General features: G+C 60.7%; 45 protein-coding genes, 3 tRNA genes and 1 pseudogene (2 of these 49 only partly in view). 31 read left to right on the forward strand and 18 right to left on the reverse strand.

Annotation, left to right across the window (positions count from 1 at the left end):
• The 6 genes from QWZ03_RS04955 to QWZ03_RS04980 all read right to left on the reverse strand — a co-directional run.
• Positions 1-436, reverse strand: partial view of a sensor histidine kinase gene (locus QWZ03_RS04955; RefSeq protein WP_290331724.1) — the 5' portion only. 866 nt of this gene lie to the left of the window's left edge; 436 of the gene's 1,302 nt are visible here — the first part of the coding sequence; the start codon lies at positions 434-436; its stop codon lies off the left edge, out of view.
• A 99-nt stretch (positions 437-535) separates the two neighbouring features.
• Positions 536-799 (reverse strand): (2Fe-2S) ferredoxin domain-containing protein, encoded by a 264-nt coding sequence (locus QWZ03_RS04960; protein WP_290331725.1) that lies wholly within the window; start codon positions 797-799, stop codon positions 536-538.
• A gap of 39 nt (positions 800-838) precedes the next feature.
• A complete protein-coding gene (locus tag QWZ03_RS04965; protein ID WP_290331726.1) occupies positions 839-2,260 on the reverse strand; it encodes a sensor histidine kinase in 1,422 nt (473 codons plus the stop codon).
• Positions 2,257-3,621 (reverse strand): histidine kinase, encoded by a 1,365-nt coding sequence (locus QWZ03_RS04970; RefSeq protein WP_290331727.1) that lies wholly within the window; start codon positions 3,619-3,621, stop codon positions 2,257-2,259. The genes QWZ03_RS04965 and QWZ03_RS04970 overlap by 4 nt, the downstream gene beginning before the upstream one ends.
• A gap of 526 nt (positions 3,622-4,147) precedes the next feature.
• Complete coding sequence (locus QWZ03_RS04975; protein WP_290331728.1) at positions 4,148-5,299, reverse strand: YbdK family carboxylate-amine ligase; 1,152 nt, start codon at positions 5,297-5,299, stop codon at positions 4,148-4,150.
• Positions 5,286-6,524: a cation:proton antiporter gene (locus tag QWZ03_RS04980; RefSeq protein WP_290331729.1), complete on the reverse strand. Its 1,239-nt coding sequence runs from the start codon at positions 6,522-6,524 to the stop codon at positions 5,286-5,288. Before QWZ03_RS04980 ends, QWZ03_RS04975 begins: the two co-directional genes overlap by 14 nt.
• A gap of 415 nt (positions 6,525-6,939) precedes the next feature.
• On the opposite strand from QWZ03_RS04980, the gene clpB reads away from it, so the two are divergent.
• The gene (gene clpB / locus QWZ03_RS04985; RefSeq protein ID WP_290331730.1) at positions 6,940-9,522 is read left to right on the forward strand and encodes an ATP-dependent chaperone ClpB; all 2,583 of its coding nucleotides are present in this window, start codon (positions 6,940-6,942) and stop codon (positions 9,520-9,522) included.
• 83 nt (positions 9,523-9,605) lie between these two features.
• On the opposite strand, the gene QWZ03_RS04990 is transcribed toward clpB, so the two are convergent.
• Together QWZ03_RS04990 and QWZ03_RS04995 are read right to left on the reverse strand one after the other, a co-directional pair.
• The gene (locus tag QWZ03_RS04990) at positions 9,606-10,631 is read right to left on the reverse strand and encodes an AraC family transcriptional regulator (RefSeq protein WP_290331731.1); all 1,026 of its coding nucleotides are present in this window, start codon (positions 10,629-10,631) and stop codon (positions 9,606-9,608) included.
• Between the two features lie 4 nt (positions 10,632-10,635).
• Complete coding sequence (locus tag QWZ03_RS04995) at positions 10,636-11,532, reverse strand: GGDEF domain-containing protein (protein ID WP_290331732.1); 897 nt, start codon at positions 11,530-11,532, stop codon at positions 10,636-10,638.
• Positions 11,533-11,846: 314 nt separating this feature from the next.
• Between QWZ03_RS04995 and QWZ03_RS05000 the strand changes: the two genes are divergently transcribed.
• Both QWZ03_RS05000 and QWZ03_RS05005 read left to right on the forward strand, forming a co-directional pair.
• Complete coding sequence (locus QWZ03_RS05000; RefSeq protein ID WP_290331733.1) at positions 11,847-14,333, forward strand: TonB-dependent receptor; 2,487 nt, start codon at positions 11,847-11,849, stop codon at positions 14,331-14,333.
• A 23-nt stretch (positions 14,334-14,356) separates the two neighbouring features.
• Complete coding sequence (locus tag QWZ03_RS05005) at positions 14,357-16,165, forward strand: phytase (RefSeq protein WP_290331734.1); 1,809 nt, start codon at positions 14,357-14,359, stop codon at positions 16,163-16,165.
• A gap of 70 nt (positions 16,166-16,235) precedes the next feature.
• On the opposite strand, the gene QWZ03_RS05010 is transcribed toward QWZ03_RS05005, so the two are convergent.
• A complete protein-coding gene (locus QWZ03_RS05010) occupies positions 16,236-17,081 on the reverse strand; it encodes a substrate-binding periplasmic protein (RefSeq protein WP_290331735.1) in 846 nt (281 codons plus the stop codon).
• Positions 17,082-17,114: 33 nt separating this feature from the next.
• The gene (locus QWZ03_RS05015; protein ID WP_290331736.1) at positions 17,115-17,498 is read right to left on the reverse strand and encodes a hypothetical protein; all 384 of its coding nucleotides are present in this window, start codon (positions 17,496-17,498) and stop codon (positions 17,115-17,117) included.
• Positions 17,499-17,765: 267 nt separating this feature from the next.
• Here QWZ03_RS05015 and QWZ03_RS05020 point away from each other — a divergent pair, with 267 nt between their 5' ends.
• The 15 genes and pseudogenes from QWZ03_RS05020 to QWZ03_RS05085 all read left to right on the forward strand — a co-directional run bounded on the left by QWZ03_RS05020 (position 17,766) and on the right by QWZ03_RS05085 (position 33,321).
• Entirely contained in the window at positions 17,766-18,890 is a 1,125-nt protein-coding gene (locus QWZ03_RS05020) for a methyl-accepting chemotaxis protein (RefSeq protein WP_290331737.1), read from the forward strand.
• 109 nt (positions 18,891-18,999) lie between these two features.
• A complete protein-coding gene (locus QWZ03_RS05025) occupies positions 19,000-19,362 on the forward strand; it encodes a response regulator (RefSeq protein ID WP_284197494.1) in 363 nt (120 codons plus the stop codon).
• Between the two features lie 366 nt (positions 19,363-19,728).
• Positions 19,729-21,954, forward strand: a complete 2,226-nt coding sequence (locus tag QWZ03_RS05030) for a chemotaxis protein CheW (RefSeq protein ID WP_290331738.1) — start codon at positions 19,729-19,731, stop codon at positions 21,952-21,954.
• A gap of 23 nt (positions 21,955-21,977) precedes the next feature.
• Entirely contained in the window at positions 21,978-22,454 is a 477-nt protein-coding gene (locus QWZ03_RS05035) for a chemotaxis protein CheW (RefSeq protein WP_290331739.1), read from the forward strand.
• A gap of 32 nt (positions 22,455-22,486) precedes the next feature.
• Positions 22,487-23,023, forward strand: a pseudogene (locus tag QWZ03_RS21055) (MCP four helix bundle domain-containing protein); the annotation flags it as partial.
• A gap of 30 nt (positions 23,024-23,053) precedes the next feature.
• Positions 23,054-24,193 (forward strand): methyl-accepting chemotaxis protein, encoded by a 1,140-nt coding sequence (locus QWZ03_RS05040; RefSeq protein WP_441302634.1) that lies wholly within the window; start codon positions 23,054-23,056, stop codon positions 24,191-24,193.
• The gene (locus QWZ03_RS05045; protein ID WP_290331741.1) at positions 24,194-25,096 is read left to right on the forward strand and encodes a CheR family methyltransferase; all 903 of its coding nucleotides are present in this window, start codon (positions 24,194-24,196) and stop codon (positions 25,094-25,096) included.
• Positions 25,093-25,731: a chemoreceptor glutamine deamidase CheD gene (gene cheD / locus QWZ03_RS05050; protein WP_290331742.1), complete on the forward strand. Its 639-nt coding sequence runs from the start codon at positions 25,093-25,095 to the stop codon at positions 25,729-25,731. The genes QWZ03_RS05045 and cheD overlap by 4 nt, the downstream gene beginning before the upstream one ends.
• Positions 25,728-26,783 (forward strand): protein-glutamate methylesterase/protein-glutamine glutaminase, encoded by a 1,056-nt coding sequence (locus QWZ03_RS05055; RefSeq protein ID WP_290331743.1) that lies wholly within the window; start codon positions 25,728-25,730, stop codon positions 26,781-26,783. The genes cheD and QWZ03_RS05055 overlap by 4 nt, the downstream gene beginning before the upstream one ends.
• Positions 26,784-27,145: 362 nt before the next feature.
• On the forward strand, positions 27,146-27,445 hold the full coding sequence (locus QWZ03_RS05060) for a hypothetical protein (RefSeq protein ID WP_290331744.1): 300 nt from the start codon (positions 27,146-27,148) through the stop codon (positions 27,443-27,445).
• Positions 27,446-27,487: 42 nt separating this feature from the next.
• Complete coding sequence (locus QWZ03_RS05065) at positions 27,488-29,161, forward strand: coiled-coil domain-containing protein (RefSeq protein WP_290331745.1); 1,674 nt, start codon at positions 27,488-27,490, stop codon at positions 29,159-29,161.
• A gap of 42 nt (positions 29,162-29,203) precedes the next feature.
• Positions 29,204-30,280: an aKG-HExxH-type peptide beta-hydroxylase gene (locus tag QWZ03_RS05070; RefSeq protein ID WP_290331747.1), complete on the forward strand. Its 1,077-nt coding sequence runs from the start codon at positions 29,204-29,206 to the stop codon at positions 30,278-30,280.
• Between the two features lie 223 nt (positions 30,281-30,503).
• The gene (locus tag QWZ03_RS05075; RefSeq protein ID WP_290331748.1) at positions 30,504-31,703 is read left to right on the forward strand and encodes a SagB family peptide dehydrogenase; all 1,200 of its coding nucleotides are present in this window, start codon (positions 30,504-30,506) and stop codon (positions 31,701-31,703) included.
• 1 nt (position 31,704) lies between these two features.
• Complete coding sequence (locus QWZ03_RS05080) at positions 31,705-32,331, forward strand: JmjC domain-containing protein (protein WP_290331749.1); 627 nt, start codon at positions 31,705-31,707, stop codon at positions 32,329-32,331.
• A gap of 84 nt (positions 32,332-32,415) precedes the next feature.
• Positions 32,416-33,321 (forward strand): trypsin-like serine peptidase, encoded by a 906-nt coding sequence (locus tag QWZ03_RS05085; protein WP_290331750.1) that lies wholly within the window; start codon positions 32,416-32,418, stop codon positions 33,319-33,321.
• Positions 33,322-33,324: 3 nt separating this feature from the next.
• On the opposite strand, the gene gspE is transcribed toward QWZ03_RS05085, so the two are convergent.
• From gspE to QWZ03_RS05100, 3 genes are read right to left on the reverse strand one after another with little or no spacing between them, the layout of a single operon-like run.
• The gene (gene gspE, locus QWZ03_RS05090; protein ID WP_284197507.1) at positions 33,325-34,797 is read right to left on the reverse strand and encodes a type II secretion system ATPase GspE; all 1,473 of its coding nucleotides are present in this window, start codon (positions 34,795-34,797) and stop codon (positions 33,325-33,327) included.
• On the reverse strand, positions 34,794-36,866 hold the full coding sequence (gene gspD / locus QWZ03_RS05095; protein WP_290331751.1) for a type II secretion system secretin GspD: 2,073 nt from the start codon (positions 36,864-36,866) through the stop codon (positions 34,794-34,796). Before gspD ends, gspE begins: the two co-directional genes overlap by 4 nt.
• Positions 36,863-37,774 carry a type II secretion system protein N gene (locus QWZ03_RS05100; RefSeq protein WP_290331752.1) on the reverse strand — a complete coding sequence of 304 codons (912 nt, stop codon included), beginning with the start codon at positions 37,772-37,774 and terminating at the stop codon, positions 36,863-36,865. The genes gspD and QWZ03_RS05100 overlap by 4 nt, the downstream gene beginning before the upstream one ends.
• Positions 37,775-37,948: 174 nt before the next feature.
• Between QWZ03_RS05100 and QWZ03_RS05105 the strand changes: the two genes are divergently transcribed.
• The 3 genes from QWZ03_RS05105 (at position 37,949) to QWZ03_RS05115 (ending at position 38,333) form a co-directional block, all read left to right on the forward strand.
• Positions 37,949-38,025: transfer RNA gene (locus QWZ03_RS05105), tRNA-Asp, on the forward strand.
• 122 nt (positions 38,026-38,147) lie between these two features.
• Positions 38,148-38,222, forward strand: a tRNA-Val gene (locus tag QWZ03_RS05110).
• A gap of 34 nt (positions 38,223-38,256) precedes the next feature.
• Positions 38,257-38,333, forward strand: a tRNA-Asp gene (locus QWZ03_RS05115).
• 71 nt (positions 38,334-38,404) lie between these two features.
• Here QWZ03_RS05115 and QWZ03_RS05120 read toward each other — a convergent pair.
• Positions 38,405-39,259 (reverse strand): DUF2306 domain-containing protein, encoded by an 855-nt coding sequence (locus QWZ03_RS05120; RefSeq protein ID WP_290331753.1) that lies wholly within the window; start codon positions 39,257-39,259, stop codon positions 38,405-38,407.
• Positions 39,260-39,523: 264 nt separating this feature from the next.
• Here QWZ03_RS05120 and QWZ03_RS05125 point away from each other — a divergent pair, with 264 nt between their 5' ends.
• From QWZ03_RS05125 to hrpA, 7 genes are all read left to right on the forward strand, one after another.
• Positions 39,524-40,435 (forward strand): LysR substrate-binding domain-containing protein, encoded by a 912-nt coding sequence (locus QWZ03_RS05125; RefSeq protein ID WP_290331754.1) that lies wholly within the window; start codon positions 39,524-39,526, stop codon positions 40,433-40,435.
• A 75-nt stretch (positions 40,436-40,510) separates the two neighbouring features.
• Positions 40,511-40,996, forward strand: a complete 486-nt coding sequence (locus QWZ03_RS05130; protein WP_290331755.1) for a RidA family protein — start codon at positions 40,511-40,513, stop codon at positions 40,994-40,996.
• On the forward strand, positions 40,993-41,253 hold the full coding sequence (locus QWZ03_RS05135; protein ID WP_290331756.1) for a hypothetical protein: 261 nt from the start codon (positions 40,993-40,995) through the stop codon (positions 41,251-41,253). The genes QWZ03_RS05130 and QWZ03_RS05135 overlap by 4 nt, the downstream gene beginning before the upstream one ends.
• An 88-nt stretch (positions 41,254-41,341) precedes the next feature.
• Positions 41,342-43,207, forward strand: a complete 1,866-nt coding sequence (locus QWZ03_RS05140; RefSeq protein ID WP_290331757.1) for a M3 family metallopeptidase — start codon at positions 41,342-41,344, stop codon at positions 43,205-43,207.
• A 95-nt stretch (positions 43,208-43,302) separates the two neighbouring features.
• Entirely contained in the window at positions 43,303-43,755 is a 453-nt protein-coding gene (locus tag QWZ03_RS05145) for a hypothetical protein (protein ID WP_290331758.1), read from the forward strand.
• Between the two features lie 85 nt (positions 43,756-43,840).
• On the forward strand, positions 43,841-44,599 hold the full coding sequence (locus tag QWZ03_RS05150) for an ATP-grasp domain-containing protein (RefSeq protein ID WP_290331759.1): 759 nt from the start codon (positions 43,841-43,843) through the stop codon (positions 44,597-44,599).
• A 104-nt stretch (positions 44,600-44,703) separates the two neighbouring features.
• Positions 44,704-48,741, forward strand: a complete 4,038-nt coding sequence (hrpA, locus tag QWZ03_RS05155) for an ATP-dependent RNA helicase HrpA (RefSeq protein ID WP_290331760.1) — start codon at positions 44,704-44,706, stop codon at positions 48,739-48,741.
• 26 nt (positions 48,742-48,767) lie between these two features.
• On the opposite strand, the gene QWZ03_RS05160 is transcribed toward hrpA, so the two are convergent.
• Both QWZ03_RS05160 and QWZ03_RS05165 read right to left on the reverse strand, forming a co-directional pair.
• Positions 48,768-49,490, reverse strand: a complete 723-nt coding sequence (locus tag QWZ03_RS05160; protein WP_290331761.1) for a substrate-binding periplasmic protein — start codon at positions 49,488-49,490, stop codon at positions 48,768-48,770.
• A 209-nt stretch (positions 49,491-49,699) separates the two neighbouring features.
• Positions 49,700-50,845 (reverse strand): ADP-ribosylglycohydrolase family protein, encoded by a 1,146-nt coding sequence (locus QWZ03_RS05165; RefSeq protein ID WP_290331762.1) that lies wholly within the window; start codon positions 50,843-50,845, stop codon positions 49,700-49,702.
• Positions 50,846-50,910: 65 nt separating this feature from the next.
• Between QWZ03_RS05165 and QWZ03_RS05170 the strand changes: the two genes are divergently transcribed.
• The 3 genes from QWZ03_RS05170 (at position 50,911) to QWZ03_RS05180 (ending at position 55,603) form a co-directional block, all read left to right on the forward strand.
• Entirely contained in the window at positions 50,911-54,192 is a 3,282-nt protein-coding gene (locus tag QWZ03_RS05170) for a S41 family peptidase (protein ID WP_290331763.1), read from the forward strand.
• Positions 54,193-54,344: 152 nt separating this feature from the next.
• Positions 54,345-54,929 carry a DNA-3-methyladenine glycosylase I gene (locus QWZ03_RS05175; RefSeq protein ID WP_290331764.1) on the forward strand — a complete coding sequence of 195 codons (585 nt, stop codon included), beginning with the start codon at positions 54,345-54,347 and terminating at the stop codon, positions 54,927-54,929.
• The gene (locus QWZ03_RS05180) at positions 54,926-55,603 is read left to right on the forward strand and encodes an alpha/beta hydrolase (RefSeq protein WP_290331765.1); all 678 of its coding nucleotides are present in this window, start codon (positions 54,926-54,928) and stop codon (positions 55,601-55,603) included. Before QWZ03_RS05175 ends, QWZ03_RS05180 begins: the two co-directional genes overlap by 4 nt.
• On the opposite strand, the gene QWZ03_RS05185 is transcribed toward QWZ03_RS05180, so the two are convergent.
• Entirely contained in the window at positions 55,600-56,604 is a 1,005-nt protein-coding gene (locus tag QWZ03_RS05185) for a 2-dehydropantoate 2-reductase (protein WP_290331766.1), read from the reverse strand. The genes QWZ03_RS05180 and QWZ03_RS05185 overlap by 4 nt on opposite strands.
• Before the next feature lie 168 nt (positions 56,605-56,772).
• A protein-coding gene (locus QWZ03_RS05190; RefSeq protein ID WP_290331767.1) for a cyclic-di-GMP receptor FimW-related protein crosses the window boundary here: on the reverse strand, positions 56,773-57,671 show its 3' portion. It continues 823 nt past the right edge of the window; the window shows 899 of its 1,722 coding nt (coding positions 824-1,722); its start codon lies beyond the right edge, outside the window — the gene reads right to left on this strand; its stop codon occupies positions 56,773-56,775.

Genomic DNA, 57,671 nt, shown 5'->3' on the forward strand with positions numbered 1-57,671 from the left:
GAAAACCACCCAAACGACCCAGGTATTTGCCGTAGCCATACCAGACATCCAGCACGGACCAGAAGACCGCCAGCAACAGGGTTATCGCCACCAGACTGAAAGAGCCGGGTAGTGGCTGGCGAGCAATCTCAATGCTGATATGCCGCGTTCCGTCGTGCAGGCTTTGCACTACCACCCTACTGTCAAACACGCAGAAGAGATAGGCCGTCGCCAGAATCAAGACAGACAGTACGCCACCTATCAACCAGGCCTTCGGGGATCTGACCAAGCCGTCCACTTCGTCCAGCTGTTGCTGGCTAAGTTGAGACTGCGAACCGATCAGCCAGGCATTGAATCGATCACCCTGCTGAAAGGCGCGTGCCAGCAAGCCATGCGCCGTCGGCAGGGTTTCGGCAGTGGCTGCCTGGGTTTCAAAGGTGCGGGTGTTCTCAAGCATGCCGGTTTGCCCTGGGGGAGTCATGGCAGATTAATGCGGCTAACTGCCAGCGCCCAGTACAAGGAGACAAACGACGAGATTGGCGGCATCAACAACGAACTAGTCTTCCGGTTCGTCCAGCGCCGACTGCAGGATATCGGGCAGCATCGCCTCGCTGACATGATGGAACATCTCACCGGCCACCACCTTCATGTTTGGCCCCAACTCGCACAGCCCCAGGCAGGGAAAGCGATGCACCTTCACCTGCGCCTGCCTGTCCGCGATCAATTGCTCCAGCGCACAAGCCAGGGCATCACTGCCCCGGCCGCCACAGGAGGGTTTATCGGTATAGCGATGCTTGATACAGACCATGATGGTTTTCATGGGCCGATTGTAGGTCCATCCCGTACCGTGGTGGTCATCTCAAACCCTGCCAGAGTCCAATGGCAACCGTAAACGTGCCAAAAATCCCTGCGGCTCGTTTTCCTCAAGCTCCAGCCGTGCCGCGCTGCCATAACGGAGTTTCAGTCGGGTACGGATATTGTCCAGCCCCACGCCGGTACCCGGTAAGTCACTGACGCCTCGGCCAGTATCGGCAACGGTCAGCAGCATGCTGCCACCGTCCAGGCAAGCGGTTACCACCACCTCGCCACCGGGCGCATAGGGTTCCAGGCCATGCTTGAGCGCATTCTCCACCAGGGTCAGCAGCATCATGCTGGGCACTGCTTGATTGCCTAGCTCAGCAGGCAGTTCTACCCGGTAGCGCAAACGGTCGCCCATGCGGGCCTGCATGACTGCCAGGTAGGACTCAATCAGGGCAAAGTCATCCTTGAGCGTGGTGTGCTCGGCCCGCAGCGTTGCCATGCTGCCGCGCAAAAAGCGAATCAAGTCTGCAGCCAGAGCGGCCGCTTCGGGGGCCTTGCCTTCCGCCCGGTGCTGCAGCGCCCCCAGGGTATTGAAGAGAAAGTGTGGCTCTATCTGCGCCTGCAGCAACTTGAGTTCGGCCTCGGCCTTCTCGGCCTGATGGCGTAGTTCATTGGTTTCGACTGCGTACTCCATGTTGCGCATAGACGAAACCAGGGCAACCACCGATACAAACAGCAAAAGCAGCAGCAAGGAAGCGCCGCCCGAGGCAACCAGCACGACACCTAGCTGCGAAAAATCCCGTTTACCATCAACCAGCAGCAACATGGCCCAGAGCAAGACGGTAACCAGCACCATAACCAGCAACATGATGCCGGCGAAATACCATAGCCTGCCCGCGTACTTGCGGTAGCCCACCCACAGATCCAGCACCAACCAGCCTGCCAACACGCCCACCACCAAGCCCGCGGCACCTACATAAAGAGAGGGTGAATGCCAGGTAGCGGCGACCTGGAATCGGGTCACATCTATTCCGGACAGCAGAACAGCAACAATGCTGAAACCCACTAGCCATACGCCGATCAGCAAGCGTCCGCGGCCCGTGGTGAACAGTTTGTCCAACCTGTCGACATCACGTTGCTGGATGTGCTGTTCGGATTTGTACCACCATGCGCTGTAGCGCTCACTGGCAAGAAAAAGGCGCCCGAAGCGGGTGGCAGCGCGAGGGCCTGCATCGTTTCCGCCAACCCCTGGCTGCTTGGCCCATACCGGTTTGACCAGGGTGAAAAAGCACACCAGAACGGCAAACTTGATACCCAGCACCAGCAGCTCCAGCACTCCTGGCGGCAAGCCCATCGCAACAAAGACTCGCTTGGCCAGTAGGCCCAGCACTGCCTGCAGCACCACCATCACAACGACCAGGGCGATCATGCGGGGTCGCGTCGCCACCACATACTGTCTCAGCATCAGGAAGGGATTCATGCCAATACCCCTTCTGCCTGGTTGACCATGGGTAGCGTGATGCGCGCCACAAAGCCTTGCGGCTGATTTTCTTCGAGTTCAAGGCAGGCGGCGCTGCCATAGCGCAATTTCAGGCGGGTGCGGATATTGTCCAGGCCCACCCCTGTGCCGGGGATATCGCTGACGCCAGCACCTGTGTCCACGACACACAGCGTCAGCTTCGTGCCGTCGCTGCAGGCTTGCACCAAAACCTCACCGCCGTCTGGGCATGGCTCGATACCATGCTTGATCGCGTTTTCCGCCAGTGTCAGCAGCATCATGCTGGGCAAGGTCTGCCCAGTCAGGCTGGATGGCAGGTCCAGCCGGTAGCGCAAGCGCGCGCCCAGCCGCGCTTGCATCACGCCCAGGTAAGCCTCCACCAGGCCAAACTCCTCCTGCAGTGTGGTTTGCTCGGCCCGCAGGGTCTGCATGCTGCCACGCAGAAAGCGCACCAGATCGGCCGCTAGTGCTGCCGCCTCTGGCGCCTTGCCTTCAGCCCGCTGCTGCAAGGCCCCCAGGGTGTTGAACAGGAAATGCGGTTCTATCTGTGCCTGCAGCAGTTTCAGCTGCGCCTCCGCCAGCTCGCGCCCTGTCCGCTCGCGCAAGGCTTCGGCCTCCCACTTGCTGATCAGCAGTTGGTCGTCTCGGTTGCGGAGCCGCGCCGATGCGGATAGGCCAATTACCCCAGCCGCCGCCAGCAATAGCAGAGAGTAGGCTGTGTGTACCGGCAACTTGTGCTTCTCGTTGCGAACTTCCGCTTGCTTAGCGATCCCATTGACCGGGTCTTTCGCCAACACCTTCCCAGTGAAAGCGCTGACAACGCCCGCGCTGAACGTGGCCATGAAAATCAGCACCACAAACAGCACGATGCTGAACAGGTGACGCCACCCTTCGAAGCGCCGATAGGCCAGCCAGGCACCGTATGCCACCGCCATCCATACAGCAAGCAGAAGGGTGGTAAAGAACCAGTAACCGTTTCTGTGCCGCCTGATCCAGGCATGCTCCGCCACACCCAGGTCTTCACCAGGCATGTTCATCACGACATCTGCCGCCAGCAAGAACGATGAAATCAGATGCGCACCACCCAGCAGCACACCCAGCCAGCCTACCGCCCTGGCCACGAAGGACCAGCGGCGACGCCACCGATGGTCGTGCGGTAATCCACTCCAGGCCGGGAACAGCAGGCGGGTCCATAGCAGCCACGCCACCACCGCTATAGCCAGGCTGATACCAAGGCTGATGCCGGAATTAGTGTCAAACCAGATCTCCCACCGTTGCGGCAATGTCCGTATCAGCAAATCGGTCAGCAGCAGGATCGCCAAGCCATAACCCAGCCACATCATGCCGGGTGCCCTCGCTGGTACGGGCCTGACTGAACTGCCTGATACAAGTGCCATGGTATTGGGCATCGTCGTGCTCCCCCTCTCGTCTTGTTGGTAGCGTAACCCTATTGCTGATACGGCTGGGGCGCATCCCATAGGCGACCAAGTACGGAATCGGGCGGACCAGTGACGATAAGCATTGCCCCAGTCATCGCACCGTAAAGAGACTTCCGGAAGCCTCGACTGCCAGGCAAGACAAGGCGCGAATAAAAACGATGAGGTGGCATAGGTGAATTAGACAAGACGAATATTTTTGCGTGTAGCGCAGTATTGCGACGACAGCCAGGCTGCTAGAGCTTCACCTAATGCAAAAGGCGCATTGCTCCAAGGAAGCAATGCGCCTTTGCGCAGCAACTGCAGTATAAAACCGGCTACCCGTATCAGGTAGCCCTTACACCGTCTGAGTCCGCGGCAAGACCACGCATGCAACAAAACCCTGCGGTTCGTCCTCGATCAGCCACATCTTCAGATAGAACCTCTTCTGTGTTCAAGCTACCGATGCCTCCCGTCCCGCCCATCGCTCTACCTGTCTGAGCATCACATGGCTGAGCGAGCACTCCCGCCCGGCCACGCTGCGCAACCAGGCCGCATCGTTGTCCATGCGTAGTACCTGCCCCAACAATTCGCTGATGGCGGCTTCGCTGTGCAGGTCGGCTGCTACAGGCATCAGCCTAGTCAGGGTGTCGATCAGATCTTCGTGCAAGGCACGCTGGCTACGTGTGGCCACATCGATGAACTGGGCAGAGAGCCCAAAGCGGCATGCCTGAAAGCGGTTGTAGCTGTAGGCCATCCCCAGGTCTGGATGTGGCGCGCGGCGGGTTTCCTGCCGCAACCAAGCCACCAGCGCCTGGGCAAAGGCGGCCAGGCGCGCAGCTTGGCGGGGCGCAAGCGGCGTATCACAGACCCTGACCTCTATGGTGCCGTAGTTGGGCTTGGGCCTGATGTCCCAGTAAAAGTCCTTCATGCTCTGCACCACGCCATACTCGACCATGCGGGTGAAGTAGTCACAGAACTCTCGCCAGCTGTAAACCGGCGGCATGGTGCCGGAGAGTGGAAAGGCATTGACCGCCGACAACCTGGCACTGTCAAAGGCAGTATCCACGCCCTGGTAGTAAGGCGAGCTGGCTGACAGGGCAATGAAGTGGGGCACATAGCGTGAGACCAGGCGGGTCATCCGGACGGCCTCATCACCATCACGACAGGCGATATGGATGTGCTGGCCAAACACGGTGAACTGTTTGGCCAGATAGCCATACATTTCCGATAGCGCGAGGTAGCGCTCCTTGGGATAGATGCGCTGTTCGTGCCAGCGCTGGAAAGGGTGGGTACCGCCACCTGCCAGCGCCAGGTGCAGTCTATCCCCGGCCGCCACCATATGGTCGCGCAGCGTCTCCAGCTCGGCCACCAGCGAGGTGTAATCATGATGCACCGAGGAATTGAGCTCTATCATGCCCTCGGTAATCTCCGGCACGACATTGCCGGGATGATCCTGCCGGGCCAGTTGGGCCAGCAGATCGGTAGCGCCCCGCGTAAGGTTGTAATCGTGCCGCGAGAGTATCTGTAGCTCCAGTTCCACCCCCATGGTCAACGCCTCGCTGCCTTGAAAGCTCAGCATTTCGTCCAGTTCATGATTTGACATGATGGCGCCCCTCCTCGGCTATCTCGCCCGCCTGCTTCAATGCCCAACGGGTGGAAATCGGCCCCAGCAACTCCATGACCATCAAGGCCGCCACAGCAATGCCGGCGGCCTGCGGGTCCAGCTCTGGCAGCGTTGTGACCGACGCATGTACCGTGAGCAGGCCCAGGCTGGACATAGGAATCAGCACAACGCCCAAGCAGCCACCCTGGGCATGCCGCAAACCGCATAACGGTGCGAGCAGATACGGTATGGCCACCCTTGCCAGCGTACGCACCAGCAGGAACAGCAACGTCCATAGCGCCACGCCTTGCCAGGCCGAGGGATTGAGGCTGGCACCCAGTTGCACGAAAAGCACGCAGACAAACAGGCTGCGCAATGGGTCGAGCTGCATGCCCAGCACCGCCTCGCCCGACTTGATATGGCGGCACCCAAAGCCCAGTGCCAGCACAGCCAATAACGGTGAAAACGCCAACGCCTTGGCCGCACCAACTACCGCCACGACAGCTCCGAACAGAAACAAGGTAGGTAGCACATCGTGTGGGCCATGCGCCCGCAGCCAGTGCAGAAAACGGCTGGTCAACCAGGCTGCCAGCATACCCAGTGCCAGGCCGCCCAACAGTTCACGCATGGGCCCGATCAGCGTCTGTTGCCAGCCACCTGTCTGGGCCAGATGGGCAAGGGCAACCAGTAGCACCGCAGCCACCAGGGCCAGCATGTTATTGGCGGCAGCAAATACCTGCGCCCAATCGCTGACACGGCCTTCAGCACGTGATTCGCGTAATACCGGCAGCAGTATCAAGGGAGAGGTAGTGATGGCGATGATCGCCAGTAGTCCGGCCGCCAGGGGCTGTAGTCCCATGCCCCAGAGCAGCAGATAGACGGCAAAGAATACCGCCAGACTTTCCAGCAGGATCAGCATGACCAGACGGGGCTCGCCCCTGAGCCAGCGCCAGTCCAGATGTCGCCCCAGTTCGAACAACAAGATACCGATGGCGATATCCGAGAACAGGCTCAATTGAGTCAGGTTCTCGCCATCCAGCACCCCCAGCACATAAGGGCCCATCAACAGGCCCGTCAGCAGGTAGCCGGTAATCGCTGGCAGATGCGACAGCAGGCGATGCAGCCACTCCGACAACAGAATGGCCGATATCAGGCAAAGTCCGATCACCACCAGCCGGTTGTCCTGCAATAGCAGGACGGTCTGGGCAAACAGGGTGTAGTCCATGGCTATCCTCCCCCGATTGGACGCTTGCCATGCCCGTTACCAGCAAGTGTCATTCAGTGCCACCAACCGGTCTCCGCTTCGCTTTACCGGTGCGGCCTGGCATGCAGGCCCTACCCAAGCGAGGCTGGTCGGCGACATCCGCTGCGACTGTCCTGCGACTGCAGACACATCGCGCATCGTGGTTCAGCTTGTTGTATCGGCTCTAAGAGACCGCTTCCCTGGCGACGTACTGCCAGGCTGCGGGGTGCTTCGCCAGCCTGCCTGGGTACGCTAACAAGGTAGTCAGCCAGGCGGCGGCACAAGTTCCCGGCAATTTTGACCAAGATCAAACCTATCGCCCGATTACGCAGCTTCTGCTTGAAAACAGCGCAGACTTACCCCAACTAGGAAGCATTGAACAACGGGAGCCATCACCATGCGCTACGACAAGCTGACCACCAAATTCCAGCAAGCCCTGGCCGACGCCCAGAGCCTGGCCCTTGCCAACGACAATGGCTATATCGAACCCCAGCACACCCTGCTGGCCCTGCTTTACGACGCCGAATCGGGAGCGGGCTCCTTGCTGGCGCGTGCGGGTGTCAACATCAACCCCCTGCGCACCGGGTTGGAAGGTGCGATCAAGCGCCTGCCACAGGTAAGTGGCACGGGCGGCGAGATCACGGTTTCCAAAGAGTTGGCCAATCTGCTGAACCTGACAGACAAGGCCGCGACCAAGCGTGGCGACCAGTTCATTTCTTCCGATCTGTTCCTGTTGGCACTGGCCGAGGACAAAGGCGAAACCGGCCGCCTGCTCAAGGACAACGGCGGCAAGAAGGAGGCCATCACCGCCGCGGTGGATGCCGTGCGTGGTGGTGAGGCCGTCAACAGTGCCGATGCCGAGCAAAAGCGCGAGGCGCTCAGCAAATACACCCTGGATCTGACCGAGCGAGCCCGCCAGGGCAAGCTGGACCCGGTGATAGGCCGTGATGATGAAATACGCCGCGCCATCCAGGTACTGCAACGCCGAACCAAGAACAACCCGGTGCTGATAGGCGAACCCGGGGTGGGCAAGACCGCCATCGTCGAAGGTCTGGCCCAGCGCATCATCAATGGCGAGGTACCTGAATCGCTCAAGCACAAGAAGCTGCTGGTACTCGATCTGGCCTCCTTGCTGGCGGGCGCCAAATACCGGGGTGAATTCGAAGAGCGCCTCAAGGCCGTGCTCAATGAGCTGGCCAAGGACGAAGGCAATACCATCATCTTCATCGACGAGATCCACACCCTCGTCGGCGCAGGCAAGGCAGAAGGCGCCATGGATGCTGGCAATATGCTCAAGCCCGCCCTGGCCCGTGGCGAACTACATTGCCTGGGCGCCACCACCCTCGACGAATACCGCAAATACATCGAGAAGGATGCCGCACTGGAACGGCGCTTCCAGAAGGTGCTGGTGGACGAACCCAGCGTGGAAGCCACCATCGCCATCCTGCGTGGCCTGCAGGAGAAATACGAGATACACCACGGCGTGGAGATTACCGACCCGGCCATCGTGGCCGCTGCCGAGCTGTCGCATCGCTATATCACCGACCGCTTCCTGCCAGACAAGGCTATAGACCTGATCGACGAGGCTGCCTCGCGTATCAAGATGGAGATCGACTCCAAACCCGAAGTCATGGACAAGCTGGAGCGGCGCACCATACAGCTCAAGATTGAGCGCGAAGCCATCCGCCGCGAGAAGGACGAAGCCTCCATTCGCCGTCTGGGCCTGATTGAAGAAGAAATTGGCCGGTTAGAGAAGGAATACTCCGACCTGGAAGAAATATGGAAGGTCGAGAAAGCGGCGGTACTGGGCTCCCAGGCCATACGCGAAGAAATCGAACAACTCAAGCAGCAGATGGAGGAAGCGCGGCGGCGTGGCGACTGGCAGAAGATGAGCGAGCTGCAGTATGGCAAGCTACCCGAGCTGGAGGCCAAGCTGCATGTCGCCGAGGCTGCCGAGAGCGGCACCACCCAGAACAAGCTGCTGCGCACCCAGGTAGGTGCCGAGGAGATCGCCGAGGTAGTCAGCCGCGCCACCGGCATACCGGTGAGCAAGATGATGTCGGGCGAACGCGACAAGCTGCTCAAGATGGAAGAGGCCCTACACCAGCGCCTGGTAGGCCAGAACGAAGCCGTCACCCTGGTGGCAGACGCCATCCGCCGCTCCCGCTCCGGCCTGGCCGACCCCAACAAGCCCTATGGCAGCTTCCTGTTCCTGGGCCCGACCGGCGTGGGCAAGACCGAGTTGTGCAAGGCCTTGGCCAGCTTCCTGTTCGATACCGAGGAACACATCATCCGGGTGGACATGAGCGAGTTCATGGAGAAGCACTCGGTCAGCCGTTTGATTGGCGCCCCACCCGGCTATGTAGGCTATGAAGAAGGCGGCTACCTGACTGAAGCCGTGCGACGCAAGCCCTATAGCGTCATCCTGCTGGACGAGGTGGAAAAAGCCCATCCTGATGTGTTCAATGTGCTGCTGCAGGTGCTGGACGATGGTCGCCTGACCGATGGCCAGGGCCGTACCGTGGATTTCAAGAACACCGTGATCGTGATGACCAGCAACCTGGGCTCGCAGCATATCCAGGCCATGGCCACCGACGACTACCAGTTGGTCAAGCTGGCCGTGATGGGCGAGGTCAAGGGCCATTTCCGTCCCGAGTTCCTCAACCGCATAGACGAAGTCGTGGTATTCCACGCGCTGGGCGAGGATCAGATCGCCGGTATCGCCCGCATCCAGCTGCAGCGCCTACAAGCAAGGCTGGCTGCCATGGACATGGGCCTGACTGTCACCGACGCGGCACTACGCCACATCGCCACTGCAGGTTTCGATCCGGTCTATGGCGCACGCCCCTTGAAGCGCGCCATCCAGAGCGAAATCGAGAACCCATTGGCCAAGGCCATACTGGGCGGCGCCTTCAGCGCCAAGCAAACAGTGGTGGTGGACTATGTAGACGGTGACTTGCGCTTCAGCCAGGCGGTCTAGACCGCGTTTACCGGCGCCTCGCAGGCAAATCCGCTGCGAGGCGCCGGTAGGCCAGCCCTTTCAAAAGCGCCAAACAAGGCCATCTACCAGGGAGCACCGGCCAACGAAAAGGGCAGGCTCGCCGCCATGCCCGTCCACCGCTTGAAAGACCGGCGAAAATTACGGGCATCGTGGAAGCCAAAATATTGTGCCAGTTCCTCCTGGCCATAGCCGTGGTACTGCATCAGGCGCAGTGATTCATGCGTCCGCACCAGGTCCAGCAAGGCCTGGAAGTGCGTGCCATGCTTGGCCAGGTGGCGCTTGAGGGTCGCCGGGCTGGTGGCCAGCAGGGTGGCAGCCTCTTCCAGTGTCGGTGGATTGCCTATCTGGGCATGCAGGCGGTCGTACAGTACCTGCACCAGGCTGTATTGTGGCCTGCCCTGCCTGAGCAGTTGCTGCTTCAGCATGGCATAAGCCGCAGGATTGCTACGGGGCCAAGGCTGGTGCAGCCACTGGCTATCCAGCACCATGGCATCCAGCTGGCAACCAAACTGCAGGTGGCTACCGAGGTGCACCTGATGCTGCGCCAAATTGCGTGGTGGCGTGCGATTGAAGCAGTAGCGCCAGGGCAATGGCTCGTCGGCCAGCCAGCGGCACAGGGCGCTCACGGCCGTCATGTGCAGCTCGACCAGAAACGGCATCAAGGCAGCCACTCCCACACTATCGGTCCAGTACAGCAGCAGTTCCCCACCTTCCACCTGTAACCTGGGCCCCAGCAGCGGACATAGCTGATCCTGATGGGTTATCAGCAAGGACAAGGCCTCAGCCAGATTTGGCGCTTGCAACAAAGCCAGGCTGATAGTGCCATAGTGACCAGGCAGCCATTGCTGCCCCAGTTCGAACGCCACATCGCGTTGCCCATCCTGTTTGGCCAGATTGGCCAGCATGGCCAATAGCTGCGCGGGGCTGACCGCTGCCCTCCCCTCGCTCAAGGCCAACGCGTCCAAGCCTGTACCGCGCAGCAGCATATCGCTTGCCATATCGCGCCGTGCCGCCAGCGACGATAGCAGGGCTGGCTGATGCATGGCAGGCAGCAGCGGTGTATCCCGGCTATAGCAATCGGCCAGCATAGGCTCAGGATGCCTGCGCCTGGAGCGGCATGGCGGGTTCCAGCTCCGCATTCAGCGCGGCCAGTTGCGTAACCACATCGCCTGCCATCACGGCGCTGACCACTCTGGCACCTAGATGTAGCCGGATGCCTTGCTGCCGGGTATGCCAGGCCAGTTGGCCCACCACGCTGCGCAGGTGGCTGGCGATGCGGCCGGCGGTGGCATGATCTGTCCCTGGCAGCAGGATAGCAAAACGGTCGCCAGCATAGCGGCACAGCAGGTCGTCGTTACCCAGGTTCAGCAACAACAAGTGGCTGATGGCCTGGAGCAGGCGATCTCCTTCACCATGCCCATAGGCCCGATTGATCGCGTGGAACCGGTCTATATCCAGCAATATCACCGAGCAAGGCGCTTGTGGGCGCGCTGCCCGCTCCAGCGCCACCTGCTGCTGCAGGTACTCGGCATTGGCCAGTTGGGTGATACGATCAAATACCCGATGATCGCGAAACAGCCGCTCGCGCTTGAGTAGCTGCTCATTCAGGGAAAACTGCTCCTGGCGCCAGAAGTACAACCCTACCGTCAGCGTCAGCATGCCCAGGGGACCAAGCGCCGATTCCAGCCAGTTGTCCCAGTTCGCACCCGCTTGCAGGCGAAAGAACTCGTCCAGGCAATCCGCCATTCCACCCAGCGCCACCCCTGCCAAACCCAGCCCCAGCAAGGCCGTTACCCTGCCCCGTGGTCTGCTGCTCAATATCTGCAGCAGCCAGATCGTGGCCATCAACGCAGTACCGCCTTCACCCACGACATCCATCCACTGCCAGTCAGCCCTTGGTTTGAGTTCGCCCAGGCCTTGGTAGAGCAACAGTAGGCCCAGCAAGGCCAGCCCAAACACAAGCAGCGGAACACGATAGAGATGCAGCATGGTGGTACACCGTCGTTGCCAAGATGACCGCCAGATTACGTCTCGCGCATGTCAGCACCATTGCAAACCCCTTGGGGGGCAATTCAGCTCATCTACCGGCACTGGCACCCCGATTTCCGCGCAGCCCCCTTACCCACACTGGGTTTTACCCTGGGCATTCCGGCTCATCGCAACGGCCATTGATGCTGTCCAAGCCCCTTCCAACGTCCCGCTGGGGACAACGTCACGAAAACGCAATCTACCCACCCTAGCTTGCCTCCCCGAAGCGCGGCCTGCCAACCAGGCAAGCCGCCGTCATCGCTCAGGGAGAAGCAATGAAGTCGCACCTCACACCGTGCCGTACCGTCATGGCCATCTGCATCGCAAGCCTGATGCAAGGTACGCATGCCGCCGACGAAGCACCGGTAACAACCATTACGGTAACCGGCCAGGCCGCCCGCATCCGGAATGCACTGGATGTACAGCAAGCAGATGACAGCATTGTCAGCGTGGTGCACGCCGATGCCATCGGCGCCCTGCCAGACACAAATGCCGCCGAAGCATTGCAGCGCGTACCCGGTGTCTCGGTAGAACGCGACCAGGGCGAGGGCCGATATATCCGGGTTCGCGGCCTGGGGCCTGATCTCAACAGCGTCACCATCAATGGCGGGCTGATTCCCTCACCCGAGAGTGATCGTCGTGCCGTGATGCTGGATGTCATACCCAGCGCCCTCATACGCTCACTGGAGGTCAAGAAAACCCTTACCCCCGATCAGGATGCCAACTCCATCGGCGGCACGGTGGAGGTCAAGACCGTCTCGGCATTCGATTACCCTGGCCGATTCAGCTCATTCGAGGCAGAAGCCAGCCATGACCAGCATACCGGCCAGACCAGCCCCAAGATCGCCACCACCTTTGCCGACCGTTACCTGGACGGAAAACTGGGCCTGGCTGCAGGTTTAAGCCTGGAGAAACGCAAGTTCGGCTCCGCCAATATCGAAACCGGCGGCAACTGGGACTTTGACGACGACAAGGTGCTGCTGGAAGAGTTTGAGAACCGCAACTACCTGATCACGCGCGAGCGACTGGGAATGGCTTTCAATCTGGACTACAAGGCAGTTGCCGGCCAGCGCTACTATGCCCGTACCCTGCTGAGCCGCTATAGCGACACCGAAGAGCGGCAGGCGCATGTCATCGAGTTTGATGAGGCGCAGGATGCTGGCGAGCTGGGTGAGGCTGAATCCACCCGTGAACTGAAGTCACGCAAGGAAACCCAGAAGATACTGTCGCTGACGCTGGGTACCGAGCAGCAGCTTGGGCCATGGCAGCTCAAGCTTGCCGGGGGTATCAGCCGTGCCAGCGAGACCACCCCCGACCACATAGCCGGTGCCGCATTCGAGGGTAGCGACAGCTTTGCCGATGTCGGCTTCCACAATGGTGAGCAACCTACCCTGGTGGGGCCTGCCAGCCTGTACGACGCCCAGGCCTATGGCCTCAAGGAGGTTGAGCTGGCACATACCCAGTTCAAGGACAGGGAACGCCACCTCCGCCTTGATCTTGCACGCAACCTGCAGGTGGGTCAGGCCGACATCAGGCTCAAGTTCGGTGGCAAGGCCAGCCATCGCGAAAAAACCGGCGACGAAGACATCTGGTTGTTCGAGGATCTCGACGATGCCGGCCAGAACGAAAGCCAGCTTCAGCTGAGCCACTACAGTGACGGTGCAGCAGACTGGAAACTGGGCCGTTTTGGTCCACGTATTGATGCCAGCAAGATAGATAGCCTGCTGGGTAAGCTGGACCGCACTGCCTATGCCGATGAAGAAGGCTCCCGCGTGAATGACTTCAGCCTGACGGAAAGGATTCGCGCCGCCTATCTGCAAGCCCAGTTCGAAACCGGAGACTGGCGCTGGCTGGCGGGGGTGCGCTATGAAGGCACCCGGCTCAAGGCTGATGGCACCGGACTGGAAAATGGCAGCTTCATCGCCAGCCACACAGCGCGCAAATACCACCACTGGCTGCCTGCGCTGCACGCCCGCCATGATCTGGATCGACACACCAGTTTGCGGATGGCGCTGACGCATTCCGTGGTGCGCCCCACCTTCGGTCAGATGGCGCCCGGCTTTGTCATCGATGGCGATGAAGCCAGCTTTGGCAACCCCGACCTCAAGCCGCTGGAATCCCGCAACCTGGACCTCGGTCTGGAACAGCGCCTGGTCACAGCCGGCACCCTGTCGGCCTATGTATTCCACAAGCGCATGGACAACTTCATCTACGGCACCGACCTGGCCGGTACCGGCCGCTGGACAGACTTTGACGAGGCGAGCAGCTTTGCCAATGGCGGCAGGGCCAGCGTCCGTGGCGTGGAACTGAACTACGTACAGTCATTCGCCCAGGGCTGGCTGCTGTCAGCCAATGCCACCTTTTCCGACTCCATCGCCAGCATCAGCCGTTACGATGCAGACTTGGGCCGGATGGTGGCGCGTGATGTTCCCCTGCCCAGCCAGTCAGACCGCACGGCAAACCTGACGCTGGGCTACGAAAGCGGCCCCGTCAGCCTGCGCCTGGCCACCAATTACAAGTCGGCCTATCTGCTGGAGGTCAGCGATGTACTGGACGCCCGCCGCGATCTCTATGTAGCAAGCCAGACCCAGTACGACTTCTCAGCCAGCTACAAGCTGGGCAAGGCCATGATGCTGAGCTTCGAGGCTTTGAACCTGGGCAATGAGCCCTACTACGCCTACATGGGCCAGCGCCGCCACAATGCCCAGTTCGAGACCTATGGCCGCACCTACAAGCTCGGCCTGAAGTACACGCTCAATTGATCCGTAGACGCGAGAACAAACCGATGAAAAAAACTATCGTTACGGTACTTTATCTGGCCAGCTTGATCGCTTCGGCCCAACCCACCGGCCTGCCCGCCGCCGTACACCCGGCAGAACAACTGGCCGCACTGGATGGCGGCTTTTGGCTGGCCCGCGAGCAGCATCAATTGCGGCAGCTGGACGGGCAAGGCCAGGAAACTGGCCGGCTGGCCATCAAATCCACGCAACTGGATGCACGCGGCCATATCGCGGCCGTGGTCGACTACGGCAGCCAGCAAGTACAGCTGCTTGATGCCAGGCCCGGCCAGTTGCAAAGGCTAGCGACTTTGCCAGCTACGCGTTTCAGCGTGGAAGCACTCTGCCTCTATCGTGACCCGCAAGCCCTGCTACACGCGTTTTTGATCGGCGAGGAAGGCCAGGGGGAACAATGGCTGCTCTCGGCGAGCCCAGCCCGCAAGGTACGCAACCTGTCACTGCCACCGGGCGTGGTCCACTGCCAGGTCGATGATGCCAGCCGCCAGCTATTGCTGGTGGAAGAGGATTTTGGTGTCTGGGCCTACCCAGCCGATGCCGAGCGCCCATTCCAGCGCCAGGCGGTACTGCTGAAACAGCCTTATGGCAAGCTCAAGGGCGGCGCCAGCCAGGTGGTGGCACTGCCCGGCGGGGTGGCAGTACTCGATCAGGCTGGCTTGGCGTTGCACTTGGTGCGTTACGTTGATCAAGCCTGGCAATACCTCCGCCGCCTGCCGCAGGCGCATGAGCGTGATGGCATAGCCAGCCTGGCGCAGGGCATCCTGGTACGCGATGCCCGCACAGCCCAGTGGCAGCTTAGCCGTTGGCCAACCAAAGCCCCCACCAAGCCAGACACACTACCCATCGTCCTGCCGCTGGCGCAGACAGACCCAGTAGCCAAGCTCGGTGACGCCGCCGACGACCCCGCTATCTGGATCAATCCGTCCAACCGTGCCGACAGCCGTGTGCTGGGCACCAATAAGAAGCAAGGATTGTTGGTCTACGATCTGCAGGGCAAGGAAAAACAGCTGTTGGCGGTAGGCCGCCTCAATAATGTGGACATACGCCAGCAGGTCAAACTCGGCACGCAGACGCTGGATCTCGCGGTAGCCACCCACCGCGATGATCTGGCCTTGGTGGTGTTCAACATCGGCAGCAATGGCGTGGTCAGCGAACTGGGGCGCATACCTACCGGGCAGCAGGACATCTACGGTGTCTGCCTCTACCAGCCCAAAGGTGGCGGACTGGAAGCGTTTGTCAACGACAAGGATGGCCGCTTCCTGCACTACCGCCTGGCCATGCAGGACGGCAAGCTGCAAGGCCATCTGCTACGTGAGTTCCGCACCGGTAGCCAGCCTGAGGGTTGTGTCGCTCATGATGCCGAGGGCGTGCTGTTTTTCGGTGAAGAGGACAAGGGCGTCTGGACTACCTCGGCGCGTGCCGACGCCCCCAGCCAGGCGCGCCTGATCTTGCCGGTAGGCCAGCGTTTGCAGGCCGATGTGGAAGGTATGGCCTTGTACTACGGGCCCCGCCATACCTACCTGCTGGTCTCCAGCCAGGGCAATGACAGCTATGTGGTGCTGGATGCGCAGGCGCCCTATCGCTACCGTGGTGCTTTCCGGGTCGGCATCAATCTGGATCGTGGCATTGATGCCGCATCCGAAACCGACGGCCTGGATGTCACCTCGGCCAATCTGGGGACGGGCTGGCAGGAGGGCATGCTGGTAGTGCAGGATGGTCACAAGCGCCTGCCTGATGGCCCGCAGAACTTCAAATATGTGCCGTGGTCTGGCATAGCCGAGGCATTGAAGCTGGATTGAGCGTACCTCGAGATAGAGGCTGGCCTTGCTCAGGCCAGCCTGCCTGGAGCGAGGGATTCCACCCACGCCCTCAGCGCGGCGTATCCAGCAACGCCGGGGTATCCGCCGACAACAACAGGCTACCCCCCACCTTCGCCCCCAGGTGGCGCGCCAGTATGCGCTGTATGGTGCCATCTTGGCGCATGGTCTTGAGAGCAGCTGCCACATTGGCAGCCTGTTCCGCATTGAAGTTCTTGCGCGACAACAGCAGGCAGACCGGGTAAACCGGTTCATCGGGCGCCCAATCCACCACCATCACCTGTTCATCCAGATAACGCTGGCCCAGCATGGCCTGATAGGTTGGCGGCGTCGAGATGATCGCGCCGACACGGCCCAGCCTGAATACCCGGTAAAGGCTATCCAGATCGGGCTCCTCCACCACTTTGCCACGAGCCCGGAACGACAGCAGCAGGTTGTCGTAGGCAGCACCATAGACGCCACCGCGTACCACACCGATGCGTAGGCGATCATCGGCCAGCGCATCCTGCATCTTCGCGGGAAAGCCCTGGTCGCGCCTGAACAGGATATGGTTCTTGCCACGCAGATAGGGCAAAAGCCAAGCGTAGCGGCCCCGCTCAGGGGTGCAGACCTTTTGCCCATTGATATCCACGCCACCACTCTCCACCTGCTTCAGCACCCGGGTAAGCGGCATCTGCATCTGTATGGTGGAGCACCCCACGCGACGGGCCAGTTCATTGATCAGATCATAATCCACCCCCCGTACAGAACCCGGGCGGGCAGGCTGGTCTCCTTCCGCATCCAGCCAGAACAGCGTGTAACCCAATCGCCAGGGGCGGGCACAATCCGTCGTGCCGGCCGCCATAGCTGGCGTAGCAGTCAATATCCACAAGGCCAGAATATTCAATATACCGGCCATGCAAGGCAAGCAGTAGCGCATGGCTCCCCCCGTCTAGCTCACGGTGGGCTCAGACGGCCCTTCCACTTCCAGGCTCAGGCCCAATTCGGCGCAAACGGTATCAGGATCGCGCGTCGCAAATACCAAGGTCTGGCGCATATAACCCTGCCGCAAGTTGACCCCGATGGATTTGGTGATTTTGTCAAATCGCGCGGTATAGCCTTGATCGTCGGTATCGTTGTCATCTAGCAAGGTACCGGGTTTCTGATAGATCTTGCCGAACGACACGCGGCTGCAGGCCTCCACCGTATCAGCCTTCTTCACGATGGCCGGCAAATCCAGCTCCGCCACCTGCAGTGCCAGCACGGCCTGCCCATCCAGCTTGCGCCCCTTGCAGGACACAGTCAGATAGGGCTCCTTCTTTTTGAAACCAAACATGATGTCCGCCTTTAATTCGATACCGCACATATAGGGTGTGCTTATATTTCTAGTGTACGCCACGCTCGCTGCTATGGCGTAGGTCGTCCCCAAAGCAAGATTACAAAAAAGTTCCAAGGTCACCTTGCAATCCTGCAGTACGCCACGGATAAAGAACCACACGCCCGCAATATAAGGGTGTCGGCTGCCTGGAGTACGGCATATCGAAACATTGCCGTCCCTGGCCACCGGTAGACAGCCAAAGCATTGTTTTCGAGAGGAGCGAGCTTGTTCCGTCCTGCGGTTTTCCTGGTTGCGCTCGTATTGAGCGGCATATTGCTGGCCTTGTCCGCTCCTGCATGGTTGATCCCGCTGCCAGCACTGGCAGCCCTGGCTGTGGCGCTCTGGCGACCAGCCCCATCGGGCTATGGCAGCCAGGCACTGCCCACACATGATGTGCCGCAGCCACCGGTTGCAGATACACGCCTGAACCAATCACTGGACGCCCTGCTACGGCAACAAAGCCGTGCCGCCAGTGACGAAGTAAGCCGGGTGCAAAGCCTGCTGAATGACGCTATTTCCAGCCTTACCCGCAGCTTTACCGTCATTGCCGTCTCAGCCCGCCAGCAGCAGGATATCGCCCAAGGCAGTTTGGGTAGCGGCGCCGAGGCGCTGATCAACGAGACGGGCGATACGCTGAGTACCGTGGGCAAGGTAATGGCCGAGAACAGCGCTACTGCCGCCCATCTGACGCAGGAAATGATCGCCATGAGCAGCCGAGTCAATCAGATGATCGAGCAATTGGCCGGTTTGGACGATATCGCCAAGAAGATACATTTCCTCTCGCTCAACGCCAGCATAGAGGCTGCCCGCGCAGGCGAAGCAGGCCGCGGCTTCGCCGTGGTAGCAGAGGAAGTCCACAAGCTGTCGCAACATACCCGTGATTTCAGTACCCGCATCCGTGACCATATGGGCGGTGTGCGCTCCAGCATCGTCAGCATGGAATCCGCCGCGGGCGAGCTGGCCAGTCGCCAGGGCGCAGAAACCGAACGGGTACGCCATAACGTCGACAACACCCTGGTCGACCTGAAAAAACTGCACGACAACCAGGACCAAGCGCTCGGCTCACTGCACGACATTGCCCGCACCACCGAGGGTGGCATTGCCGATGCCACCATGGCACTGCAGTTCCAGGACATGGTGAACCAGTTGCTGGGCCATGCGCGTCGGCGGCTGGACGGTCTGTTGGTGGCGGCCGACGCAGCAGCAGAGTGCCGCAAGGCCTTGCAAGCTGGCGGCGGCAGCGATGCATTGGCGCGCTGCCAGGACAAACTGGATGAAACCGCGGCCAACCTGGCCCACAACCCGGTAGCACAAAGCAATATCAGCCAAGGCGGCGTAGACCTGTTCTGAGTATCGGGATTTTCAGATGCTCATGGCTGAAGAAGCGCATATCAACCACGTACCGCTGGTGTGCTAGTAGAGCTACCCCACCCGGTATTCGAGGAGCGAGCAGCAAATCATGAAGACCATATTGACTGTTGATGACTCCCCTTCCATCCGCCAGATGGTGAGCTTTACCCTCAAGAATGCTGGCTATGAGGTGATTGAAGCAGGCGACGGCAATGTCGGCCTCAACCAGGCCAAGTCCAATCCCTGCAACCTCATCATCACCGACCAGAACATGCCTGGCATGGACGGCCTCAGCATGATCAAGGCCCTGCGCAGCCTGCCCTCCTACAAGACCACGCCCATCCTGATGCTCACCACCGAATCCAGCGACGCCATGAAACAGGCCGGCCGCGCTGCGGGTGCCACCGGCTGGATAGTCAAACCGTTCAATCCACAAACCATGGTCGATGTGGTTCGCAAGTTGATTGGGTAACCGAGATAGATCGTCACAAGCGAGCCGCAACCTGGCCCGAAAATACCACTAGGGCAAAGCACCCACAGTGTAGGACCACACGAAAACAGCCCTGTTTTGAGCGGCTAACAAAAACCAGCCTAGCGTTTCTGGCTAGGCGTGCGAGCGATGGCGCGCGCAGCTGGCAGTACGTAGGTACGGCAAGCTCGCACAACAACGCCAGAAGGTTTTGTTAGCAGCTCTTAAGGGCGAAGCACAGCAGGAGCTGCCAGCAAGACCCAGCGTTGCGGGATTGGTCAAACTCTCACAGCAACGCCATGAAGGGGTTTGCAGGTGTCTCCCGGCAGATAGCCTGGCAGCCTGAGCTGCCGGCCTTGGGGAGCAAGGATGGAAGTCGATCTCAGCAAGTTCTTTGGCGCCTTCTTTGAAGAAGCCGAAGAACACCTGGCCAGTTTTGAGTCGCTGCTATTGGGGTTGGACCTGAACGCACCCGATAGCGAAGACCTCAACGCCATTTTCCGCGCAGCGCATTCTATCAAGGGCGGTGCGGGCACCTTTGGTTTCAATGACCTGGCTGCGCTCACCCACATCCTGGAGAACCTGCTGGATAGGGTACGCAAAGGCAGCATGGCCATCACGCCCGAGATGGTGGATATCTTTCTGCGAACCGGGGATGTACTCGCCAATATGGTGGCAGTACACCGCGATGGCGCCACGCCAGACCTGGCGGGCATCGCCACGGTGCAAAGCGCGCTGGAAGCGCTGGAGCACGCTGCCGGCGAAATACCGCCAGACGCCCCCGAGGCGCATGTCTACGTCGCCACACTCGCACCATCGCCAACAGATTGGCGCCTGAACCTGCGGTTGGACCCTGCGGCAGATACGGCAGCCCTGCTCGCTTCTCTAGCCAATCTGGGCGCCATCACCGAACTCGCCCGCCAGCATGAAGGCGAACTCCTGCTGCTGCAGCTTGCCATACAGAGCCTGGATTCCGGCGAAGATCTGCGCGAATCACTGGCGTTTGTCCTGCCATCTGACCGGTTTGAATTACAGAGCCACCACCCTGAACCCACACCGCCTGCCGCAGGGAGCGTCGCTACGCCCCCCTCCAGCACAGCCAGCGAAGGCACGGACTTCGGCTTCTTTGAAGATAGCCCTGCCCAAGCCACCGAAGCATTCGGCTTTTTCGAGCCGCTACCGGCACAGACAGATGCTGGCGCCAGCGCGGGTGATACCGATTACGGCTTCTTTGAACCCTTGCCCAGCATCGCCCCCGATGCCCCAGCTGGCCGTGAAGGGGTCGATTACGGCTATCTCGATGCCCAGGCCGTCAAGCAGGCAGAAGCCGCGCGGCAGGCCGAGCAAGCCGAAGCCCAGGCTGCAGCAGCAAAGGCCGCTGAGGCGAGCAAATTGGCAGAGGCCGCCCAGCATAACCGCCGTGCTGGCGACAAGGGCGAAGCCGCCACCATACGGGTGGATGTGACCAAGGTGGATCAGTTGCTCAACTTCGTGGGCGAACTGGTCATTACCCAGTCGATGCTGGCGCAGAGTGCCTCAGGCCTGGACCCCTTGCTGCATACCCGCCTGCTGGCTGGTATAGACCAGCTTCAACGCAATACCCGAGAGCTGCAGGAATCGGTCATGTCCATCCGCATGATACCGATGTCCACGGTGTTCAGCCGTTTTCCCCGCGTGGTGCGCGATCTGGCGGCCAAGCTGGGTAAAAAGGTAGAGCTGCGGCTGGTGGGCGAGCAGACCGAACTCGATAAAGGCTTTGTCGAAAAGCTGGTGGACCCGCTCACCCACCTGGTGCGCAACAGCCTGGACCATGGCATCGAGTCTACCGAGACCCGCGTGGCCCGTGGCAAGCCAGAGACCGGCATGCTTACTCTGGCCGCCTTCCAGCAAGGTGGCAATGTGGTGATCGAGGTTCGTGATGATGGCGCCGGCCTGAACCGTGAACGCATCCTGGCCAAGGCCCGCGAAAACGGCTTGCCCCTGGCCGATGGCATGACGGATCAGGATGTCTGGATGCTGATCTTCGAGGCAGGCTTCTCCACCGCCGCCGAGGTCACCGATGTATCAGGCCGTGGCGTAGGCATGGACGTGGTACGCAAGAACATCCAGTCCATGGGCGGCAGCGTCGAGATTGAATCCATGTCCGGCTTCGGCTCCACCATGCGGATACGGCTGCCGCTGACCCTGGCCATTCTGGACGGCATGCTGGTGGGCAGTGGCGGTGAAACCTACATCCTGCCGCTCAATGCCATACGCCAGTCGCTGCAGCCGGTGGCCGAGCAATGCCGCACCGTCAACGGCCGCGGCCGGGTGGTACAGGTACGCAACGACTACCTGCCGCTGATTGCCCTGCACGAGGTGGTGGGCTGTACGCCCAAATCCAGCCAGCCTACCGAGGGCATCGTCATGTTGATCGAATCGGGCAATCAGCAAATGGCACTGTGGGTAGATGAACTACTGGGGCAGCAGCAGGTGGTGGTCAAGAATCTGGAAGCCAACTACCGCAGGGTTCAGGGCATGTCGGGCGCCACCATTCTGGGGGATGGCCGGGTGGCGTTGATCGTGGACGTCAGCGCACTGGCGCGTAAGGCATAACAGCGACGCAGGAAGGAACAGGCATGGAACACAACAGCAACAGCCGTGAGCACCTGGTTTTCACCCTGGGGGAAGAGGAATACGCCATCGATATCCTCAAGGTGCAGGAGATACGCGGCTTTGAGCCCCCCACCCGGATCGCGAACGCCCCCCCTTTCATCCTGGGGGTGATCAACCTGCGTGGCGCCATCGTACCGATCACCGACCTGCGGGTGAAGTTCGCCATCGGCGAACCCAGCTATGGCGAGTTTACCGTGGTCATCATCCTCAACCTGGCGGGCCGGGTAGTAGGTGCTGTGGTGGATGGGGTCTCGGATGTGATTGCCCTGACCGACAACATCGTACAGGCCACCCCGGATTTTGGTGCGGCGGTAGACACCGCCTACATCGTGGGGCTGGCCCCCATGGATGAGCACATGCTGATTCTGGTCGACATCGAAAAATTGATGACCGGGCGTGAAATGGAATTGGTAGCGGATGCAGCAGCCAGCGCGGCTTAAGCAAGAAATCGTTAGCTAAGGGAGTGGGGAAAATGAAGAACTGGAAAATAGGTTTGCGGCTTGGCTTTGGCTTTGGCTTGATATTGTTTCTGCTGATCGCCGTTGTTGCCATCAGCATCAACCGCATGGGCAATCTTGCCAATGACCTGGACGATATGGCCAATCGCCGGGCTGTGGTGGTCAAGCTTGCCAATGATCTGATCGACTCCGTCAATGCCAGCACCATCGCCATGCGGGACGTCATTCTCTATACCGATGAGGCCGGTATCACGCAAAGCCGGGCGGTGTACGCCAAATCGGTCTCCGACTTCAATGCCACCATGAAGAAGCTGGAAGAATTGACCATCTCCGAGGGCGGCAAAAAACGCCTGGTCACGCTGAATGAACTGAGCGTGCAAACCGAACCGATAGAGAAGGAGGTCTTGCGCCTTGGCGGTGAAAACAAGAATGCCGAAGCCACGGTCATGCTGCATGGGCCGCTCAAGGCGGCACAGGACAAGCTGCAGTCCACCGTCTCCGAATTCATCGAGTTTCAGATGGCTGCCGCAGCGGAAAAATACGATGAGGCCTACGCCAATTACCTGTTCGCCCGCAACCTGATGATAGCCGTGGCGGTCATTGCATTGCTGATAGGCATTGTGGCGGGTTGGATGATTACCGGCTCGGTAGTCCAGCCCATACGCCAGGCCGTGGCATTGGCCGAGGGTGTTGCCGCCGGTGACCTGACCCAGAAGATAGAAACTGATCGCAACGACGAAACCGGTCAGTTGATCAAGGCGTTACGCTCCATGAATGACGGTCTGCTGCAAATCGTGGGTGATATACGCACCAGCGTGGAGACCATCAACACGGCCTCGCAGGAGATTGCCGCTGGCAATATCGACCTTTCCCAGCGTACCGAGGAGCAAGCCGCCAGCCTGGAAGAAACTGCCGCCAGCATGGAGGAACTGACCTCCACCGTAAAACAGAATGCCGAGAATGCCCGAGAAGCCAACCGCCTGGCCGAAGGCGCCAGCGGCATTGCCCAGAAGGGTGGCGAGGCTGTGGGCCAGGTGGTCACCACCATGGCCGAGATCAACGAATCGTCCAAGAAGATCGTGGACATCATCGGCGTCATCGACGGTATTGCCTTCCAGACCAATATCCTGGCCCTGAATGCCGCAGTCGAGGCCGCCCGCGCAGGCGAGCAGGGCCGTGGCTTTGCCGTGGTGGCAGGCGAGGTGCGCAGCCTGGCGCAGCGCTCGGCGGCCGCAGCCAAGGAGATCAAATCCTTGATCGGTGACTCGGTGGAACGCGTGACCGTGGGTACCGCCCAGGTGGATCGCGCCGGCATTACCATGGAAGAAGTGGTCGGCAGCATACGCAAGGTCACCGGCATCATGGGGGACATCTCCAATGCCTCGGCCGAGCAGAGTTCCGGCATCGAGCAGGTCAATACGGCCGTGACCCAAATGGACGAAGTGACCCAGCAGAACGCCGCCCTGGTGGAAGAAGCCGCCGCCGCCGCCGGCTCGCTGCAAGATCAGGCGCGCCTGCTGATGGAAGCCGTCAACCGCTTCAAGCTGGACGATGTACGCAGCGTACGCAGCAGCCCTGCCCCACGCCATGTTGCCAGCCGTCCAGCAACCAAGGCGGTGGGGCACAAGCCGGTCGCCAAATCGGCTCACCCCGCCGTCGCCAAGGCAGCCCAACCGGTGGCAGCGGGAAAGCATGACGACGAGGATTGGTCGGAGTTCTAATTGTCCCGCCAAGACAGCATGGCGCAGGGGGGAGCCGCAATGGCGGGTAACCCCCCCGGCTCGCCCCGCGTGCTCAATGCCGCCCGCGACTTCGCCTATACCGGGACCGACTTCCAGTTGGCCCGTGAAATGATACGTGAGCGAGCAGGTGTGGCACTGGCCGAGTGCAAGCAGCACATGGTCTACAACCGCTTGTCCAAGCGCGTACGTGCACTGGGCCTGCCCAGCATCACGTCCTACCTTACCCTGCTGCGCAAGGACGCCACCCACCCCGAATGGGAAGACTTCACCAGCGCACTCACCACCCATCTGACAGCGTTCTATCGCGAGCCCCATCATTTCGAGATGCTAAGTGAACTGCTGCACGCGCGCGGGCGAGAGCCCAGTCGCATCTGGTGCGCGGCAGCATCCACCGGAGAAGAGCCCTATACCATTGCCATGACCGTAGCCGAGGCCTATGGCCGTTTTGATACCCCTGTGGAGATCGTCGCCAGCGACATCGACATCCGGGCGCTGGCCCATGCCGAACAAGGCATTTATTCGCTGGAGCGGGTCACCAAGATGCCACTGGAGCGCATACGGCAATTCTTCCAGCGCGGTACCGGCAAGCGCCATGGCTACGCCAGGGTCTGTCCGGAACTCAAGCGCATGGTCAGCTTCATGCCCTGCAACCTGCTGGAAGCCCGTTGGCCCATCGCCGGACATTTTGATTTCATCTTCTGCCGCAATGTGCTGATCTACTTCAAGCGCGAGGACCAATACACCCTCACAGCCAGGCTGGTCAGCCAACTCAAGCCCCAAGGTGTGCTGTTTCTGGGCCACTCAGAGAATCCCCAGGGTAGCGGGCTGATACTGGAGACGGTGGGCAAGACGGCCTATCGAGCCAAAGGGCCGCGGCCATGAACGAACGCTGGCACGAAAAAGCAGCCCCAAATCGCTACTACGACAAGCACTTTGAACGCGAGGCCGCCAAGATACTGCCGGGCGAATACTACGCCACCGGCCGGGGGACCTTGCTGGTCACGGTTTTGGGCTCCTGCATTGCGGTCTGCCTGCGCGACCGCATCAATGGCATTGCCGGTATCAATCACTTCATGCTGCCCGATGGCCGTGGCGATACCGCCCACCCACTGATAGGCCTACCCACCCGCTATGGTGCTTATGCCATGGAGGCCCTGCTGAACGACATGCTCAAACTGGGAGCAGAACGTCGCTATGTCGAAGCCAAGGTGTTTGGTGGCGGCGATGTCTTGCACGGCATGGGGGCCGTCAACATAGGCAAGCGCAATGCCGCATTCATCCAGCACTACCTGCACGACGAAGGCATTCCCATTGTGGCGGAAGACCTGCTGGGGCAGCAGCCACGCAAAGTCTATTTCTTCAGCGATAGTGGCAAGGTCAGAGTCAAACGTATTACCGTGCTGCACAACGACACCATCCTGCAGCGTGAGCTGGATTACCGCGCACATCTGCAACGCGACAATATCGAAGGCTCGGTGGAACTGTTTATGCCCGATGCACCGGAGAAGCCGCGATGAAAAAGACCCTACGCGTGGTCGTGGTGGATGACTCGCCGCTCATGCGCAAGCTGCTGACCAGCATCATCAATGCCGAGCCCGATATGGAGGTCGTCGGCGCAGCGCCAGATCCGCTGGCCGCGCGCGAGCTGATCCGTACACTCTCGCCCGATGCCATCACCCTCGATATCGAGATGCCCAGGATGAATGGGCTGGATTTCCTAGACAAGCTGATGCGGCTCAAGCCCACACCGGTCATCATGATCTCTACCCTGACCGGCGCCGGCTCCGACACCGCTTTGCGTGCCATGGAGCTCGGTGCCGTCGACTGCGTGGCCAAGCCGCGCGATCTGCAGCGGGGTTTGCGCGAAGCTGGCGAAGAGATAGTCGAAAAGCTCCGCATGGCGGCCAGCGCACGCCTGAGCCTGCGCCAGCCCAGGGCCGCAAACCTTTCCGTGGCAAAGCCCGTACCTGCCATCGCTGGCGTCAGCAGCAATATCATGCACACCCGGCTGGTCGCCATCGGCGCCTCTACCGGTGGTACCCAAGCCTTGCAGACCGTCCTTTTGGGCTTGCCGGCCGAGATGCCACCCATCGTCGTGGTGCAGCATATGCCCCCCGCCTTTACCCAGCCATTCGCCAACCGCCTCAACGGTATCTGCGCTCTCACCATCAAGGAAGCAGAACATGGCGAGCGCCTGCGCCCCGGCCACGTCTATATCGCGCCCGGTGACTACCACCTTGCCCTGGAACGTGAGGCCGGCCATCTCTGCTGCAGACTACTGGCCACCGAGCGGGTCAACCGGCATAGACCGGCGGTAGATGTACTGTTTCATTCCATCGCCCAACTCAGCGCCAAGCGTACTGTGGGCGTCATCCTCACCGGCATGGGTGCCGACGGCGCCCAGGGCATGCTGGCAATGAAGCAGGCAGGCGCCTACAACCTGGCACAGGATGAAGACAGTTGCGTGGTGTTTGGCATGCCCAAGGAAGCGGTGCGCGCGGGTGCAGTGGACGAAGTTCTACCGCTGGAGGCCATCGCGGCAGGCGTATTGCGGCAATTGCGGGAGTAAATAGTACCAGCGATTGATATCGCCACCTTGCCGGCATCCTGCACCGGCTTATTTATACCTTCCAGATCAGTCATATAGCGAACATATACCACTCATCCTCGCACTGACTCAGCGCTAATCCTATGCCCCAGCAAGCTGTCTGCGGTGCGGTTTCCGACCCTAAGTCAGGAAACCGCCACCCCTTCATCAGTATGGATGATGCGTCAGCGGCAAGAGGTTGCTAGTCTGAGGCATCCACAGCAGAGACAAGTTGGTTCGGCCCTGATCGCGCATGCAAGACATGAAGCGGGCAGCATGCTTCGTTCCCTTGGACAGCGCGTCAGCCGTACAGTCAAGAGACTGTGGCATTAGGAGGATGCGCAATGGATGCAAGCGCCACGATTCAGGTGCTGGTTCGGGTATTGCTGGACCGTCCATATGTCGAGCTTTTTCTGCAGTCGCCGCGCACCGCCGCCGAGTCTATCGGACTCCCTTTGTCAGAGGACGACCTTGCAGTCCTCACATCATTACCTGGTGACAAGCTGATCAGCATCGCCGAGTTTTTTGGGCGACACCTTCGTGTCGACGCCATCAAACGACAACAAGGCGACATCAGGGAGCATGCATTGACGGGCACAACAGCAAAGCAGCATGAGCCGCAGGCAGCACACGCGCGGCTCTAGGAACTGCTTTTATCTCTGAACTACCCCAATCGGGAGGATGAAATGCAGAAATTGCTCGAAGTTCTTGAGGCCTTGACCGCCTCATCTCAGCCCGGCGGCGCACAGAAGCTACAGGACTTGGCCGCCATCCTTGATCAGCAGCAACAGCAAGGAGGTATGCGCAAGTTACAGGATCTTGCCGCCATCCTCGATCAACAACAGCAACAGGGCTCACGCAAACTACAGGACCTGGCCGCCATACTCGACCAGCAGCAGCAACAGGGTTCCCGCAAGCTGCAAGACTTGGCGGCTTTGCTTGATCAGCAACAGCAGCAAAAGGGTATTGGCAAACTAAAGGATCTCGCCGCCATCCTCGATCAACAGCAGCAGCAAGGCGGTATGCGCAAGCTACAGGATCTCGCTGCCATCCTAGACCAACAACAGCAACAAGGCGGCATGCGCAAACTGCAGGATCTCGCCGCCATCCTCGATCAACAACAGCAGCAAGGCGGCATGCGCAAACTGCAGGATCTCGCCGCCATCCTCGACCAACAACAGCAACAAGGCGGTACGCGCAAGCTGGAAGACCTGGCCGCCATACTCGATCAGCAACAGCAACAAGGCACACGCAAGCTCCAAGATCTGGCGGCATTGCTTGATCAGCAACAACAGCAGAAAGGCCTGGGCAGACTGAAAGACCTTGCTGCCATCCTTGATCAGCAACAGCAACAGGGATCGCGCAAATTGCAAGACCTAGCCGCCTTGCTTGATCAACAGCAACAACAGAAGGGACTAGGCAAGCTACAGGATCTCGCCGCCATACTTGACCAACAGCAACAGCAGGGCTCCCGCAAGCTACAGGATCTGGCCGCCATTCTCGATCAGCAACAACAGCAAGGCGGCATGCGCAAGTTGCAGGATCTCGCCGCCATCCTCGATCAGCAGCAGCAACAAGGTGGCATGCGCAAGCTGCAAGACCTGGCCGCCATCCTTGATCAGCAACAGCAGCAGGGCGGCACGCGCAAACTGGAAGACCTGGCCGCCATCCTTGATCAGCAACAACAACAGGGTGGCATGCGCAAGCTGCAAGATCTGGCTGCATTGCTTGATCAGCAACAACAGCAGAAAGGCCTGGGCAAGCTGCAGGACCTGGCGGCGTTACTCGATCAACAGCAGCAGCAAAAAGGACTAGGCAAGCTGCAGGATCTGGCGGCGTTACTCGATCAACAGCAGCAGCAAAAAGGACTAGGCAAGCTGCAGGATCTGGCGGCGTTACTCGATCAACAGCAGCAGCAAAAAGGACTAGGCAAGCTGCAGGATCTGGTCGCACTGCTTGACCAGCAGCAACAACAGAAAGGCCTGGGCAAGCTCAAGGATCTGGCAGCCATTCTTGACCAGCAGCAGCAACAGGGATCCCGCAAGTTGCAGGATTTGGCTGCATTGCTGGATCAGCAGCAACAACAAGGCCTAGGCAAGCTCCAGGACTTGGCTGCGCTGCTGGATCAACAGCAACAACAAGGTGGCGCCCGCAAACTGCAAGACTTGGCCGCCTTGCTGGATCAGCAGCAACAGCAAGGACTAAGCAAACTGCAGGACTTGGCTGCGTTGCTTGATCAGCAGCAGCAACAGGGGGGTACCCGCAAGTTGCAGGACTTATCTGCTTCACTGGATCAGCAGCCCCCCGGCGGCATGGACAGCCTCAGAAACCTGGCGGCCATCCTGGACAAGCCTCAGTAGCAGACTTCGCCAACACCCGATTCTCATCGTGAGGGTTTCGCCATGAGCACAGAAAACATGCCGGTTTGGCAATCCACTTTTCAGCCCGATGCGAGTCGGGCAGCGTTCGCCGCGATGCGGGAAGAACACTTCAAGCAGCGCATCGCATTGAGCCTGGAAACCTTGGGCGAGTGCGAACGTATCTGCCGTTCGGCAGGGCTACCGACAGTTGATCGCGAATTGATGGAAAAACTGCAGGAGGACACCTCCTTCGCTGCCAGCATCTTCGATGACCCAGTATTTGCCACCTGGCTGCGCTTCCTGCACCGGGCCGCGGCAAATGGCCGGGAGCAGGAGGTGCTGCAGCACTGCGAGAACCTGCCTGACCTGTTACTAAGGGTGCAGCAACAAGTGAGTGGGCAAGGAGAACGATATGTGCGCGGCAGCAGCATCCGCCTACAGCAATACGATATCGATCCCTATATCAAGGCAGCCACCCCGCCCACCTATGACTTCTCCCATAGCAGCCAAGACGAACTGGCTGCCGGGCACCCGCTGGGCATGCAGGCAGACTTGCTGGGCATCGCGCTGGAGCAGATAGGACGTGCCTGGCCAGAACTCAAGGAGCAGGTGCTGGATCTGGTCAAAATCATCGGCTACTTCCCCGATGCATCGTTCCGCAGTTGTTCGGCAGCACGCTACTCCGGCGTGGTGTATCTCGGCAACATGGATGAATCGGTGCTGGATATCGAAGAGTCCGTGGTACACGAAACAGGCCATCAGGTGCTGTATCGGCTTGCCGAACTCACGCCACTGACCAAGCCGGACACGCCGCTGGAGGCCAATTACGTTTTGCCCTGGTCAGGCTCCCAACGCGACTTGTTCGGCTTTCTGCACGCCTTCTACATCTATGCCTTGCTGGCGAAGTACTACTGGCGGCGGGGGCTGGAGGACCCCACTAGCGCACAGGAATGCCATCAGCGTTCGATGCTGATACTGCTGGGCTGCATGCTGGCCCTGCCCATGCTGGCATCAGAAGAACAGCTGACCGAGCAGGGCAAGTTGCTGGTGCAGGCGCTGGGCAACGATATGGCAGCACTGCGGGAGCAGGTTTTTGGTGTCTATCGCAAGGTGCAATAACGATTGCCTGGCCGGCTTGACGGGCTAGATTCCTTCTATCCCTGCAGGGGTTTGGGAGCGACGCTCATGCGGAATATGGCCGTCGCTCCCTGCTGTCCTTGTCGGGCATTGCACCGTTTTGTTGGCAGTGCGTAATCCGCTGGCATGGTCTGCATCCCGCAGCCCTGCCGGTAAACGCCTTCCACTCACAAGCACATGACAGGCTTATACGCTGGAGGCCAAGATGCCAGAACAAGCAGACTTATCCGAAACGCCAGTCAACCCTGCGGTATGGCAGGCCGAACCCACTGACTTGCGCTTCTCCGATGAATTCGCCGTCGCCATGGACGGTGAGCAAATCGTGGTGAGCAACGCCAGGACCGGTGCATACCGACGATACACCAAGCAAGCCGAGCCTGTATTGAACCAATTGATCCACTGGACCCACCTGCAGGATCTACTGCAATTTGACTTCGGCTTGGAGGATGAGGCAGAGCGCATGTCCACCTTGCTCGACATCATGAACGGGCTGCTGGATATCGGCGTGTTGATGACCCAAAAGGTAGACTGGAGTGCCGCCCGCCTAGCCGAGCCGGGCGGTGGCTGGAAAGCGGCGATGCGCTACATCAACGACACCCGGACACGGCGAGACACCATTTATGCGGTTCCTGCCGAGTTCTATGAGGCGTTGGCGCAGAAAGCCGTACTTTACCGTCAGCCATCTGCCTTCTATGAGCGGGTAGATGCCCCCTTCCGGCCGCTACCGGCACCACGCCGGGAAGAGAGCGAGGGTGCGACTTCGTTTACCAGCGTGATGCTCAAGCGACGCACGGCAAGGCGATACGCATCCGCACCGATTTCCGAAGCCGAACTTTCCACCCTGCTGTACTACAGCTGGGGTATGACTGACTTCGAACCCAACCCGCTCGGCGATGTGTTCGTCCGCAAGACCTCTCCCAGCGGTGGCTCCCTGCATCCCATCGAGGTCTACCCCATCGTTCTGAATGTGGAGGGCGTTCCGCCGGGCTGCTACCACTACTCGGTACGGCGGCATGGCCTGGAAGTGCTATCGCAGGACAACCCCGCCAGCTGGATCATCGAGGCCTGCGGCGATCAGGCCTGGGTCGCAGAGGCCAGCGTGATCTTCCTTTGCACTGCTTTCCTCCCCAGAACAGCCTGGAAATACGATTACTCCCGGGTGGCGCGCGCCGTCATGTATGAAGTGGGATATACCGGCCAATCGGCCTTCCTGACCGCGACCTGGCTCGGCCTGGGTGCTTTCACCACGGCAGCCCTCAGGGACGAGATCTTCGAGGAGATGTTGGGCCTGAACCCCGCCAAGGAGCCGGTACTATCCGTTACCGGCGTAGGCCAGCTGGAACCGGATATTGCCATCCATGCCCGGCCCAGAGCCGAAAATCCCAACGGCGTGGAGGGGTCGTGACGTGGACTCCGCCGCCGATACCGAGCTGAATGCGTGCGTCTCACTGGGCGCCCTTACCGGTACCGATCCCAAGGTACTGAGCCCACAGGTGGACGAGGCCATGCACCAGGGCCTGAGTGCCAGCCCCTGCAAGATCCTACTTTCATCGCAGCATGGCGAGCATCAGGAGCTATTGCTGCCCGATGGCAACCCAGGGCTGGGGCTACAAGGTACCCGTTGCTACATGAACCTTGAATCCGTGGTGCCCGCGCTGACCACCTTGCTAAAACCAGCCGGACTGCCGGCCTTCACGGTAGATCGCGTCAACGCCTATGTCTCACAGCCCGGTACCGGATCACCCACCCACTTTGACACGCGTACCGTCGTCATCGTCCAGTTGGTGGGCCGTAAATTGTGGATGGTGTCCAAAACACCTGCCATCGCGAACCCGCACCGCAACTGCGTCGCCGACCCGGCTCGTAACTGGGTGGACTACGACGGCACTAGGCTCACCGTGCCGGATGACTTCATTTTCGTGCTGCTCAAACCCGGCGATTGGCTGCTGATCCAAAAAGCCGCCTGGCATGCCACCTACTCGAGCGCAGGCTCCATCTCCGCTACGCTGGCCGCGCCGGCCGAGGTGGACTGATGCCCACCCCTTGCCGCCCAGCAGTTGCCCTACCGTCAGTTGCCCAACCACCGCCAGCCCTACGGCGAACCGAGGTATCAGATCATGGACTACGAAACCGCAGCATTGGGTGCCACGATGCGCTGCATGGCCCGGAAACAGGTGCGCCAGAGCCGCCTATGGGGACTGAGCGAATTGCTGGCCGGGGGTGAGCCTGACCCTAGTTTCATCGAATCCATACCACGCCAACTGGAGCGTGCCCGTCTGCTGGAACGCTACGATCTGGCACCCGTCCTGGGTGTGGACAACAATGCCAGCAGAAAGCTGTTCGAAGCCATCATCGGCACAGACGATATGCTGCCGCGGCGATTTCTTGCGCAAGGCGAGGCCGCTGCGCGTGCCGTTGGCCGCATCGTGGTCAGCATGTCCGGCAGTGGTGAGCGATATGGAACAGGTGCCCTGGTGGGCAGCCATCTGGTAATGACCAATAACCATGTACTGGATTCCAGCGCAGTCGCCAGCAATGCCGTGATAGAACTGGGTTTCTTCGAGGGCGCTCCGCAGGCCGCCAGTACCGCATGGCAGTCGTTCAGGCTACGGCCTGACTTCTTTTTCTATACCAGCGAAGCCCTGGACTTCACCCTGGTAGGGGTTGAGGGAGAAAGCGCTACCCGCACCACGGCCGACTATGGCTACCTGCCCCTGCTTTCCGCCAGTGGCAAGGCGCTGATCGGCGAACATGTCAATATCGTGCAGCACGCCGGCGGCCGCCCGCAGACCATCAGTATTCGAGAAAACGCGGTGGTCGATGTGTTCGACCAGTGGTTGCACTACACCACTGATACCGCACCGGGCTCATCAGGCGCGCCGGTCTTCAATGACGAATGGCAACTGGTTGCCCTGCACCATGCCGCAGTGCCGGTGGATTCAGCAGGCACTGGGCAGGTGGTGGTAAACGAGGGAATACGGATCAGTGCCATCTGGCAGGACCTACAGGCGGCGTTCGCCTGAGGCTTACCCCTCCCGCGTTACCCGCAGCACTTCCTCCAGCGTGGTCTTGCCAGCCAGCACATGGGTAATCCCATCCAACCGCAGGCTGCTCATACCCAGGGTACTTGCGTGCTCCCGTATGCGGGCTTCGCTGGCGCCATCATGTATCAAGTGGCGTATCTCATCGTCCACAGTCAACAGCTCGTACACCCCGGCCCGGCCTTTGTAACCCAGGTAGTTGCAATGCTCGCAACCGACAGCGTGGTACAGCGCTTGTGGCGTGGTGATACCCAGCACAGCCATCTCGGCGTCGTCAGGCGTATAGGGCTGTTTGCAGGATGGGCACAGTTGCCGGTACAGGCGCTGTGCCAACACACCGATCAGCGATGAAGCCAGCAGGAAGGGTTCGATGCCCATATCCACCATACGGGTCACTGCACCGGGTGCATCGTTGGTATGGATAGTAGCCAGCACCAGGTGGCCGGTCAGCGAGGCCTGTACGGCGATCTGCGCGGTCTCCAGGTCACGGATTTCGCCTATCATGATCACGTCCGGGTCCTGCCGCAGAATGGCACGCAGGGCGCGGGAGAAACTCATCTCGATACGGGCATTCACCTGGGTCTGGCCTACACCGTCCAGGTCATACTCGATCGGGTCTTCCACCGTCATGATATTGGTGGACGACGCATCCATCGCCGCCAGTGCGGCATACAGCGTGGTGGTCTTGCCCGAACCAGTAGGGCCGGTCACCAACACAATGCCGTGTGGTTCGGCAATCAGCTTGTGCATGATATCCAGCGTACGCCCGGCCATGCCCAGCTTTTCCAGGTCAAGCCGGCCAGCCGACTTATCCAGCAAACGCAACACAGCCCGCTCACCGTGGCCGGTCGGCAGGGTCGATACCCGCACATCCACCGGCCGACCTGCAATCCGTAGGGTAATGCGACCATCCTGGGGCAGGCGCTTCTCGGATATATCGAGATTGGCCATCACCTTGATACGGGAGACGATGGCAGCATGCAGCTGGCGCTTGGGCTCGATCACATCCTTGAGCTTGCCATCGATACGGAAGCGCACCACCGAACGGGTCTCGAACGGTTCGATATGGATATCGGACGCCCCTTCGCGCAAGGCCTCGGTCAGCAAGGCATTGATCAGACGAATGATGGGGGCATCGTCTTCGGTTTCCAGCAGGTCTTCGATGGCTGGGAGATCCTGCGCCAGGCGGCTCAGGTCCAGATCGGCAGCGACATCCTCGGCCACATCCGCCGAGTGGCTGTCCTGGCGCGAAAACAGCTGGGCCAGCTTGGCATCGAATGCGCCGCTGTCCAGCATCTCCACTTTCACGGCACGGCCCAGCAGGCGTCGCAATTCCATCAGGCCGCTGGTATCGGCGCCTTCGCGCATCAATACCTCGACCATGCCTTCGTGCTCGGCAATGTCTACCACACCACGGTTACGGGCAAAGCCATAGTTGGCCAGGCGGCGGTAGTTCATGGCTGGGCAGGCTCAGCGGCGGTTGGCTTGGGCTGCCGCACATCCAGCACCGGCAGCGAAACCGTAGGCAGGTCGGGCAACATCAGACGGCTGTCCTGTTGATAGGCACCTTGTGCCTCTTGCAGCATCTGGTAGCGGTCATTGCTGAGTGCAGCGGCACTCTTGCCGTCACGCAAAATGACGGGACGCAGGAACACCATCAGGTTGGTCCGCTTGCTTTCGCGGCCCTCGTAGCGGAACAAACTGCCCAGCAGCGGGATATCCCCCAGCAGCGGCACCTTGTTGTTCTTCTGCTTCAGGTTGTTCTCTATCAGCCCACCCAGCACAATCACCTGGCCGTCATCCACCAGCACCTTGGAGTCTATGGTGCGCTTCTTGGTGACAAAACCGGTGCCGGAGGTCGAAATGCCGTCATCGATGCTGGAAACCTCCTGCGAGACTTCCAGGGTAATAGCACCGCCCTCGGATACCTGCGGCCGTATCTTCAGCTGTATACCCACGTCCTTGCGTTCCACCGTGGTGAACGGGTTTTGATTGGCGCCGGTGGAGGACTGCGTCCCGGTAATGATGGGGATGTTCTGGCCCACCAGTATCTTGGCTTCTTCGTTGTCCAGCGTCAGCAGATTGGGCATGGACAGCACATTACCGTCGCCATTGGCCTCGATCGCCGTGGCGATCATGCCCAGGGTCGGTGTCTTGCCGCTGCCATCCAGGCTGCCATTGACCAGGCCCAGCGACAGGCCCAGCGGCAGATTGGCGTAGTTCTTGCTGCCAACGGCAGTAGCGATGGCACCCAGGGTATTCGATGCCTTGTCGGTACCCAGATTGCCCAGGCCTATGGCGTTGACCTTGCTGCCACCGCCACCGACCAACCATTGCACACCGAATTCGCCCGCCTTGGTCACCGAGACTTCGGCAATCATGGCCTCGACATAGACCTGCGCACGGCGCGCATCAAGCTTGTCGATCACCGCACGGATGTTATTGAAGATGTTGTCGGGCGCAGTCACGATCAGCGCATTGGTGGTGGGGTCAGCCTGGATGGCCACCCCCGGCGAAACCTGTCCACCACCACTGGCCGCACCCCCACCCGCACTGGCCTGAGGCGCCGCGCTGGGCACACCGGTAGCCGAACCACCGCTGGCAACACTGGTAAAACCGCTTGGCGCTTGCTGCGGCACATCGCCGCCAGTCAGGATGGCCTTGAGCGTCGCGGCCAGCTTGGTGGCATTGGCATTCTTCAGGTACACCACATGGATATTGCCGCCGGCGGCGCTCTGCACATCCAGGCCATCGACGATGCGCTTGATCTGCGCCAGGTGCGCCGGATTATCGCCACGCACGATCAGGGCGTTGGCGCGGGTATCCGCCACCACCGTAGTTTTCTTCACACCTTCGAGCTGCGCGCCGGGTATCGCAACCGCCGCCACGCCCGCCACACTGGTCTCCGGCATCAGGCGGCCTATCATCTGCGCCACATCCAGCGCTGATGCGTACTTGAGCTGCAGGGTGACCAGATCGTTACCGGCAGGCTGGTCGATATTGGCGATAATCTGGTTCAGGCGCTTGATGTTATCGGCGTAGTCGGTAATCACCAGCACGTTGGACGCGGTATAGGCGGCAATCGAATTATTGGGTGTCACCAGGGGCCGCAGTATGGGTACCAGCTGGGCAGCCGATTCATGCTTGAGCGGATAGATCTGGGTGATGATGCGGTCACCGCTCACATTCATCTTCTGGTTGATGGTGATGCCATAGTTCTGCTTGGCATCGGCCTCAGGCACGATGCGCACCGCACCAGGGGTCTCAACCACGGCAAAGCCTTGGAGACGCAGGGCCGAGAGCAGTATCTCGTAGACTTCCTTCTGCCGCACCGGGCTGGAGGAAACGATATTCACGGTGCCCTTCACCCGTGGGTCCAGTACGAAGTTCTTGCCCGTGATCAAGCCAACAGCCTTCACGGTCGATTCGATATCCGAATTCACGAAATTGAGCATCACCCTGTCATCGGCCGCCATGACTTGCGTAGCCAGCATTAGGGCGAGGGCAACTGTCTTGATTTTCTTCATGAGGAGGGGAGGCTCTCGATACGGAAGCGCAGGCTCATATGGGTGCCATTGCGCAGGATGTCGACGGTGATATTGGGGGCGCGACTGAAAGCGCCATAAAGCGCCGAGATGTCGCCAGTACGATTAAGCGGTGCGCCATTTACCGCCTGTATTACATCGCCGCTCTGCAGGCCCAACGGGCCGGCCAGTGGCTGTGCTGCGGCATCTTCCACAGCAATACCATTACCGTTAGGGGCATCGGCCAGGCCACGGGCCCAGTCGGCCACGTTCAGGCTCTGCATGCCAGACATCAAGGCCTGACGGCTCAGGATGCGCTCATCGCCGCCACGGATTTCGCCATTGGGCGGCAACGCACGCATGGGCGGCGCTTCAGTAATCAGATTGCCGTCCATCTGTGGCGGGGGTGCATCGGCAGGCAACACGCCGCTGGCCGCCGGCTTGGCGTCCAGATCCATGCGCTCCAACCGGCCACGGTTGTCCAGCACCACATGGTCGGTGAAAACTTCCTTCAAGCGTATGCCGCCTTCCAGCTCATCACCCAGCCGCACAGCCAGTGCGGGCATGCCAGGACGCTCGAACACCGCAGCAGCCGGATCGGCATTCGCAATCACACCGCGCAACTTCATATTGAGAGTGGAAGGCTGAATATCGCCAGTATTGTTGCTGGGGCCGGCAAACAGGCCATTCAAGGCCGATGTATCCAGCGTGGGCGCCTGCGCAACAACTGTGGCGGGCGCCGCCACAGGCGGCAAAGGACGGGGCGAAAGCACCAGCCAGATCAGGCCAGCCAATAGCCAGGCCACGACCAGCAGCAGGGCCGCATTGATACAGCGGTAGAACCAAGGCGTAGCGGGTAGAGAGACAATCATCCGGGCAGGCTGGAAACGGTTCTGAAACAGGTTGCGCACTATATACAGCGTGCGGGAGCCGGCATTTATATCAGCAAGCCCGGCCAGCCGCCATCGCAGCGTCATCTTGTTGCAGGAGTGTTGACACATCCCGAATCGCCATGCTTTAATCCGCCCCCTCGCTGCACGGCACAGCCCGCAACGAGACAGCAGCAGAACAGCAGTCGTAGTTTAGGAGTGGTAGTTCAGTTGGTTAGAATACCGGCCTGTCACGCCGGGGGTCGCGGGTTCGAGTCCCGTCCACTCCGCCAACTTATTCAGGGTTATTGCCAGGCAGTTTCGCAGTAACCCGGTCAAACAGCGAAAGACTTGACGCGGTTTGATCAGGCGTGATTCAATGCGCGCCTTTCCGAAATCGGGAACAACAGATTTCGGGCGGTTAGCTCAGGGGTAGAGCACTGCCTTCACACGGCAGGGGTCACTGGTTCGATCCCAGTATCGCCCACCAAGTCAGTGTTGATAGCCGCAAGGCTTGATACATAGGAGTGGTAGTTCAGTTGGTTAGAATACCGGCCTGTCACGCCGGGGGTCGCGGGTTCGAGTCCCGTCCACTCCGCCAACAATGCAAAAGCCCAGTCGCAAGACTGGGCTTTTTGCTTTTCCACGCCTGCGCAACCGCTACTGACCTCTTCAGCGCATCCAGGGGAGCCACATGGCCATGGCCGCGACGGCAATACCCACCAGCATGGCCAAACTCATCACCGCCAACAGCCCGGCAACCACCCAGCGCCCTCTGGCTTTGGCGCGGGACTGCGCGTAGAAAACCGCCTCCAGCACGGCCAAGGGCAGCAGGTAGTTGGCAAAAGCCAGTACATCGAGTGTCGGCCCGGTGCCCGTATCCGGGTCGAAACCAACCGGGCCACCACTGGCTATCACCCAGAACATCAGCGCCACCCTGAAGAACCACACCCCGCTCACCACCATGAACAAGCGCAAGGCCCAGCGCCGATGTGCCTCGATATTGCGTCGCCACCCCTCGCGCCAAGCCTGGGCGCCAAAGAACAAGATCAGGCAGGCATTGAGTGTCAATCCCAGATGCAAGGGGAGCGCACCGGCCCTACCCTGCACCCAGATCAAGTAGAGCCCTGCCCCCGCAACCGCCAATGCCGCCAGGACATAGACGCGTCCATTCCAGCGGTGCAAGGCTGGCAAACGGCGCCGCAACCAAGGCAGCAGTTGCAGCAATCCACCGGCAATCACCACGGCCGCCAGCATCACATGCAAGCCCATCATGACATTCGCCAAGGTATCGCCAGGCACATAGCCACGGGGCACCACCTTGTTCCAGACTTCGAACTGCCCACGCAAGGCATGCCCCACATAAAACAGCAGCAGATAGGCCACAAACAGCAACTGGCCCAGCAGCACGATGCCGTAACAGGCGCGTACAGACCAATCCAGGGCGCGCCGCGACAGCATGTCTGCCCGCCGTCCCATGGCATGGTGTTGCTCGACAGGTACCGTGACGGATGCTTCCAGGGTCATGATGCGCTCCCGCAGGGGTCAAGATAGCCAGCACTATCGGACCCCAGCTGCGTGAAATACAGGTGCATAGGACAGAGCGCAGAAAGCGTGAACTGAAATGCAGCAAGCGCCGATACACCGCAGCCTGCCCGCGAATTGGCGCTGCTGCTTGAAGCCCATGATCCACCAAGGTCGCCCCGTACCTGAACCCACAGCCATCTGCGCAGCCATGGCTTGCCTGCACTAGGCTTTGCCCACTCATGCCTCTCCCGCCACAATGAGGGCATGTCTAAGCGCCACCTCCCCTCTTTGCATGGCCTGCGTGCCTTCGAGTCCGCCGGCCGTCACCTCAGCTTCAGCCGGGCAGCCCTTGAATTGTCGGTCAGCCAGAGTGCCATCAGCCACCATATCAGGCAGCTTGAGGACGAGCTGGGTACGCCACTGTTCGTACGCCGCACCCGCGCCATCGCCCTGACACCGGCAGGCACGGTGCTGCTGGCCCATGCCAGCCAGGCCCTGGATCTGCTGGCCGCCGGATCCCGAGCCGCGCGGGAAACCCAGCGATGCCAGTTGCGCGTCAGCCTGCTGCCCTCATTTGCTGCCCATTGGCTGGTGCCACGCCTGCCACGCTTTCAGGCAGCACATCCTGATATAGAAATTATGCTCGACCCGGCCCTGGTCAAAGCCGAGGTAGGCCCAGGCGGCGTCGATCTAGCCATACGCTATGGCCAAGGAGACTGGCCCGGCAGCGAAGTGCAACTGCTGCTGAGGGAACAGCTGACGCCCGTCTGCAGCCCTGCCTACCGCGCCACACTGCCTACGCTGCTGCATCCGGCAGACCTCGCGTCCTGCCCCAGGTTGACCTCTCGCACCCGTCCGCCATCAGAATGGGACAGTTGGGCCAGCTTGACCGGCACTGTGCTGCATGGCCCGTTGCATATGCTGACCGACTACAACATCGTGCTACAGGCCACGCTCAACAGCCAGGGCATTGCCATGGGCCGCCTAGCCATGCTGGCCGATATTCTGGCCAGCGGCCAACTGGTGCCGTTGATGCCCGATATCGTGGCACGCGGCGAGATCGCCTATTGGTTGCTCACCCACGGCAAGCGATCACCTGCATTAACCGTGTTCTGCGACTGGCTGCTGGCAGAGGCACAGCAGACGACGCAACGCATGAGCCAGATAGATACATAAGCCGCAAACTACGCGTTTGTCTGCCTACCACGCCACACCTAGCATGGCGCCTGTCATCCACACAGGAACACCACCATGCCCAACCTTGCACAACGCCTGGCCGTGCTGTGCCTGAACCCACCGCCGCCCACCCAGCCCTCATCTGAGCACTATGTATCTGCCGTACAAAGCGGCAACCTGCTGTTTGTCTCCGGCCAACTGCCCAAATGGGGTGATGCCCGCTTTTTGGGCCGCCTGGGCGAACAGTTCAATCTGGCCGAGGGCCAGCAGGCTGCCGAACTGAGCGCCCTCAATGTGCTGCAACAACTGGATCAGGCATTGCAGGGCCGGCTGGAAAGGGTCAGCCGCATCGTCAAGCTCACGATCTTTGTTGCTGCCACAGCCGATTTCACGCAGCACAGCCAGGTTGGCAATAGCGCCTCGGCCCTGATGGTCACCCTGTTCGGCGAGGCCGGCCAACACGCCCGGACCACCGTAGGCGTCGCCAGCCTGCCACGCGGCGCGGCCGTGGAGATCGAGGCTATCGTCGAACTGCACCCCACCACCGGACAGACATCATGACCTTCATCCATCTCAAGGTACGCGCTGCCATGCTGGTACATGGCTACGATAGCCAGCAGCAGGAAATCGTCGAGCATGCCGCAGCCACCGAGTTTGCCGAAAAACTCATACGCATCGAGCGCATCCAGTCGATTACCGAACGCTATCTGCTGGTCACCGGCGCATTCGGGCGGATGATGTACTGGGAGTACGCGGAGGATTTTGCAACAGTCAAACAACGGCTGGATGCGGCTGGGCTACTGCTGGACGCCGATTGAGTTCGCGCTACGTGTCTACGCCGTGGAATGGGGCTATCCTTGTTTACCCACAAGGTAGCCCCCTCTACACCAGACCGAGATCCCAGCAGTGGAAAACGCCCGTTTATTCTTCGAGCAACTGAACCGCGACTACCTGAACGTCCACAAGTCCAAGGAAGACCTGTTCTGGACGACCTATATGGCCACCAGCGACGATCACGCCGGTTTCGCCCAGGCCGAAATGGCCTACAAGTCATTTATCTCCGACCCTGACAGGCTGCTCGCCACCCGCCAGCACTTAGCCGCAGTCGAGCAGGCACCAGCAAGCGCAGCGCGCGACGCCCTGCTGCATGGGCTCCAAGGCTGGGTTGCCCTGTTCGAGAGCAATATCGTCGACAACGACCAGGCGCGGGAACTGATGCAGCAATTGGTCGAAGCCGAATCCACCCTGTTCAGCCGGCGCAAGGCGCTGGTGCTCAAGCACATCAACGAACAGGGCATGGAAGAAGAAGCCACCCTGTCCTCGCTGGCGACCAATATGTCGCTCAACCCGGTCGAAGCGCGCCGCCAGTCCTCGTTCGCCGCTTTCCGGGGCTTGGAAGAATGGGTATTGGCCAACGGTTTTCTCGACATCGTCAAGCTGCGCAATCGTTTTGCCCAGGCACTGGGCTACCGCGACTACTTCGACTACAAGGTCCGCAAGAACGAACAGATGTCCAGCGAGACCCTGTTCAACATACTGGACGACTTTGTAGCCCGCACCGAAACCGCCAACGCGCGCGCGCTGGTCGAACTGAAGGCGGCCAAGGGTGAAACCGCCCTCGCCCCATGGAACCTGCGCTTTCACATGAGCGGCGATGTCGTCAGGCAGATGGATCCCTACCTGCCCTTCGGCCGTGGCCTGCTGCGCTGGGTGGAGAGCTTCCGCCGGCTCGGCATACGCTACCGTGGCGCCACCCTGCAGCTGGATCTGCTGGATCGCAAGGGCAAGTACCAGAATGGCTTTTGCCATGGCCCCATCCCCACCTATTACAACGAGCAGGGACAGTGGGTGGCCGGCCAGATCAACTTTACCGCCGAGGCCAAGCCCGACCAGGTAGGTAGCGGCTGGCGCGCACTCACCACCCTGTTCCATGAAGGCGGCCACGCGGCGCACTTTGCCAATGTGGCACAGAACTCCCCCTGCTTCTCGCAGGAGTTCGCCCCCACTTCCATGGCCTACGCCGAAACCCAGTCCATGTTCTGCGACAGCCTGCTGGATGACGCAGACTGGCTCAAGCGCTATGCCCGCAATGCAGCGGGCGAAGCCATGCCGGATGCCTTGATCCACGCCCGCATCGAATGCAATCAGCCCTTCCGCGCCTTCAGTGAGCGCAGTATCGCGGTGGTTTCATACTTCGAATCGGCGCTATACCAGTTGGACGACGCCAGTCTGACCGCAGAGACCGTGCTGGCACTGGCCCGCAGCACAGAACAACGCATCCTGGGCGTGGAAGGACCTCGCCCCCTGCTGGCCATCCCCCATCTGCTCAACCAGGAGTCTGCCGCGGCCTATCACGGCTACCTGCTGGCCAATATGGCGGTCTACCAGACACGCGCCTACTTCCTGAACCGCTACGGCTACCTGACTGACAACCCTGCCATCGGCCCCCTGCTGACCCAGCACTACTGGGTGCCGGGCAACAGCATCAACCACAACGCTACCCTGCTCAGCCTCACCGGCGAGGGCTTCTCGGCACGCTATCTGGCGGATGACTGCAATATGACCGTAGCGGAAGCCTGGACTCAAGCCCAGGCCACTATGGCCGCCGCCGCAGAACGTCAGTACCCGCAGGACTACCCCGACAATCTCGATGCCCATATCCGCATCGTGCATGGCGCCGAGGTACTGGCCGACAGCAGCGAGTCCGAAGCGGCCATGTGCCAGCAATTCGAGCGTTGGGTGGGCGAGCACTACGCCGCGCCAGTTCACTAACGGTAACGCAAGCAGCGCTTGAACGCAGTAACCCTGAAGGGCGGATCCCCAATCCGCCCTTCCGCAATGAATCATAATTTTTCAAAGCTTGACTCATGATCGCCCCCTATTCCGTCAGCCATCCTACGGCGCCCCCGACCCGCCCTTACAGTCTTCCTATACTCGCCGCGTTCTGTATCACTATCGCCGCATTGGTTGCAGTGGTGATGCTGCTGACAACAGGCAGGGCCTCGATGCAGCTCTTGTTGTCGGGGCCATCCTTTTCCCTGCCTGTCATTACTCAGTACATCCAGTACGGTGCAATTTTTTATGCGTTCTGGTGCGCCATAAGAAGGCAACACAGCCCTGCAAAGCCTTTGATGCTGGCGGCCTTGATGACAGTTCCTGTTGCCATGCTTCAGCGCTATGACTTGATCAGTATCGGAGCACAGCCAGTCATCCTGGTTGCTGCACCTATAGGATTGGGCCTGATGGCACTTCTCGCGCTGGTCTCTTGCATTAGGCAAGCCAGGAAATTGCGCGAACGCCAAGGCCAACCGAAGGAATAACCGGCCTGGTTTTGAGCCCCGCACGATTTGCCATTTGCGCCACCTGTGCGCAGGACATCCCTCCAACCAGCAACAGCGCCAAAGCATGAGCCAGCCCACCTTGATACTCACCCCTCGCTACACTGAAGACGCGCAAGCGCTCTGGCGAGCGGCCAACCAACTGGGCTGGCATGTTGAGCGCCTAAGCAGTTGGCGTATCCCCGAGACCTACCTGTCTTTATTCGAGCCCGTGCTTTACCTGGAAGCCTTGTTTGGCCCGACACTGGCCGAGCAAATGGGCGTGACGCTGTTGAATCCGCCTGAGGACTGGCTGGTTGGGCTGCCAGACCGCTATCGAAAACGTCAGATAACCGTGACCTCCCTGGGTGTCGCCAGAGATCGAACCGAGCCTGCGTTCATCAAGCCCCCTAACGACAAGAGCTTTGTTGCCAAGGTCTATACCGGCGCTGACTTGCCCAGCGATCTGCCAGGGGAAATGTCGGTACTGGTCTCCGAAGTAGTCACCTGGGAAAGTGAGTTCCGGTGTTTTGTCCTGAACAGACAACTCCATACCTATTCCATATACGCTCGCCTAGGTGAGCTACAGGATGAGTTGGGCTATCAAACCACGACCGAAGAGCAGCTAGCCCTGGAACACTTCATGGCTGAGTTGCTGCTAGACATGTCGGTGCCTCTACCCGAAGCTATCGTCGTCGATGTGGGTTACATCCAGGGGCGTGGGTGGGCATGCATAGAGCTCAATGCTGCATGGGGCGCCGGCATTTACGGTTGCGATCCGGTCCGGGCACTCGCAGTAATCCGATGCGCCTCCCAGTCCCGGCAAAGTTGTAAAGCCGTGGAATAGTCCACCAGGCTGTGGCAGCCGACATCAGACCTTTTGCTTTCAGCAAGGCAGCAAGCAGCGAACCCCGCTAAAATCGCGACTTGCTTGAATAACCTTGTGTATCCATGTTTCCTGCCCAGCTCGACCTCGCCTTACAAACCTGCCTGCTCCGCGATCACCACGGCTTGCGCCAGAAGGCGCGCAACCTGCGTGAGCGCAGCAAGCAAAAGCAGCCTGTCGACAAGCAGGAAACCGAGCTGAACCAGGCCATCGCACTATCACAGGCCAAGTATGCGGCCCGCCTGGCGCGGCTACCCAAGCCCGAGTTTGACGACTTCCTGCCGGTCAATCAGCGACGGGACGAGCTGCGGGCAGCCATCGCTAGCCACCAGGTGGTCATCGTCTGTGGAGAAACCGGCTCCGGCAAGACCACCCAGCTACCCAAGATATGCCTGGAGCTGGGACGGGGCGTAGCCGGCCTGATCGGCCATACCCAGCCACGCCGCCTGGCAGCGCGTACCGTGGCCACCCGTATCGCACAGGAGCTCAAGACCGAGATCGGCGACACCGTAGGCTACAAGGTGCGCTTTACCGACAAGTCCTCCGAGCTCAGCCTGATCAAGCTGATGACGGACGGCATCCTGCTGGCCGAAACCCAGACCGACCGCTATCTCAGCCAGTACGACACCATCATCGTCGACGAGGCGCATGAGCGTTCACTCAATATCGATTTCCTGCTGGGTTTTCTCAAGCAGTTGCTGCCCCGCCGGCCCGATCTCAAGGTCATCGTCACCTCTGCCACCATCGATGCCGACCGTTTCAGCCAGCATTTTGACGGCGCACCGGTAATCGAGGTGTCCGGCCGCACCTATCCGGTGGAAGTCCGCTACAAGGAGCTGCGCAGCAAGGATGAAGATGACGCCGACCTGGAGATGGAAGAAGCCGTGGTCGATGCCGTGCAGGAGCTGTGGCGCCACGATGGGGCGGGCGATGTGCTGGTGTTCCTGCCCGGCGAGCGCGAGATACGGGAAACAGCCGAAGAACTCCGCCGTGCCAAGATCATGGGCGCCGAAATCGTCCCACTGTTTGCACGCCTGTCGGTCGAGGATCAGCAAAAGGTCTTCAGGCCCAGCAACGGCCGGCGCGTGGTGCTGTCCACCAATGTGGCGGAGACATCACTGACGGTGCCTGGCATCAAATATGTGATCGACTCCGGCCTCGCCAGGATGAACCGCTATTCGCCGCGCGCCAAGGTGGAGCAGCTGCAGATAGAGAAGATCTCCCAAGCCAGCGCACGCCAGCGCGCCGGTCGTTGCGGCCGGGTAGCCGCCGGTGTCTGTGTACGCCTTTACGCAGAGAAGGATTTCAACGCCCGCCCCGCCTTTACCGACCCGGAAATTCTGCGCTCCTCCCTAGCCGCCGTCATCCTGCGCATGCAGGCCCTGCGCCTGGGCAAGGTGGAGGATTTCCCGTTTCTGGAAGCACCCTCAGGCCGCCTGATCGCCGATGGCTACGCCCTGCTGCACGAGCTGGGCGCGGTGGATGAGCAAGGGGTACTGACCCGCCTGGGCCACGAACTGGCCCGCCTGCCCATCGACCCCAAGATAGGCCGCATGCTATTGGCAGGCCGCGATGAAGCCTGCCTGCCGGAGCTGTTGATCATCGCTTCGGCGCTCAGCATACAGGATCCGCGTGATCGCCCCTTCGAGGCGCGCGATGCCGCCGACCGGGCCCATGCCAAGTTTGCCGACGACAAGTCCGACTTTGTCAGCCTGCTCAACCTCTGGCATTTCTTTGAGCAGGCGCTCAAGCAAAAGCAGTCCAATCGCCTGCTGGTGCAGGAGTGCCACAGCAACTTCCTCAGCTATCTGCGCATGCGTGAGTGGCGCGAGCTACACAAACAGTTGGCCGATATCGTCGAGGACATGGGCTGGAAGGCCAGTACCGCACCGGCCCCCGCCCCTGCAGCAGCCAAGGCCGGTGTGCCTGAGCTACCCAAGAAGGCGGAAAAGGAGCGTGCACAGGCCGCACAGCAACAATACGATGCACTGCACCGCGCCTTGTGCACCGGCTTGCTGGGCCAAATAGGCATGAAGCAGCCGGACGAGGACGAATACCTGGGCGCCCGTGGCATCAAGTTCGCGGTCTTTCCAGGCAGCGCGCTCAAGAAGGCGCGGCCCAAGTGGGTGGTTAGCGCCGAGTTGGTTGAAACCACCAAACTCTATGCCCGCTGCGTGGCGGCCATCCAGCCGGAATGGCTGGAAAAACTGGCCAACCACCTGGTCAACCGCGATTACTTCGAACCGCATTGGGAAGAAGGCATGGCCCAGGTGGTAGCCAGCGAACGCGTCACGCTCTATGGCCTCCCAGTAGTGGCCAGGCGCAAGGTGCACTATGGCAGCGTCAACCCGGTCGAAGCACGCGAAATCATGATCAAGGAGGGCCTGGCCGGGCGTCGCTTCAACACCCGCGCGGCCTTCTGGCAGCATAACGAGAAGCTGATCAGCGAGATCGAGGAACTGGAGCACAAAGCCCGCCGCCAGGACGTGCTGGTTGACGAGCAGGTGCTGTTCGACTTCTACGACCAGCGTATTCCGGCAGACATCGTCAATGGCCAGGGCTTCGATGCCTGGCGCAAACAGGCCGAGAAGGAGCAGCCGCAACTGCTGTTCCTCAGCCGCGACGACCTGATGCGCCATGCTGGCGAGAGCATAACCGAGCAGCAGTTCCCGCCCACCCTGGTACTGGATGGGGTGGTACTACCACTGGCGTACCGCTTCGAGCCCGGGCATCCGCTGGATGGCGTGACCGTGCAACTGCCCCTGCACCTGCTGAACAAGGTCAATGGCGCTGCATTCGACTGGCTGGTGCCAGGCCTGATACGCGAGAAGATCACCCATCTGGTGAAATCGCTACCCAAGAGCATACGTCGCCTGTGCGTGCCGGTACCCGAGTTCGTAACCCGCGCAATGGTGACGCTGGACAAGGCCGACCATCGCGCGCCCTTGTTGCCGCAGCTGGCACATGCAGTAGGCAGGGGCATAGGCCAGCCCGTCAGCATCGATGAATTTGATCAGGATGACCTGCCAGGGCATCTGCGCATGAACATCCGGGTAGTCGATGACGCCGGCCAGGAACTGGCCATTGGCCGTGATCTGGTGGCATTGCGCACCCAGCTGGGCGAGGCGGCGCAGATGACCTTCCGCGAGGTGGCTGCCACACCGGCGACACCAGCCACCAAGCCAGGCAAGGGCAAGGCCGCCGCCCCGGACGAGCCGATTAAACCGTCAACCCATGGCCCGGCAGTGGAGAAGGACAATATCAGCAGCTGGGACTTTGGCGACCTGCCCGGCAAGCTGACCTTTGAGCGCCATGGCGCCAAGCTGACGGGCTACCCCGCGCTGGTACCCCACGAGGCCGCCTGTGCCATACGGCTGTACGATACCGAAGCCGCGGCCGAACAGGCTCATCGTGCCGGTGTGGTGAGGCTGATGCAGCTGGAGCTGAAGGAGCAGGTCAAGCAACTGCCCAAGTGTTTTGCCAACTTTACCCAGACAGCGCTGCTGTTACGCAGCATGGCAGATTCTGACAGCCTGATGGACGACCTGGTGGCCTGCGTCTGCGACCGCGCCTTTATCGGCGACGATGCGCTGCCGCGCAGCAAGAAGGAGTTCGACAACCAGAAGCAACGCGCCAAGACACGCCTGCCAGCCGTACGCGATGCCGCATATCGGGTGCTGCAAGAGGTCGCCACCGACCAGCAGCAGTTGCAGGCTCTGCTGAGCAAGCCGGTACGGCTGCAAAGCGAGCTGAAGCAGCAGCTATCACGCCTGGTCTACAAGGGCTTTCTGGCTGCGACGCCATGGGAGCAATTGCCCCATCTGCCCCGCTATCTCAAGGCCATCAAGTTGCGGCTGGAAAAATACAACGCCAATCAGGCGCGTGATGCCCAGCGTGGCGAAGAACTTGCCGTGCTGTGGGCGCGCTGGGAAAGTGAACAGGAAAAATGGCGCAAGCTGGGCCGCGATCCGGCCCCGCTGGCGCCATTCCGCTGGATGCTGGAGGAATTACGGGTAGGCCTGTTCGCCCAGGAGCTGCGTACCCCCTACCCGGTATCGGTGAAGCGGCTCAACAAGATCTGGGAAGACCTGATCAAGCAATAGTATTGGGCGCAAGTCCGGTACCCACATTACTGGTACTTCTTCATGATGGCCTCGTAACTTCCATCCGCCCGCATCTTCTTCAAGGCGGCATTGAAGCTGTCACGTAGTGCCGCATCACGGAAAGCAACCTTGTAGGGGGTAGGTGGAAACAGCTCGTGGTAGGTCACCGGCTGGCTGGTATCCACCCCCTCTTTCTTGGCGGCGGCGTTGAAGTATTGGAAGATGTTCCTGTCGCCCACCACCACGTCAGCCCGGCCAGTGAACAGCAACATGTTCTGCTTTACCTGCTGTGCATGCTCGCCATAGCGCTTGTTGGCAGCCGCCATGGCCTTGAACTTATCACCCAGGTACACCGTGGCGTTCTGGAAGGCGGCGACCGAGTACTTACCCAGTTCATCCACGCTGCCTATCTTGTAGCCATTCTTGCTCAGGCTCACGGCAAAGTTCTGATAGACGATGTGTGAGTCAGAAAAAGCCGCCTTGATGCCCGATGACTCATTCACCGTGATTGCCGCATCCACCGAACCATCCTGCATGGCCACCGGCACGCGGGCAAAAGGCAGGTAGACAGGCTTGATAGTATGCCCGGCTGCGGCCAAGGCCTGCGCCACCACATCCAGCTCCATGCCTTTGTTCTGCTCCTGTATCACATACGGCGGCAACGACAGGCCCACCGCCACTTTGACTTCTGCAGCCCAGGCTTGGCCACAAAGGGCCAGTCCCAAGACCATTGCGATGCGCATTTTCATTGACGCTCTCCGTGTGACAGATGATCAGGATCCCATCAAATATATAGTCGGCTTCAGCCTGCAGCGGCAAGCTCACGCGCCCAGCAGGCCGAGACCTGACAAGGGCAGGAGAGGGAATCGATCCGGTGGGCGCCTGCTGATTCAGGCTGTACTGGCGCCTCCCCCCATCCGTCATTCATCCATCCATGATGGGGGTTCATGACAGACGCTCAGTAGGGCGGCAGGAGGCGGCGCAAGCCGTGGCCCAATACCAGCAGCAGGAACAGCAGATTCCGTAGCAATGCCAATGGCCAACAAGGATAGAGGCTGCCTTCACGGCCACCGCGCGCCAGCGCAATCGCCAATCTGGACAGGCGCTGCTGGTTCCAGGGCCAATCGCGCAAAGCGGCACAGCGCGCAGGCGGCAGGCCCTGTACGCCCACACCGGCACCCACCAACCCGCCGACCAGTGCAGCGGTACTGTCTACATCACCGCCACTGCGGATAATGTCTTCCAGCGCCGCATCCAGATCCTGCGGGTGCGAGAGCCAGGCATGCAGTGCTGCCGCCACGGTATGAACCACATAGCCGAGCACGCCCCGTTGCCAGCCCTGCGCGGCGCAGAAAGCCTGGGTACGTTCACCCTTGGCGACACTTTCGAACATGGCGCGCATCAGCATCCTGAAATCCGCCATGCCTTCGCCATCCTGCTCTAGCACGGGTGCCAGCAGATGTGCCAGTTGCAGCGGGTCGCTACTGCCCTGGCTGGCTTGGGCCGCGGCCAGCGCAATGCAATGCGCCCCCGCTTCAGCCCGTACATCGGTATGGGTCAGGCGGGTGCTGCGGGCGAGATGCTCGGCCAGTGCGTGGGGTTGTCGCGCCAGATAGACGCCGAGTATGGCAGCACGCATGGCCGGCCCATTGCCGGCAGAGTGAACACCATTACGGCCCGGTGGTATGCCCAGCCAGAGCTTCCACAAAGCGCGCCCGGTTGCCCAGCCTACCCCTGCGGGCAGCGCGGCTATCCAGAGGCGCAGGCGCCAGGCCAACACCCGCTCAAACCGGTTTGTATCTCCCCGGCTCCTGAGCAAGGCCTGCGCTGTCAGTGCCGCATGCTCAGTATCGTCCGATACCAGCGCCAGCCCAGGAAAAACCCGGAAGCGGAGCGGCCCTGGACTCAGCCTGGCCAGGCGGCGCGGACTCAGGCCCTCATAGGCCAGGCCCAGGGCATCACCTATCGCACCACCCAGCAGGCAGCCGGCCAGGGCTTGTTCACGGCGCTGTTGCATGGCAACACCCTCTGCGAGCAGATTATATTCAGCATAGCCGCCACCATTCATCCCGCCAAACAACAAACCGTCGCAGGTCTTGGTCATGGCCCATACAGGCCGTGTACCATGCGCCGCGTTGTTACCAGATATCGATAAAAGGGAGAGCAGCAATGCAGTTGTCGCGCATCTCGCTGGCGCTTGCCGGCTTGCTGGCCACCGTGCCGGCCCTGGCCGCCAGCAATGGCTATTTCCGGTTTCCGGCCCTGCAGGCCAATACCGTGGTGTTCACCGCCGAGGGTGACATTTGGGCCAGCAATGTCAGCGGCGGCAATGCCCGCCGACTGACCAGCCATGCTGCCGAAGAAACCCGGCCAGCCCTCTCCCCCGATGGCAAGTGGGTCGCCTTCTCGGCCAATTACGAGGGCGCCACCGAGGTCTACCTGATGCCCCTGGCCGGCGGCCAGCCCCGGCGTCTGAGCTTCGAAAATACCCGCGCCACCACCTTGGGCTGGACCGCCCAGGGGGAGGTGCTCTACACCGCCCAGCACAGCAGCGGCCCCTCGTCCCTGCGCGTCGTTACGCTGGTCAACCCCAATACCGGCGACAAGCGTGTATTACCCTTGGCCGATGCCAATGACGCCGTGCTCGATGACAAGGGCGAGTATGTCTATTTCGTCCGTTTTGGCCTCACCAGCAGCGGTGACAATGCCCGCCACTATCGGGGTGGCGCGCTGTCTCAACTGTGGCGCTTCAGCCTGAAAAACGGCAAGGAGGCCGAGCGCATCGGCCCCGCCAATCGCAACCTGCGCCGCCCCATGTGGTGGAACGGCCGGCTGGTGCTGATCAGCGACAGCGATGGCCGCGACAATCTCTGGAGCATGAAGCCCGATGGCACCGAGTTGCAGCAGCTGACTCGCCACGCCGAATTCGACATCCGCAGCGCCAGCCTGGACAGCGGCCGCGTGGTCTACCAGCTGGGTGCCGACTTGCGCCTGCTGGATATCGCCAGCCGCCGCGATGAGGCCCTGGACATCAATCTGGTCTCCGACTTCGACCAGATGCGCCCGCGCTGGCTGGACAAACCCCTGCGCTATGCCAGCAGCACGATACTGTCACCCGATGGCGAGCGTGTAGTCGTGACCGCCCGTGGCCGTACAACCTTGGCCAGTACGGGCCTGCTGCGCCGCATCGATATACAGCAACCTGCCGGTGCCCGCCTGCGCGAAGCCACCCTCAGCCCCGATGGCCGCTGGGTCTACGCCATTGCCGACAGCACGGGTGAACACGAGATCTGGCGCTTTCCTGCCGACGGCAGCGATGGCGGCAGTGCGTTGACCAGCGACGGCAATACCCAGCGCTTTGGCATCTATCCCTCGCCCGATGGCAAATGGCTGCTGCACAACGATAAGCAGGGCCGCCTCTGGCTGCTGGACCTGGCGACCCGAAAGAACGAACTCATCGATGACGCCGGCCGTGATGGTGTCGACGAGCATAGCGACATCAGCTGGGCCCCGGATAGCCGCAGCATCGCCCTGGTGCGTGGCACCAATGCGCGACAAATGAACCAGGTTGGCCTGTACAGCCTGGAGAGCCGCCGCATGCATTGGCTCAGCAGCGACAAGTACAACAGCCAGGCCCCCGCTTTCAGCCCGGATGGTCGCTGGCTGTGGTTCCTGTCGGATAGAAATTTCCAGGCGACCAATCGCGGCCCCTGGGGCGACCGCAATACCGGCGCCTATTTTGATCGCCGCACCAAGGTTTACGCACTGGCCCTGCAGGCAGGCAACCGCTTCCCCTTCCAGGCCAAGGACGAATTGCAGGCCGCCAAGCCCGGCAGTGACGACAAGCCTGCCGACAAAGCCGCCAGCAAGCCCGCCGAGGGCAAGGAAGCCAAACCAAGCCAGCCCGCCATTCAGTACGAAGGCCTGGCCGACCGCCTGTATGAGGTTCCAGTCGCACCGGCCAACTACCGCGACCTGGCCGTGGACGGCAAGCGGCTCTACCTGCTGGAGGCCGAGGGCAGCCGTAACGACCTGAAGACGCTGGCCATCGACAACAACGGCCCCAAGCCCGAGGTATTTGCCGCCGACATCAATAGCTTCGCCCTGTCGCAAGACGGCAAGAAGCTCTGGTATCGCAAGGGCAACAACGACAACCCCGAAATGTTCATTGTCGATGCCGGCCCCAAGGCGCCGGGTGATTTGAGCAAATCTGGCGTACGCCTGGGTGACTGGAGCTTGCGTATAGACCCGCGCGAGGAATGGCGGCAGATGTACAACGACGCCTGGCGCATGCATCGCGACTCGCTCTACGACCGCCAGATGCGTGGCGTAGACTGGGTTGCCAGTCGCAAGAAGTTCGCCCCGCTGGTCGAGCGCGTCACGGACCGCAGCGAACTCGATGACGTGCTGGCCCAGTTGATCGGCGAATTAGGCTCGCTGCACTCGCAGGTTGGCGGTGGCGATATGCGTCGTGCCAGTGACGGCGCCAATGCCGCTGGTCTGGGCGCGGTGATGGAACGTGTGGCCAATGGCTGGGAGGTGGCTCATATCTACCGTACCGAGGCCGAACTGCCCAGCGAACGCTCACCCCTGCAGGCGCCCGGCGTGGATATACGCGAAGGCGATATCATCGTCGCCGTCAACGGCAGGAACAGCGCCGAGACGCGGGACTTCTCCGATTTGCTGCGCAACCAGGCTGGGCAGCAGGTGCTGCTGGAAGTTCGTCGCGGCAATGCAGCAGTGCGCCGCGTGATCGTCACCCCTGTCGATGCCAGACAGCAGGCTGCACTGCGCTACAACGACTGGGAACAAACCCGCAAGGAAACGGTGGAGAAGGCCAGCAATGGCAAGCTGGGCTATTTGCACCTGCGCGCCATGGGTGCCGGCGATATGGCCAGTTTTGTGCGCGAATTCTATGCACAGTACGAGCGCGATGGCCTGATCATCGACGTCCGCCGTAACAATGGCGGCAATATCGATAGCTGGGTCATCGAAAAACTGCTGCGCCGGGTCTGGGCCTTCTGGGCGCCGCCTGGCGTTACGCCGTATGGCAATATGCAGCAGGCCTTCCGTGGCCACCTGGTGGTGCTGACCGATGCCCTGACCTACTCCGATGGCGAGACCTTTGCAGCCGGCGTACAGGCTCTCAAGCTGGGACCGCTGATCGGTACCCGTACCAGCGGTGCCGGTGTCTGGTTGTCCGATCGCAACACCCTGGCCGATGAGGGCATCGCCCGGGTGGCCGAGAATGCGCAATTCGGCGTAGACGGTAGCTGGCTGGTTGAAGGCGTGGGCGTACAGCCTGATATCGAGGTCGATAATCCACCGCACGCCACCTTCAAGGGTGAGGACAAGCAGTTGGAGACCGCCATCAACTACCTCAGGCAAAAACTGGCCAGCGAGCCGATCAAGCCGCTGAAAGCCGGCGCCATCCCGCCACTAAAGCCCTGATTACTGCATCAGGCACCCTAGGGCCTGTTTACTATCTTTTCGCCGGGGTGAAAAAATCGTGAACAGGCTCTTAACCGCCACCCCACCCCATTCCCTGGGACGGGGTGGCGTTTTATCATGCGCCTCCTCCCTCACCGATTGCCAAGACCATCATGACCGAACCCTGTCGCTGTGGCTGGGCCAACCCCAGGAATCCCCGCTACCTCGCCTATCACGACGAGGAATGGGGCGTACCCTGTCACGACGAGCGTACGCTGTTCGAGATGCTGAACCTGGAAGGCGCACAGGCGGGGCTATCGTGGGAGACCATACTGAACAAGCGGGACAACTACCATGCCGCCTTCGATGGCTGGGATGCCAGCAGGATTGCCCTGTACGATGACGCCAAAGTCGCTGAACTGCTGGCGAATCCGGGCATCGTGCGCAACCGCCTCAAAGTGGCTGCCGCCATCAGCAACGCCCGAGCCTGGCTACAGCTGCAGGCCGCCGGGTTAAGCCTCGATACCCTGCTGTGGGCCTATGTCGATGGCCAACCCTTGCAAAACAGTTACGACAGCTACCAGCACGCCCCAGCGCATACGCCTTTGTCAGACCGGATATCCAAGGATCTGTCCAAGCGTGGCTTCAAGTTTGTCGGCTCCACCATCATCTACGCCTATATGCAGGCCATAGGCATGGTCAACGACCATGCCACCACCTGCTTTCGCTATCACATCGTCAAAGGACTTGCCCGATGAGCCAACTGCTCGACGCCATAGAAATCGAAACCCGACCTAATCCCCAGTGGGCTGTCATCTGGATGCATGGCTTGGGTGCAGACGGCAACGATTTTGTCTCCATCGTGCCCGAACTGGGGCTGGACGAGGCTGCCGTGCGGTTTGTGTTTCCCCACGCACCCATGATTCCGGTGACCTGCAACAACGGCTACGTCATGCGTGCTTGGTATGACATCCTGGAACTCGATTCGATCAGCCGCCGGGTGGACGAGGCCGGCATACGCCAGAACCGTAGCGCCATCCAGGCCCTGATCGAGCGCGAAAACCAGCGCGGCATACCCAGCGAGCGCATCATCCTGGCCGGCTTCTCGCAAGGTGGCGCCATGGCCTATAGCGTCGGCCTCACCCACCCCGACAGGCTGGCCGGCATCATTGCCCTCTCCACCTACATCCCTTCCCAATCCTTGCTGGACAACGAGAGCAGCCCTGCCAATCAGGCCACGCCGGTATTTGCAGCCCATGGCATACAGGACCCCATCGTGCCCTATGCCCTGGGCGAAGCGGCCGCCAAGCAGGTCGGCACTGGCGGCCATCCCACCGAATGGCACAGCTATCGCATGCCACACTCGGTCTGCATGGAAGAAATTGTGGCGATTGGGCTGTGGCTGAAAGCCAGGATGGCAGCCACCAACTAGGCCAAGGCGCGCGGGGACAGGCGAGGCGAGCCCTCGCCCGCCTGCTCGGCCGCGTGGATAGCCGCCATCACCCGCTCGCACCAGGGCGCTCTGATGCCTTGGCTGGTTGCCAGCGCCACCACCGCGCCTTGCAGATACGCCACCTCGGTTATCCGGCGTTGTTGCAGGTCTTCCCACATGGAGGAGCGAGCCAGCGGGTCTATGGTCAGCATGGAAGCCGCCACACGGCGGAACAAGGGCGTAGGCAAGCGCAGCAAGTGGGGGATAAGCCAGGACGGAACCCGGCTGACCTTGGCCGGCCGTATCCCCGCCCGTTTCATGGCATGCAGTGCTTCATCCATCATGCCTGCCAGCAAGCGCCGCCAGGCATGCTCCTGTAGCTGCTCCCGCAAGGGTACCCCCGCCAGAGCGTTAAGCGCGTTGTTCAGGTTAAGCAGCAGCTTGCCCCACTGCACCGCAGCCATGTCGGCATGAGCCCGGCATGCCAGGCCCTCGCAGGCCAATAACTCAGCCAGGCCAGGCAGGGCGGCGGCAATCGCCAGCTCGCCTTCACTCCCCCGGTGAAAGCGCCCTTCGCCCTGCTGAAGCACATTGAATGGCACCATGCCCGCCAGCACCTGCTGGTCCGGCAAAGCCTGCGCCAGTAGCTCGGCATTCCCTACACCATTCTGCAGGCTGACCACGACAGCCCCAGGCCGGGCGTGCCTGGCAATCTCCGCTGCAATCGTCGGGCTTGCCGCACTCTTCACGGTCACCAGCACGATATCCGCCTCAGCCAGGACGCCAGGGTCGCTAGACAGCTTCAAGGCAGCTGCGGCCAACTGCCGGCTACGCCCCTGGTAGTCCGTCACCCGCAGGCCATACGCCTGCAACTGTGCGGCCATGACGGGGCGCAGCAGGAAAGTCACCTTACGTCCATCCAGCGCCAGGCAGGCACCCACATAGCAGCCCACACTGCCGGCACCTGCGATCACGATATGGGGAGCAACAGGCAAGGACACAGTGGGATACTCCAAGGTAGTAAGGCCGCAAACAGAGCACGACGCTGGGTATGGTTGGCAGCGCTTGCTGCAGATGTCCGGATTGTGGACCAACACGGCAAGCCAGCGCTTGAACGATACCGCCACGCATTAAAAAACCGACCCGCAGGTCGGTTTCAGGCTGGAAGTTCAAGCATCTCGCCGCATCAGTTCTATCATGGCCCAGATCCAGTCCGGACCCTTTTCCAGGGTCTCACCTATACGCACAACAAATATCTTGTCGCGTGCAGTCACCTGGTACAAGCGGCCAGGCGCGTAATCGGCCGAATGGATCAACAGGGTATTGGCACGCTTTCCCTCACCCAGGTAGGGAATGTAGAGACCGCTCTTGGGCAAGGTCAAACCCACCGTATCTATCCCCTCCACCGCAGACATGCTGACCGCCCGCTCCGGCTCCAGCGACTTCATGCTGGAGGCTACCGGTGTGGAGCTCAGTATCTGCACGCCGGCATAGAGCTGCTCGCCATTGATACGGTTGAGCCGCCTGATGACGGCAATCATCCAGCTGTCCTGCTCGTGGTTGCGCAAGGCCAGCAATACACCCAACCGCACCCAATCATGCCCTTCCAGCGGCAGCACTGCCCCAAAGCCACCTGCCGACTGGTTCTCCACTATCCACTCATCGTGGTCTATGGTCTTGGCCTTGTTCACGTAAGCATGGTTACGGGCTTGCGCCATGGCCAGCTTCTGCTTGGTACGATCCGTCACATAACCATAGAGCTTCATATCCATGACTTCGTCGTTGTCCGGCGCAGTGCGGGCGCTGGAGCGCAGCATGGCGCGCTCGTCGTCAAAGCGGATGGCGGTGAAGATATTGGAAAGGCCCGACGTTACCTGCACCAGCTTGCTGACCTTGGTACGCTCGCTGCGACCCAGTTGCTGGTTACGTTCACGCGACCAGAGTATCTCCAGCTGCCGCAGGAAATCGAGACAGGCCGGCATGCGCGCGTCATCGCCCAAACCCAGGCGCGCAGGCGTGTCGCCGGCTTCCAGCTGGCTGATGACCTTGGCCATCTCGGCCAGCAATT

Source organism: Chitinimonas viridis, assembly GCF_030409555.1.
GTDB lineage: Bacteria > Pseudomonadota > Gammaproteobacteria > Burkholderiales > Chitinimonadaceae > Chitinimonas > Chitinimonas viridis.

Bases quoted from the DNA above. Each gene is read 5' to 3' on its own strand.
- QWZ03_RS04960 (WP_290331725.1), bottom strand. From the start codon at position 799: ATGAAAACCATCATGGTCTGTATCAAGCATCGCTATACCGATAAACCC.
- QWZ03_RS04965 (WP_290331726.1), bottom strand. From the start codon at position 2,260: ATGAATCCCTTCCTGATGCTGAGACAGTATGTGGTGGCGACGCGACCC.
- QWZ03_RS04970 (WP_290331727.1), bottom strand. From the start codon at position 3,621: ATGATGTGGCTGGGTTATGGCTTGGCGATCCTGCTGCTGACCGATTTG.
- QWZ03_RS04975 (WP_290331728.1), bottom strand. From the start codon at position 5,299: ATGTCAAATCATGAACTGGACGAAATGCTGAGCTTTCAAGGCAGCGAG.
- QWZ03_RS04980 (WP_290331729.1), bottom strand. From the start codon at position 6,524: ATGGACTACACCCTGTTTGCCCAGACCGTCCTGCTATTGCAGGACAAC.
- clpB (WP_290331730.1), top strand. From the start codon at position 6,940: ATGCGCTACGACAAGCTGACCACCAAATTCCAGCAAGCCCTGGCCGAC.
- QWZ03_RS04990 (WP_290331731.1), bottom strand. From the start codon at position 10,631: ATGCTGGCCGATTGCTATAGCCGGGATACACCGCTGCTGCCTGCCATG.
- QWZ03_RS04995 (WP_290331732.1), bottom strand. From the start codon at position 11,532: ATGCTGCATCTCTATCGTGTTCCGCTGCTTGTGTTTGGGCTGGCCTTG.
- QWZ03_RS05000 (WP_290331733.1), top strand. From the start codon at position 11,847: ATGAAGTCGCACCTCACACCGTGCCGTACCGTCATGGCCATCTGCATC.
- QWZ03_RS05005 (WP_290331734.1), top strand. From the start codon at position 14,357: ATGAAAAAAACTATCGTTACGGTACTTTATCTGGCCAGCTTGATCGCT.
- QWZ03_RS05010 (WP_290331735.1), bottom strand. From the start codon at position 17,081: ATGGCCGGTATATTGAATATTCTGGCCTTGTGGATATTGACTGCTACG.
- QWZ03_RS05015 (WP_290331736.1), bottom strand. From the start codon at position 17,498: ATGTTTGGTTTCAAAAAGAAGGAGCCCTATCTGACTGTGTCCTGCAAG.
- QWZ03_RS05025 (WP_284197494.1), top strand. From the start codon at position 19,000: ATGAAGACCATATTGACTGTTGATGACTCCCCTTCCATCCGCCAGATG.
- QWZ03_RS05030 (WP_290331738.1), top strand. From the start codon at position 19,729: ATGGAAGTCGATCTCAGCAAGTTCTTTGGCGCCTTCTTTGAAGAAGCC.
- QWZ03_RS05035 (WP_290331739.1), top strand. From the start codon at position 21,978: ATGGAACACAACAGCAACAGCCGTGAGCACCTGGTTTTCACCCTGGGG.
- QWZ03_RS05040 (WP_441302634.1), top strand. From the start codon at position 23,054: ATGATAGCCGTGGCGGTCATTGCATTGCTGATAGGCATTGTGGCGGGT.
- cheD (WP_290331742.1), top strand. From the start codon at position 25,093: ATGAACGAACGCTGGCACGAAAAAGCAGCCCCAAATCGCTACTACGAC.
- QWZ03_RS05055 (WP_290331743.1), top strand. From the start codon at position 25,728: ATGAAAAAGACCCTACGCGTGGTCGTGGTGGATGACTCGCCGCTCATG.
- QWZ03_RS05060 (WP_290331744.1), top strand. From the start codon at position 27,146: ATGGATGCAAGCGCCACGATTCAGGTGCTGGTTCGGGTATTGCTGGAC.
- QWZ03_RS05065 (WP_290331745.1), top strand. From the start codon at position 27,488: ATGCAGAAATTGCTCGAAGTTCTTGAGGCCTTGACCGCCTCATCTCAG.
- QWZ03_RS05070 (WP_290331747.1), top strand. From the start codon at position 29,204: ATGAGCACAGAAAACATGCCGGTTTGGCAATCCACTTTTCAGCCCGAT.
- QWZ03_RS05075 (WP_290331748.1), top strand. From the start codon at position 30,504: ATGCCAGAACAAGCAGACTTATCCGAAACGCCAGTCAACCCTGCGGTA.
- QWZ03_RS05085 (WP_290331750.1), top strand. From the start codon at position 32,416: ATGGACTACGAAACCGCAGCATTGGGTGCCACGATGCGCTGCATGGCC.
- gspE (WP_284197507.1), bottom strand. From the start codon at position 34,797: ATGAACTACCGCCGCCTGGCCAACTATGGCTTTGCCCGTAACCGTGGT.
- gspD (WP_290331751.1), bottom strand. From the start codon at position 36,866: ATGAAGAAAATCAAGACAGTTGCCCTCGCCCTAATGCTGGCTACGCAA.
- QWZ03_RS05120 (WP_290331753.1), bottom strand. From the start codon at position 39,259: ATGACCCTGGAAGCATCCGTCACGGTACCTGTCGAGCAACACCATGCC.
- QWZ03_RS05125 (WP_290331754.1), top strand. From the start codon at position 39,524: ATGTCTAAGCGCCACCTCCCCTCTTTGCATGGCCTGCGTGCCTTCGAG.
- QWZ03_RS05130 (WP_290331755.1), top strand. From the start codon at position 40,511: ATGCCCAACCTTGCACAACGCCTGGCCGTGCTGTGCCTGAACCCACCG.
- QWZ03_RS05135 (WP_290331756.1), top strand. From the start codon at position 40,993: ATGACCTTCATCCATCTCAAGGTACGCGCTGCCATGCTGGTACATGGC.
- QWZ03_RS05145 (WP_290331758.1), top strand. From the start codon at position 43,303: ATGATCGCCCCCTATTCCGTCAGCCATCCTACGGCGCCCCCGACCCGC.
- QWZ03_RS05150 (WP_290331759.1), top strand. From the start codon at position 43,841: ATGAGCCAGCCCACCTTGATACTCACCCCTCGCTACACTGAAGACGCG.
- hrpA (WP_290331760.1), top strand. From the start codon at position 44,704: ATGTTTCCTGCCCAGCTCGACCTCGCCTTACAAACCTGCCTGCTCCGC.
- QWZ03_RS05160 (WP_290331761.1), bottom strand. From the start codon at position 49,490: ATGAAAATGCGCATCGCAATGGTCTTGGGACTGGCCCTTTGTGGCCAA.
- QWZ03_RS05165 (WP_290331762.1), bottom strand. From the start codon at position 50,845: ATGACCAAGACCTGCGACGGTTTGTTGTTTGGCGGGATGAATGGTGGC.
- QWZ03_RS05170 (WP_290331763.1), top strand. From the start codon at position 50,911: ATGCAGTTGTCGCGCATCTCGCTGGCGCTTGCCGGCTTGCTGGCCACC.
- QWZ03_RS05175 (WP_290331764.1), top strand. From the start codon at position 54,345: ATGACCGAACCCTGTCGCTGTGGCTGGGCCAACCCCAGGAATCCCCGC.
- QWZ03_RS05180 (WP_290331765.1), top strand. From the start codon at position 54,926: ATGAGCCAACTGCTCGACGCCATAGAAATCGAAACCCGACCTAATCCC.